The organism is Francisella sp. SYW-9, assembly GCF_008711465.1.
Taxonomy (GTDB): domain Bacteria; phylum Pseudomonadota; class Gammaproteobacteria; order Francisellales; family Francisellaceae; genus Francisella.
Window position 1 is genome coordinate 1 of record NZ_VXKQ01000008.1, and the last position, 57,671, is coordinate 57,671.

The window sequence follows — 57,671 nt, forward strand, 5'->3', positions numbered from 1 at the left end:
TATCTAGGACAGCCCCAAAATTTATATTTAATTGCTGTATTAAATAGCATATATAAATAGTTAATATAGCCAATATACAGTACGCGAAAGGATTAAACCAAAGTTTACTTTCCAATACATCGATCTGACGCTTTATTATTTTTAAAATATTTAACATCAAGAACACCTCTAACATATAAAATATTTATAAGGTTTTACAACCCTTTTCGTAATATCTATTGTAGTACAAAACTTAGAGATTATCTTTAATAATTATTTATAGGTGTTCCCTGGTGAAATTTTAGTTTCCAACTGTTATTAGAATATAACCAAATTGAACTTCTGTTAGATTTTAATTTATCTATACCAACTTCACTAATATAGGTAACTTGATAAACATTTTTAGTTATTTTGTGAATTTTAAAATTTTTAAGAGGTATTGTAGCATTTATCTTTTGGTAAGGATGAGATAATATTTCTTCTCGAGTATAAATTTTACCTGAACGTCCATATTCAAAAAAATCGTCAGCCAAAAGATTATTAATATATGACACATCAAATCTAGTCTCTTCTACCCAAAGAGACTCTTCAAGAGTCTTAAGATGATTAATTCCATGTCTATTTAATAACAGAAACACCACCCATATAGTTTATAAGCGCTTCAGGAACCATAATAGATCCATCTTCTTGCTGATAATTTTCTATAACCGCCAATAATGTTCTACCAACAGCTAAGCCAGAACCATTTAAAGTATGAACTAATTTTGGTTTTTTCATTGATGGATCTTTATATCTAGCTTTCATTCTACGTGCTTGGAAATCACCACACCAACTGCAAGAAGAAATTTCTCTATAAGTATTTTGAGATGGTAACCAAACTTCTAGATCATAGGTTTTTTTAGCACTAAATCCCATATCACCTGTACATAATTTCATCACTCTATAAGGAAGATTTAGCTTTTGTAATACTTTCTCAGCATGCGAAGTTAAAAGTTCTAAAGACTCTTCGCCTTTCTCTGGAGTTGTAATATGTACTAGCTCAACTTTTTCAAATTGATGTTGACGAATCATTCCTTTAGTATCTCTACCATAAGAACCGGCTTCACTTCTAAAACAAGGAGTATGAGCTGTATAATATCTAGGTAAAGATTCTGTATCTAATATCTCATCTCTAACTAGGTTTGTAACAGGAACTTCAGCTGTAGGTATCAAACTATACTCAAAATCACCCTCTAGCCTAAAGAGATCTTCTGAAAACTTAGGTAACTGGCCAGTACCATACAAACTATCGTTATTAACCATATATGGCACATAAACCTCTTCATAGCCGTGCTTTTCTGTATGTATATCAAGCATAAACTGAGCTAAAGCACGATGTAGCTTAGCTATCTTACTTTTCAAAACAACAAAACGACTACCCGTAATCTTTGCCCCTGCTTTAAAATCGATCATCTTAAGTATTTCACCAATATCAGCATGATCTTTTGCTTGAGCTTCAGGATGGAATTCTCGAGGAGTTCCCCATTTTCTTATTTCAACATTCTCATCCTCATCTTTACCGACAGGAACATCCATAGCTGGAATATTTGGCATACCTAATAAACTATCATTAATATCTTCAAGTAAAGCTTTTAGGTGTTTTTCAACAGTTTTAAGCTCTTCATTTATCTCATTAACTTTGGTAAAAATATCGCTCGCATCTTCACCTTTAGCCTTTCTTTTACCAATCTCTTTCGAGATAGTATTTCTGTCAGCTTGAAGTTCTTGAGTTTTTTCCTGTAATAGTTTTCTCTTTGCTTCTTTTGCTTCAAATTCTGAGATATCAAACTTATAACCTCTTGTTGCAAGTTTTTCAGCTACTTCTTGTAGATTATCTTTGATATATTTTGCATCAAGCATTTTTTCTAAAATCCTTATTTTTCAAATTTAAAAATAGTTTTGCCTGTCATTTCCTTAGGCTGAGGTATACCCATTACATTAAGTATAGTCGGAGCAATATCAGAAAGCTTACCATCTTTGATAACAACTTCAGCTTCTTTATGGCCAACATATACAAACGGTACAAGGTTTGTTGTATGAGCTGTATGAGGCTTTTGAGTCTCTGGGTTTAGCATCATATCTGCATTACCATGGTCCGCTGTGATAAACATATTGCCATTATGCTCAAGTATCACATCTTTTAATTTAGCTAAACATTGGTCAAGATACTCTATCGCGCGCATAGCAGCTTCATAGTTTCCTGTATGTCCAACCATATCAGAGTTCGCATAGTTACACATTATACAATCATATTTGCCACTTTTTATAGCTTCAACTAATTTTTCTGTAACCTCTGGCGCTGACATTTCTGGTTGTAAATCATAAGTAGCTACTTTCGGAGATGGAATCAAAATCCTATCTTCTCCTTCAAATTGATCTTCCTTACCACCATTGAAAAAGAATGTCACATGAGGGTACTTCTCCGTTTCTGCTATTCTTAATTGTGTTTTATGATTTTTCATTAATACTTCACCTAGAGTATTAACTGGCTGATCTGGAGGAAATGCTACAGCACACTCAAGTTTAGAATCATACTCTGTCAGTGTTGTGAAGCTTATATTTAAATGCTTTGGTCTTGGAAAACTATCAAAACTTTTATCCACAAAAGCATGACTAATCTCTCTAGCTCTATCAGCTCTAAAATTCATAAAAATAAGACTATCGTTATCTTGAACTTTAACTAACTTATCATCTTTTTTAATACAAGTAGGTATTACAAACTCATCAGATTGATCGCGAGCATATGATTGCTCTAATGCTTCAAGAGCATTATTATAGATAAATTCAGCTTCTGCATTTGCTATAGCATTATAGGCTCTTTCAACTCTATCCCAACGATTATCTCTATCCATAGCATAGTATCTTCCAGAAACACTTGCTATATAGCCTAGGTTTAGATCTTGTAATAGCTTATCAGCTTTTTTAATTGATTCTTCTGCTGATCTAGGAGGAGTATCTCTACCATCTAAAAATGCATGTAGATAAACTTTCTTAACACCCTTCTGCTTTGCAATTTTTATCATCTCAAAAATATGCTCTTCATGAGAATGAACCCCGCCAGGAGAAAGTAGACCCATCAAGTGTAGACTTGAGTTATTTTGTTTAACATTTTCAATAGCATCACAAATCGCTTTATTTTCACCAAAAGTCTTCTCTTCGATAGCTTTGTCAATTTTTGTAAGTTCTTGATAAACTACTCTACCAGAACCTATATTCACATGACCTACCTCGGAGTTACCCATCTGACCTCTAGGAAGACCTACTGAGAGACTAGATGCATCAATAAGAGTTCTTGGAAATTCATCCCAGATGTTATCCCAAGTTGGAGTATTTGCATTTTTAATAGCGTTGAAGTAGTCACTCTCACTATAGCCCCAGCCATCAAGAATTACTAATAAAGTAGTTTGTTTCATAATTATCCTCAAAAAGTTTTAACTTTTGAAATCATTTTTCAATACAGAGCTAATTATAACTTTATATTTAAAGTTTGTCTGCTTTGATACGAAATTTTTAAATATTTTCTAATTTCTAAGCTATTTTTTCAAGGATATAAATACACTAAAATTATGAATTTTAAAAGATAATATTGTAGTAACGTAATAATATATTAATTAGCTAGGACCTCTTCCATGCTATTTAATCTCCGTACTTCAACCTGCTGATTAGGAATTATAATAGCTATAATTAACCCTATAACAGCTACAGCTAGAAGAAGTAAACACAGTCCTACAGTTGGAGATAGCCATCCCATAATAATAGTAGCTATCATTGGCGCGAACCCAGATAAGGATGCTCCAAAACCAAAGCCTATCGAACAACCTGTTGCTCGAACTCTAGGTGGGAAAATTTCTGTATAATATGGTGTTGATACACCTTGTATTATAGATGTCAAAGCAGCCATAGCAATAACCATAGAAGTTATTAACGCCACATTCCTTAATTGCATAAACATAACCATTGGCACACATAAGACTAACAACATCACATACCCTGCAATATGTGTCTTCTTACGACCTATTATATCAGATAAATATCCTGCTAAAGGCATAACGATACACATAATTGCTATACTAACAGTATTTATAGCTAGTGCTGTAGAAAGACTAAGATTAAGCTCAGTTTCCATATACGTTACCATATATGTTATATCTAAGTAGTAAAGCACCATCGCTGTTGTTGATAAACAAATAATTAATGTTAAACGCCATGGATAATGCTTAAGCAAGTCTCGAACAGGCTCAACTTTAAAGTTATTATCAGTATTCTCTATTTTCTTATCTTCTTTTATAAAGAAATGTATCAATAATAAAAAGAATCCTAACGCAAACGGTATACGCCAAGCATAATATTGCCAAGATTCTGGTAAGAAATGTATGGCAATATAGCTAAGTCCAGATGCTAGAAGAAAACCTACAACTGATGCTGAATATGCAACAGCTAAATTAAATCCTGTAAATGCTTGTTCTTCAGCTGTCAAAGTCATCAGATTACCGAACTGCCCTCCAGCAGACAAACCTTGTAGCACACGCACTACAACTAATAGTATTGGTGCCCAAATTCCTATACTGTTATATCCTGGTAGAAAGGCCATCATTATAGTTGGTATTGCCATGAAAACAATCGCAATATTCATGGCGTAGTGACGACCTAACTTATCTCCAATCCTTCCAAAAATCACTGAGCCTATAGGTCTTGCAATAAATCCTGCAGCAAAAGCTCCAAAAGTTGCTATCAAGGCTACCCAGGCATTAGTCTTAGGAAAAAACTGAACTGCAATTATTGTTGCAAAATATCCATATAATGAAAAATCATACCATTCGATTATATTACCAAAAGAGTTTTTTAATGTACGAACAACTTGTTCAATCATAATAAAAGTTTGTACTCCTTATTCATTTTTATAAAAATTTATTATCGTTTTATAATAACTAACAAACGCTATAAATTCAAATTACTAATTTTATAACTTTCTAACTTGAGTTTCTTATTTATGTACCTTTAGTTTTCTTATATAATCTATTAGTAGTCCCCTATTACTATTTATGTCGGCTTTTATGAAAGAATCTATAAAAAAAAATAAATTACCAACTCTTGATAGTGTGAACACTTTAAATGTCTTAATAACCGCTTTTTCTGAAGAGCTAAGAAGAATGAAATTTGAAGGTGATATCCATTCTGACTACGCCTCAAGGATATCCACCTCTATGGATAACAGTGTGTATTTTATTGTTCCAGAGCTAGTAGTTTTTCCAAAAAATAAAAGCGATGTTAATAGAATCTTTGCTTTAGCTAGTAAAAAAGAATATCAAGAGGTAAAGTTCTCGCCACGAGGAGGAGGTACTGGTACCTCAGGACATTCATTATGTGCTGGAGTTATAGTGGATTCAAGCCGCTATATGAATAATATTTTAGAAATAAATATTGAAAAAGAATTTGTCAGAGTAGAGCCTGGTGTTGTATTAGATCAATTAAATGATGCTTTAGCAGACACTGAATACTTTTTTGCTCCCAATCTATCACCAAGTAATAGAGCAACATTAGGTGGAATGGTAAATACAGATGCTTGTGGTAAAGGCTCAAGAATATATGGTCGCACTAGCCAACATGTTTTAGAGCTAGGATGTACATTAGTCAACGGACAAAAACTAACAACGAAAAAAATAAAACTAAATGACCTAGAAGAAGGTAATCTAAGTGAAGTTGAAAAGAACATATATTCAACTGTAGTTGGACAAATAATAGATAAATATTCTTTAATTGAAGAAAAACTACCTAAATTAAGCAGATTTTTAACAGGTTATAACTTAGCTAAAACCTATGATAAAAAAGATAATAGTATCAATCTTAGCTATTTGGTTTCTGGATCAGAGGGTACTCTTGCTTTTGTTAAAGAGATGACTCTTAAACTTACTAAAAAACCAAAATACAAAGCGCTATTTAGTATTTCTTATGATAGCTTTGATAAAGCACTAAAAGCTGCTAGAGACTTATTACCATCAAATCCTTCTGCAATAGAAACCATTGATAACAATATTGTTGAAATAGCCAAGGATGATGAGATTTATCCGAAAATAAAATATATGCTTGAAAAAGATACTTCGATAAACCTTGTAGCTATAAATCTTGTAGAGTTTATTGCTGATTCACAGCATGAGTTAGACACTAAAACTGCAAAACTAGAGAGGACATTATTAGATAAGCGAGCAATCTTTCACCTAACAGAAAGTCCTTCTGAGATGGGTAGTCTATGGGAACTTCGTAAAAAAGGCGTAGGACTACTCGGTGCAATGAAAGGTGATCGTAAACCAGTACCATTTATAGAAGATACTGCAGTTGCTCCTGAAAGATTAGCAGACTACATTGCAGAACTAAGAAAACTACTAGACTCTCATGGTGTCAAGTATGGCATGTTTGGTCATGTTGATGTTGGCTGTCTTCATATCCGCCCTGCTTTGGATATGAGCTCTCCTGAAGATTATAAAAAGGTTGCACAAATTACAAAAAAAGTTAGTGAACTTGTCAGAAAATATGGCGGTATCTTATGTGCTGAACATGGACATGGCCACAGAAGTGAGTATCTAAAGGATTATTTTGGTGAAGAACTTTATGAATCTTTAGGTCACATTAAAAAAGCTTTTGATCCACATAATCAACTTAACCCAGGTAAGATAACTGTACCTAACGGTAGTAAAGATCAGTTAGTAAAAGTTGATGGTCCTTTTAGAGGGTATTTAGATGAACAAGTTCCAAAAGAGATGCGTCAACAATTCTCTGGTGCATATAATTGTAATGGTAACTCTCAATGTTTAAATTATAATTTAGACACGGTTATCTGCCCTTCAGCTAAGGCTAGTAGGAACTGGTTATATTCACCTAAAGGAAGGTCTGCTGTTTTACGTGAATGGCTAAATCAGCTAGCTGCAAAAGGCTACTCTACAATTGATAAAGAGGATAGCTTTGGTTACGAAAAATCTGAGGATACTCTTAATGATTTCTCACATCAAGTTTATGATTCTTTAGATAAATGCTTAGGCTGTAAAGCTTGTATTACAGGATGCCCTATAAAAGTTGATATACCTACTATGAAATCACAGTTTTTAGCAAATTATCATTCTCGATACAAAAGACCAGCCTTAGATTACTTCGTTAAACATAGTGAATCTATCTTAAAGATAAATTTATATATGCCAAAAATCTTCAATGATATATTTAATATACAATTTGTTAGAGCTGGCTTAGCAAACACTATTGGGTTTGCTGACACTCCTTTAATAAGTTCTTTAAATTTAAGAGTCGAACTAAAAAAAAGGAATGCTCCTGAATTTAATATCCAAGAGCTAGAAAGCTTATCAATAGAGCAAAGAAAAAAAACTGTCTGTATTGTACAAGATATATTCACATCATTATATGATACTCATATAGTACTAACTTTATATGATTTCTTAACAGCTTTAGGATTTAGAGTTTATTTTGCTCCTTTTAAAATAAATGGTAAGCCCTCACATGTGAAAGGTTTCTTAAAATACTTTAAGAAACAAGCTCTAAAAGCAACCAAACTCTACAATGAAATAGCTAAAACTAAAGTTGAGATGATTGGTATTGATCCAGCTATGACTCTAGTATACCGTGATGAATATCGTAAGATTTGTGGCGATCAAATAAGATTTAAAGTAAAAATGCTTCAAGAGTGGCTAGTTACAAAACTAGAAGATTTGCCACAAATGAACAATATGATAAAAAATGAGTTTAACCTATTTAATCATTGTACAGAAAAATCCCTATCTGCAACAGCAACTAGCGATTGGCAAAAGATTCTTAATTACTTTGGTATAAATACAAAAATAGCTAACGTTGGGTGTTGTGGCATGTCAGGTAGCTTTGGTCATGAATCTAAACATGTAGATGGCTCAAAACAGATCTATAATTTAAGCTGGAAAGATAAAATAAAGCAGTCTGGAATTAGAAACTCTATAGCAACTGGATTCTCTTGTAGATGCCAAGTTAAGCGTATTGAAGGACACACAATTAAGCATCCTATAGAAATTTTAGAATTAAATCGAAAAAAACAGCAAAAAGTGTTGACACAGCAAATAGGATAAGTATAATAATCAACATTCCTCGGGTTGTTAGCTCAGTCGGTAGAGCAGTTGGCTTTTAACCAATTGGTCACAGGTTCGAATCCTGTACAACCCACCACTTATTTCTTATAATTTTACTACTAAAAACCAAAAATTAAATTTATTTTTTATATTGCTTTTGATAAAGTAATAAATTTTATTTAGTATTTAAATTTTTACCTAATTTTCAAGAGACTTTTATCTATTTAAAAATAGATATTTTTTATTAATCTTCACAATTTTTATCAACCTAAATTAAATTTAGCAAACAGCTTAGATTAATTAAACTATAATTACTAGTTTCCAATTAATTTAAGATTTGCATATATTAGAAAATAGAACCATAATAAAAATATTAAATTACGTGTACTTATAAAATGACAAAAGAGCAAAAAAAAGTTTTTTATGGAATGGTAATAGGACTAACTTTATCTATTCTAATTATATTTATTGGTTCGATTTGTGATATCTTCCATCTTGAAAACACATCTAACAAACTTTCAATTGCTTTAAAAGCTCTTCTTATTCCTGCTTTATTTTTAATAATCTCTGTAGCGAGATTAGCAAAGCATCGTTTTTTTAGTAGTGAGGATATAAATGGTAGCGGTCTAACAAATAGTTCTCAAAAAGCTAAGGTTCTACAAGCTTTGATACAAAATACCTTAGAACAATTTTGTATTGTGCTTGTAGCATATACATCATGGGCAGTAACAATGCCAATAACTAGTTTATCTGCTATAGTCTTTGCAGCAATTACTTTTGGAATAGGAAGAATCTTGTTCTTTTTAAACTATCATAAAGGTGCTGGCGCTAGAGCTTTAGGTTTCACTCTAACATTCTACCCTTCTGTTATAATGATAGTAGTAGTTTCAATTTATATATTTATATAATTTTTTGCAAAAGAGCAAAAATAAAAAATATTCAAACAATAAATTTAATAGAAACCGAAAGTTTAGCCACAACTTGGATCTGTAGTCTCTGTACAGTGTCCACCTGGAGCCGTTAAAGTAGCGTTTATCTTATTCTTTACCACATTATCTGGCTGCAATTGTAAATTTGTTTCTTTTAGATCAGCAATATTAATTTCTTTTGCTATCATAATATATTCTCCTCATTATTTTTATTTATTAAATTTTAATTTTATAAGCTATATAGATAACTTAACTATAGCATTTGACAACGGTATCTATTACCCAATCAATTTTAAGTAATGATAATCAATATTACTATCAAACACAGCTTAATATTATTTAATATTTTGCTGTAAATCAATGGAGTGATTTATTTAATAGTTGATTTAAAAAGCTTCTTCTAAATTAAAACAGAAGGAACTATATTTGGCTTATAAAGCCTTAATAACTGATAGACTATACCAGCTTCTCCAAGCATTATTCCAGCACAATAACTTTGAGGATCACAATACTCATTTTGAATAACTTTAGATAGTAACCCATTAATATACTTTTTATAAGTATCTTCATTTATATAATCATTTTGATAAGCTTGTAAAAGAAGCTCTGATGATCCCATTAAACCATGACATAAATTTCGACAATTTTGATTATTCATTTGGTCAATAGTAGTATCTAGAGAAGTACTAAAGTCATCTAACAAATACTCTTGATTTAATATCTTTGCTAACTTTAAACGTGATAAACCAATACCAACACTTCCATGACACCATGATACACCACAGCTTTGCCCATGTTTAACACCTGAGCTTTCTCCACGTAGATCTTGCCAATTCTTCTCATTTTCATCAAAACAGCTCTTCTCATACTCTAATGCTTGATCAATCCATTGTTTGACTTTCTGAGTACATTTATGCTCATCATAACAAGCTAACGCAAGGGCTATACCAGTAGTACCATGAGAATAACTAATTATTGGTTGATCTCCATCAAACTTATATCCTTCATAAAGCATACTAGGATTAGGATAACACTCTAGTATTCTATTCACACATTGATCTAAAGAATCTTCAAAAATCAAACTTCCTTTAAGTAAGGAGGATACTGTTAGCAGCTGTGTAATATACCCTGCAGATCCTCCTATAATATCAAACGTATTATCTTCAGCAATTAATTCTTGCCCTATTTTTAGTAACTTTTCTATATGCTTTATTAAATCAGGATCTTTCCATAGTTTATATAACTGACCAAGTACAAAAACTCCTCCTCCTAAGCTTCCATATCCATCAATACTTAACTCACTTTGAATATAAGACTGGGATAAGCTACGTAAATAACTATCCAAGCACTGTTTAGCTACTTTTTTATAATGAGAATCTATAATTTCCCCAGCATACGCATATAATAACATAAATCCTAAAAGACCATCATAGAGACCAAGCTCAGTAAAGCTCGGTGTTGATGATTGATTATAAAGCTTAAGTGTTGGCCAAAAGATAAATCCATTATTATCAATCTTTAATGCTTCTATCTTAGATAAAAAATACTTTGAAAGGAAAACTAACTCAGATGAATAATCTTTAGGATCGTTATACGAACTAACCTTAATTACTTCATCTTCTAAATTAATACTACTAAAACTAGCTTCTATTATATGATATTGAATATGTAAATCCTCTTTAGATAGAATGTTAAGTAATTGCTTCACTCTGTCAAAACCAGAACTCTCTAAAGATATATTAACAACTCTATTTTGACCATCATATATAGTATCGCCTTCTGTAGTAGTGTAAAAATAAGGAATATCTTGATATTTTAACTCCTCTTTTTCATGTTTTATAATTTGCTCATAATTACAATGGTATTCATTACGATATAAGTTACTATCTATATATTTTTCATATTCTGTAGCAGAGTTTAATAGCATTGGATGATTTGTATTATTTAGTATTTGGGCATACTCTGAAGTCGATCGCGTAAGCACCCTAACCCTTAAGCCTTTAAAAAATTGTAATGGTGACTGATCACTTAAAAATAACTCTTTATTCTCCATAAAGAATCTATATATTTCTACAAATCCTTGTTTAAACTCATCTTGATAGTTAATAATACTGACTCTCTCTCCTTTTATATTTGGAATATTATCGGCAGCTTTCATAGTAAAGCGCTTCTTAGCTATTTTCATACTATCTGTACCCTTATTCTCCCAATAAGCTGATGCAATAGGCGCTTCCTGACCACCCTCACCATTTGTAGCGCTCATATCTATACCTTTATGTTCATCAGATGCAAATGAGCGACAAGGCAGAATTAAACTATCTGAAACGAAAGTTCGCGTCTGCATATATTCAGATTCTATTTGATAAAAACTAGGTGTAAAAAAGCATTCATAATCTATAATCACAGGATACTTGCCATGTGCAATAATGTTTTCCAAATGTAAGTCACATCCTGATAAAACATAGACAAGAGCAAGCATTGCCCCTAAGTTTTGATAATACTCTTTGATATCATCTTGTATATCGCACGACTTATAAGTAACAAATTCAGACCAAGAATAATCTTTATAATCAAGTATTTTATGAGTATAAAACTTTATTTTTGACTCTTGAGAAAGCCATCTAAAAAATGACTGAAATTCACAATCAATTTGTGATGGTCTTGGCTTATATACACACTTATATTCCTTAGTTGTATCACTGATTGATCTAAAGGTAAGAATTCGTGTACTACGACCTAATCTATGTGTATCTCCACTAGCACTTACTTTAATAAGTTTAACAGTATCATCATTAAATAGCTTATTCTGTAGACCATCTAAATTCTCATTTAGTCGATCTAACATTTCAATATTTGCACTTATAAAATTAGTTAAAACAAAAGATACTTTTTCTTTGAGTTTAGGGTATTTCTCAAAAATTGCCTCCTGATGCTCTTTCTTTTTCAACTCTTCACAGAAAAAATAAAAGCGATCTTTTGGTGTCTCTCCCTTTAAATAACCTTCTCGACTTGCTGAAGCTAACTCCAAAGCACAAACATTAGTAATAATATTCAACAATGATCTAAATAGGTTCTCTTTTAACAAAGATAATAGTAACTCTGCACTAACAACATTCTCACTATAGTACTGAGATTTATTAATTAATTCTGCTATAGTTTGTTCTATCTGTCTCTCTAATAAATTAAGAAATAAGAGCTCCTCATTAGTAGATATTATTTCTCTTAATTTAATTTCCATATTGTCCCTCATTAATTCTTACACAAAACACATGCAAAACCTACATTGTAAAATTTAGAGAAACAAGCTTTTTACTGCACTTAAGAAAGTTAGTAGTATTTAAAATTTATGATTCATTCGAGAAAAATAATCATCTAAGAATTGGCATACAGAATGTTAGAAACTTATCTTATAAAAGAGATAAATGCGTAGATTAAATAGATATAGTTTCTAAATTATTTTAACAGGATTAAATTAGTAGTTAATCAGCTATAGCAATAGCTTCTATTTCAACACGGACATCTTTTGGTAATCTAGCAACTTCAACACATGAACGAGCTGGGAAGTTATCATTAAAGAAAGAGCTATATATTTCATTAATTGTAGTAAATTCTGTCATATCTTTGATAAAGATAGTAGCTTTAATAACCTTATCTAGACTAGATCCTGCAGCTTCTAATACAGCTTTTAAATTTTGCATAACTTGAGTAGTTTGCTCTTTTATACACTCGCCTGATATGCTTCCATCTGGTCTCAAAGCGATCTGGCCTGAGGTATAAACAAAACCTCCAACTTTTATAGCCTGCTCATATGGACCTATTGCTTGAGGAGCATTGTTAGTATTTATTTTTATTTTTTCCATTTTTATATATCCCTCGCTACTTTATATGTTGGGTCAATCTCTTCAAAAACACAGTATGGGCCTGCATTTTTCAATATTTCACGACAATCTTCACTTAAATGTCGTAAAGTAACCTTTTTACCTATATCTAGATATTTCTTAGTTATTGTATCTATAGCTTCAGCACCTGATATATCCATAACTCTAGAATTAGCAAAATCTAAAACAATACTATCAGGATCATGCTGTAAATCAAACAAGCTTATAAAAGAAGTTGTTGAACCAAAAAATAATGGTCCAAAAAATTCATATACTTTTGTACCATCTTCTTCACGATGAGTTCTACTTCTTACTTGAGAGTTTTTCCATGCAAATACTAGTGCTGATACAATCACACCAGAGATTACAGCCACAGCTAAATCTGCATAAACTGTAATAACAGTTACAATAATCAATACTAATTTATCTGAATTTGGCATATATCTAAGTCTATTAGTACTTTCCCAAGCAAAAGTATTAACACAAACCATAAACATAATACCCACCAATACAGCTAATGGTATCAATGATATCCAGTGAGATAATACAACTACAAAACTAATCAACAAAATCGCTGCTGTTAGTGATGATAGGCGTCCTCTACCACCATTTGTGAAGTTGATTATAGATTGACCAATCATTACACAACCAGCCATACCACCAAAGAAGCCACAAGTTATATTACCAACACCTTGGGCTACGCACTCTTGGTTTCCACTACCTCTTTTACCATCCATTTCATCTAAAACAGATAGTGTTAGTAAAGACTCTATAAGACCTACTAAAGCAACTAATACGGAGTAAGGTAATACAATCCAGAAAGACGCCCATGTTAAATGAAAATCTGGAATAGCAAAAGTTGGGAAGCTTCCTGATATATCTTGGTACTGACCAATATTCTCAACAGGTAATTTAAATGCGATAGCTACTATTGTTACAACTACAATAGCCACAAGTCCTGATGGAATCTTATCTGTAATTTTAGGTACAAAATATACAATAGCCATTGTAATAACTACCAACGCATACATCCATATATTTGCATCATGGAAAAATCTAAGCTGAGCCATTGCAATCACAATTGCTAAACCATTTACAAAACCATACATTGCAGGTTGAGGAACTAACCGAATAAACTTACCAAGTTTAAATAAACCAATTAAAATCTGCCATACTCCAGCCATAATCGTACATAACAATATATATTGCAGAATGTACATGCTTGTTTGCTCTTTGGTCATACTATGCAAAATATCCGCCGGAATAATTGCATGTATATGTATCCCTAGAGCAATTAAAACAACTGCTACAGAGCCAGTAGCTCCAGAGATCATACCTGGCTTACCACCTACTAACGCTGTAATAAAACCAAGTATAAATGCTGTATATAAACCAACTGTTGGTGAAACTCCTGCTAACAAAGAAAAACCTATTGCCTCAGGTACTAGAGCAACAGCAACAACTATACCAGATAGAACATCACTTTTTATATTTCTACCTATAAAGGTATTTTTATAATCTAACAATTTACTTCCTATTATTATTTTTTTACCATAGCCAACCCGAAAAGTATGTCATTCTAGGACTTGATAGTAGAATCTAATTATGAAATCTATAATCATGGATCCTATAGTCAAAACATATTCAAGCTAACTATATTTAGTTAAAGTTTAGGGCTATAAAGATACCATAAAAGTAGTTAGTATTTAAGTAGAACAAAATTTCACTTAAATAAATTAAATTGTATTTTTATATTTTTTTAAACAAATAACAGCCACTACAACCATAAAAATTAATAGAGGATATATACTATTTAATATATCAAAGAAACCAGCTCCTTTTAGCAAAATTCCTCGAACTATATTTAGATAATGAGTCAGCGGCAATATATTACCTATAACTTGAGCCCATTCAGGCATTCCTTCAAAAGGAAACATAAATCCAGATAGTAATATCGATGGCAAGAAAAAGAAAAATGTCATTTGCATTGCTTGTAGTTGTGTATCAGCAACTGTTGAGAAAGTTATCCCCACCAAGAGATTTGCTATAATAAAAGGAAATGTCGCGACAAGCAATAATAAAATACTACCAACAATTGTTATACCAAATATTACTTTAGCAAAAAATATAATTAGTAACAGCTGAATATAACCCACAACTATATACGGAGTTATTTTACCAAGAATAATTTCTAAAGAAGTTACAGGTGTTGCAAGCAAAGACTCCATAGTACCATACTCTTTCTCTCTAGTTATAGTCAAAGATGTAACCATAACCATCGTCATTGTTAAAATAACTCCAGCTAAAGCTGGCACAATATTATTTTGCGTTTTACTCTCTGGGTTATATTTATTATGAATTACAAAGTTAAATGGCTGCTTTTGCTGAACTTGAGATTTATTTGAAAAATATTGGCTATATATAGCTTTAACTTTATTTATAGCATCTAACGCAGCACCTGTACCAGAGTTTGCTCCATCAGCGATTATTAAAATATCAGGTGACTGCCCACGATAAACATCTTTCGTAAAGTTTGGTGGAATATCTATTATAAATTGAACATTACCTTTTTGCATCAAAGTCATAGCTTGATTGCGTGAAAGGTTTTGATACTTAATATCAAAATATTTTGTATTATTAATTTTCTCTATAAGATAATTTGTCTGTAGAGTTCTATCGTTATTAACAAGAGCCGTGTTTAAGTGCTTTGGATTCATATTAATAGCAAAGCCAAAAAGTATTACTTGAATCAAAGGTATACCTATGACAAGTCCAATAGTCACCTTATCTCTAAGCATATGAATAACTTCTTTTAAGAAAATCGCATAATATCTATTAATATCAAAATACTTCATGCAAAATTATCCTGTTGGCTTTTCATTAAAAATATAAATGCATCCTCTAAAGATGTATCTATCTTTTGCCATTCAAACTCACTATATTCTTTTTGTATATCTGCTACATCTACATTATTTTTAACACTTAAATGTACACTACTACCAAACATAGAAACTTGCTCAATCTCATTATTATTCTGCAACTCTAAAACAACTTTATAAACATTTTTTCCCGAGATATTATATGTTTTGATGCCACAACTATCTATTATATCTTTCTGTGTCCCACTAGATAGTAACTTACCATACGCAATATAAGATAGCTTATTACATCTTTCTGCCTCATCCATATAGTGAGTAGAAACCAGTGTAGTTATACCTTTACTAGATAAAGTTGAAATATAATCCCAAAACTCTCTTCTTGCTTTAGGATCCACTCCAGCAGTTGGCTCATCTAATAATAAAAGTTTTGGGTCATGAATTGTTGCTACTCCAAGTGCTAGTCTTTGCTTCCAGCCACCTGAAAGCTCATAAGCCTTTTGATTTGCTCTTGCTTTACCCATTTGAAGGTTATCGATAGTTTTATCTACAGCCTCTTTGATGTTTTTTAGACTATGTAATCTAGCAAAGATTATAAGATTTTCTTTGACTGTTAGATCTGGATACAATGTAAACTTCTGTGTCATATAGCCGACTTGCTGCTTGATAACACTAGCATGTGTACCAATATCATAACCAAGACAAGTCCCCTCTCCTTTTGTTATTGGCAGCAAACCACAAACCATTCTTATCGATGTAGTTTTACCTGAACCATTAGGCCCTAAAAAACCATAAATATCACCCTCTCTTACTTGTAAGGAAATATTGTCTACAACAGTTTTTTCACCATATACTTTAGTCAGTTTTTTTACATCAATAATAAAGTTATCTTTTAAGCTTTGGTTCATTGTAATTCTACCTTTATAGGCTCTCCTATATGAATCAACGAATTTTTAGGTGAATATTTCACTCTAGCTTTAACTTCAAAGGATATTTCTGAATCAGAGTTTATACCATATAGTAGTGGAGGTGTATATTCAGCTTTATTAGATATATAACTTATTTCTGCTTGAATATTTTTACCATCAGTATTTTTAATATTGATTTTTTGGCCTAAATTCACTCTTGCTAGATCCTCTTTCGATACATAAAATACCACATATACATCTTGAGGATTAATAATCGTAATAACAGGGCTATAAGCTCTCACCTCCTCTCCAGTTCTATAAAAAATTTGATAGACATAACCATCTTGAATAGCCTTTACATCAGCAGATTTTATTTTCTGTTGTAAATAATTTGAGTTACTATTAACAGACATAGACATAAAATTTGCTGCTGCAACTAGATCTTCTCGAGCTGGCATCTTATTCATAGTTTGCATAACTTCAAGATTTCTTACTTGATTTATCGCCTCAACAAGCTTCCCCTTAGCTTGTTCAAATTGCTTCTTAGAAGTACTATCATCCTTTAATAAAGCTTTCTGACGTACATATTCATCTTTTGCTACTTCTAAGTTTGCTTTGGCTGTTCTTATATCGAGATTAGTTCTATCTAAGTATGGCTGTCTTTTACCTTTTGACAAATTATTTGCTATCGCCTCTGATGCTTTATATAAAAATTTATTTGATTTTAAAAGAGTCTGATTTTTTGATGAGTCTAATATAAATAATTGCTGGCCTTCTTTAATATATTGACCTTCTCTTACCTTTAGATCTAAAAGTCTGCCACTTTCGTCTGAAGATATATATCTAATATCAGTACTAATATATCCAGGTATAACTTCTACTTTAGATCTAAAGAAATAATATAATACTCCTAAAAGACATATTATTACTAATAAAGCTATAGCAAAACCTTTTCGCTTATCAATCATTTCAACTTATAATTAAGAGAATATCCATAAATTATAGATTAATTATATTTCAAAATAAATTTTAAGCTGTGCAACTGTTGATATTTACAGCAAATTAAGTAATTATTTTGAAATCAGAAAAAATAAATTTAAATTATGTTTAAAAAAATAATTGCTACAGCTGCTCTAGCTAGCTGTATAAACTTTGCTGTTGCAGATGTTGTTAATATTTATGCTCATAGAGGATTACGCCCATTAGCTCCTGAAAATACTCTACCAGCATATACTGATGCTATGCGTGTTGGTGTTGATGTTGTTGATATGGATGTCAATATGACTAAAGACAAAGTTCTTGTAGTTAGTCATAACCTAACGCTAAATCCTGATCTAACAAAAGATAAGAATGGTAATTGGATTAAAAAAGCAATTCCAATAAAAGATCTAACTTTAGCTCAATTAAAACAATACACTGTTGGATATATAAAACCAAATTCTCCAACTGCAAAAATGTATCCAAATCATGTTGCAATGCCTGGAGTACATATTCCTACGTTACAACAAGTAATAAACTATGTTAAGTCTAATGTTGGTAGCCGTGTTCGTTTACAAATCGAAATAAAGACTAATCCTAACCAACCTGATCAAAGCTGGACAGCTCAACAGATGGCAACAGCCTTAAATAAAATACTAGTTAAAAATCAAATATCTAGTAGTGTTGAAGTACAAGCTTTTGAATGGCAGGCATTGATAGATCTTCAAAAACTAAATCCAAAAGTTCAAACAGCTTACCTAACTGATAGTTACAGTGATCCTATGGACAGTGAAGCAGCTAAAAAAATGGCTGGACGTAAAAAACTAACGGCCCCTCTTGATCCTAAAGACTATAATTATAACTATCCAAAAATGGTTAAAAAGCTTGGTGGAACTTTCTGGGAACCTTATGAAAAAGACTTAACAAAAAAAGACCTTGATGAAGCTCATAAGCTAGGACTTAAAGTTGTAACATGGGGATGGACAGAAAGAGAAGGTACTGACTTTAACTATAAAGTGGCAAGTAAGCTTATCGATTGGAGAGTTGATGGTATTATAACTGATAGACCAGATATTTTAAGAGGTCTTGAAGCTGCTAAAGGTCTTGATTTACCACCAGCTTACCCAAATATGCCTTTCCCAAAAACAATCTAAAAAGTATTAGTTTATAATTTTTATCATCTAAGTAAATTTTTATTGAGGAATGAAAATTCTTAAACTAAACTAATTGCTACGTAATAGTAAAAAAATAAACCAAAGATATAGATAACTTTATGAATTTTTTAAAACCTGCAAAAAATTTGCCTTTACTAGCTAAAGAGCAAATACAAAAACTATACCCTCATTGGCGACTAAGAATGTTTCTAGTTGCCTATATCGGCTACTTCACATACTATTTTGGTAGAAGTAGTTTTGATGTATCTAAACAATATATCACAACACTATCACCTGATGAGCTAGGACTAATAGGTGCTGGCTTAGGTATTGCTTATGGTGTCAGTAAATTTCTTATGGGTAATATTTCTGATAGAAGTAATGCCAAAGTATTCTTAGCTATAGGCTTATTTATAACAGGATTTATTAATCTTTTATTACCTAGTCTTCTTTCTCTAGGTGTTCTTGTTATGTTTATAGCAATGTTTTTAAATGGTTGGGCTCAAGGTATGGGTTGGCCAGCTTGTGCACGTATTATGACTCACTGGTTCTGCTCTAACGAACGTGGAACTAAAATGGGGATCTGGAATACTGCTCATAACGTAGGCGCAGGATGTTTAGCGATCGTTGTAGTTCCGATTGGGTTATATTTATTTAGTGGTGACTGGCATGGACTTTTTTATGTTGCTGGTGCATTATGTATAGGCGTAGGTATTTTAATATTAATTTTTGGTGCTGATACTCCTCAATCACTAGGTTTACCAGCTATTGAAGTATATAAAGGTTACACTACCGCTGAAGCACATCATGAGAAAGAATTCTCAGCTAAAGAGATATTCTTTAAGTATGTATTAAATAATAAGTGGGTTTGGTTAATAGCTGTTGCAAATGCTTTTGTATATTGTGCAAGATATGGTCTTGGAAGCTGGGCTCCTTACTACCTAGTTCACGTTAAGCATTTATCAACTTCTGATGGTCTTATTGCTTATGCTATGTTTGAGCTACCAGCAATTCCAGGAACTATAGTCATTGGTTGGTTAACAGATAGATTCTTTGGTAGTCGTAGAGCTCCAATGAGTGTAATATGTATGATTTTATTTATTGGTGCTTTACTTGTATATTGGTATAGCAACACTCCTGTAGTACTTTGGGCATCATTATCTGCAATGGGGATATTAATATATGGTCCTGTTGCCTTGATTGGAATATTAGCTCTAGATCTTGTTCCTAAAAAAGCAGGCGGAACAGCTGCAGGATTTACTGGATTATTTGGTTATTTCCTAGGTACTGTTGGTGCTCAAGCTGTAATTGGTGCGATTGCTACATTCTTAGGTTGGAATGCTGTATTTGTCTTCTTATTGAGTGCTTGTGTTATTGCTATAGTTCTTTTGGCAATATGTTGGAATCTTGGCTATAATAAAGTTTCCGAGGACTAGATTATACGCCTAGATGACTTTTAATAATTTATTAAAAATTTTGATAACCTCTATAATTTTTATCTCATCAATATCATACTCATTAAACTCTATAGAGATTAATAAATCCTTTGATAAAGCAGTAAAAAACAATCAGCTTAATTCTGCTCTAATTGGAGTTAAAATTACAGATTTAAATAATGGTAAAACAATATACTCTAAAAATGCTGATAAAAACTTCATCCCGGCTAGCAATACTAAACTTGTAACTAGTACAGCTGCCTTACTATACCTTGGGAAAAATTTTAAATACAAGACCAAACTTTATTATGATAAATTTCAAAATCATACTATAAATAATCTATATATAGTTTTTTCTGGAGATCCTAGTTTTACTACTAAAGACTTACAAAATCTATTAAGCTCATTAAAGACTTCTAAAATAAACAAGATTAACCAAGTCTATTTTGTTAATAAGTTTTTCACCGGCCGTAATACTTCTATAAATGAAAGTCAGTCTAGTGCAATATTTGCCTATGGAGCACCAAGTTCAGTATATAACCTTAATGAAAACTCTGTAGCATTAGAGTTAACACCTGAAAAGCAAACCTTTAATATTAAACAAATATCTGGCGAGCCATTACAATTTAAGAACGAACTATTTATTGCTAATAAACAACAGCTTAAAACATGTCAGTTTAATGGTTATAACTATGCTGAGACATTAATTCTTTCAGGATGCTTACCTAAGAATACTTATACTTTTAGTTTTGCAGTTCAGAATCCAAAACTTACAATGAAAAAAGCCGTCTTAAGAGAGCTATCAAGAATAAACATCACTACAACGAATAATATAAAAGTTACTACAAAGCTTCCCAAGAATGCTACTTTATTAGCCCAACATAATTCAACTAAATTAGATGTATTGTTAAAGCATATGCTAGTTATCTCCGACAATCTATATGCTCAAACAATACTACGAACTATCGGCTATTATTATAATGGTGTTGGTAGCATCATATCTGGGAAAAATACTACTTTTGAAATATTAAAAAATAAACTCAAGCTAAACACTGACAGTATACAACTAGAGGATGGCGCTGGGATGTCAGATAATGATCTACTAAATCCTAACTTCCTAGTAAACTTATTATATAAAATGTCTTTAAATAAAGATTATAAACTTTTTAAAAGTATGCTAGCAATATATGGAGAAACAGGCACATTAAAAAATTTCAAAGGTAATGATCTTAAAGGTAAAGTTTTTGCAAAAACAGGTACTCAAACTACAGGTATAGCATTATCTGGATACCTTATTAAAAACAATAATCAATATGCTTTTTCAATACTTATCAACTCCTTAAAAGAGTCTCAGAAATCTCAAGCTCATAATTTTGAAAAAGAGTTATTAGAGAGTTTATATACAAACTAACGGTTAGTAAAAAATTTCTATAACCAACAAAACTATAGAAAGTAAATTTAGTATAATCAAAGTATAACTAATATCTTTAAAGCCTGATATAAGAATCTTATAAGCCGTCCATAGAATCAGCCCCAGTATCACACCATGAGTTATTGACCCTGTCAAAGGAATTATAAACATAGTTAATAACGCTGGTACTGCTTCTGGTATATTATCCCAGTCAATATCTATTACTAGCCTGACCATATGTACTCCAACAATAAATAACACTGGAGCTGTTGCTACTGCTGGGACAAGAGATAACAATGGTGATAAAAATAAAAATGGTAAAAATAATAAACCTGTTACAATAACTCCAAATCCTGTTTTAGTTCCTGCTTTAATTCCAGTTATCGACTCAATATAACCTATTGCTGAACTAGTACCAAATATTCCTGATAATATCCCTGCTATACCTTCAACAGTCAGTATTTGTTTAAAATTTCTAGGTTCTCCTTTTTCATCTAAAAGGTTTCCAGCCTCACAAATACCTATTGCACCAGCCAAGCTATCAAATAACACTGTAAATATAAAAGCAAATATCGCAGGCCATAATGCTATAGATAAAGAATTTACTAAATCAAGTTGACCAAATATTGAAAAATCAGGCATTGAAACAATACCACTAAATTTAGTAGTTAGACCGAAACTTGGAAAAAAGAAGTTCAATATCAAATAAATAAGAGTAATAGCAACAATACCTAAGATCAATGAAGAAGAGTAATTATAATAAGTCAATATCCCAATAAATAATAACCCCAGTAAAAATAAAACAAATGATATATTTATATTAGCCATTTTAATAATATTAACAGGATCAGGCGCTACTATATTTGCTGATTTTAATGCTAAAAAAGCTATCAATAGTCCTATACCTGCAACAACTGCATATCTCAACTGTTTAGGAATAGCCTTTATAATTTTTGTTCTAATATTTGTTATTGATAAAACTGTAAAAATGACCCCTGACCAAAAGACAACACCTAAAGCAACTTGCCAACTTACATGCATTTGTTGGACTACTGTATAAGTAAAAAATGCATTAATACCCATACCTGGGGCGATTGCTATAGGATTATTTGAAAATATCCCCATTAGTATACATCCAACAAAAGACACTACTATGGTAGCAGTCAATGCTCCAGCGAAAGGAATTCCTGCTTGTGATAATATAACTGGATTTACAATGATTATATACATCATTGATAAAAAAGTTGTTACGCCACCAATAGTCTCTCGTTTAAAGGAGAAGCCCTCTTCCCTAAACGCATCAGATATCTTTAATTTCATAATATTTAACCTAAATAAATTTTGCTTCTAAACTATTATTTATAAGTTTAATAATTTGAGCTTCAGATAAGTTTAAAGCTTGTGCTAACTGCCTATAGTTTTCATTAACATAACCACCAAAATATGCAGGATCATCTGAGTTAATAGTTACTTTAACACCCTTTTCTAGAAGTTTAGCTGCAGGATGTTTAGACAAATCTGTTATAACTTTTAAACATTTATTTGATAATGGACACATTGTCAAAGCAATATTATCTTTTATGACTCTTTGAATTAATGTCTCATCATTTAAAATTGCATTACCATGGTCTATCCTATCTATACCTAATACATCTATAGCTTCCCAAATATACTCAACAGGCCCTTCTTCACCAGCATGAGCAACTAAATATAGACCATCTTTCTTGGCTTGCTCAAAAACTCTTTTAAATTTAGATGGAGGATTTCCTAATTCACTACTATCTAAGCCTATACCTATAAAATGCTCACGAAAACCCATCATTTTTTCAAAAGAGCGTAGTGCATGATCTTCTGATAAATGTCGTAAAAAACACACTATAATGCTGGCCTTTATACCAAAGTCTTTTTCGGCTTGTTTAATAGCTTGAGCCACACCGCTAAATACAGTTGATAAACTTATTCCTCTCTCTAAATGAGCTTGAGGATCTATGAACATTTCCGTATGCGTTACATTATCTTGATTTGCTTTTACTAAATACGCATAAGTCAAATCATAGAAATCTTGCTCAGTTAATAACACAGACATACCTTGATAATATAAATCTAAAAAATCCTGGAGATTATTAAAATTATACGCTCTTTTAATTTCATTTATTGAATTATACTTAAGACTTACTTTATTTCTTTGTGCTAACTGAAACATCATCTTAGGCTCTAATGTACCCTCTATATGTAGATGAAGTTCGGCTTTTGACATTGCTAATACACTCTCATATTTCATAATATTTAACAAACCTAATGTTCAATATTTAATAAACCTATATTACCACATAAAAAAGTTCTTTGGAGCTTAATAAGTTTCATATAAGAAATATTTATTGTTTATATAACCAATTACTATTTGACTCAATTTATTAGATTAAATAAAATCGAGTTATAGGCTTAAATTTATTTTAAATATATTTAGACCTTTATGAAATAAGTATGAATGATATCTGATCCTCATTAAATTAGATAATTAACTACTTATAAGTCAAGACCAATAAAAGGAACAAATCATGGTAAAAAAAATTGTCACAGCTGTAGGAATGTCTGGCATGTTACTATCTGGTGATGGTGCTTTCGCAGAAAATAGAGGTCCTCTATCTCCTCAAAGTGTAAACCTATCTCCTCTACGTAACTTAAACACTATAGATAGCCCAATGGGCAAAGATTATAGTTATCGTGAAGCATTTAAGAAGCTTGATACCGAGCAGTTAAAAAAAGATATGCAGGAGCTTCTAACTCAATCACAAGACTGGTGGCCTGCTGACTTTGGCAATTATGGACCTTTCTTTATTAGATTGTCTTGGCATGATGCAGGTACATATAGAGTCTCTGATGGTCGTGGTGGAGCTAATCGCGGTCAGCAAAGATTTTCTCCTTTAAATAGTTGGCCAGATAATGTAAACCTTGATAAAGCTCGAGAGCTTCTATGGCCTATCAAACAAAAATATGGAGATGCTGTTTCTTGGTCTGACTTACTTGTCTTAGCTGGTACAGTTTCTTTAGAGTCTATGGGAATGAAACCTATTGGCTTTGCATTTGGTAGAGAAGATGATTGGCAAGCTGATGATACAAACTGGGGTATATCTCCTGAAGAGCTTTCAAGTAATGTCAAAGATGGTAAACTTGTTAAACCATTCTCCGCTACAGAAATGGGATTAATTTATGTAAACCCAGAAGGGCCTGATGGTAAGCCCGATGTAAAAAAAGCTGGTAAGGCTATTCGTCAAGCATTCAGTGGTATGGGCATGACAGATAAAGAGACTGTTGCTTTAATTGCTGGTGGCCATACATTTGGTAAAACTCATGGCGCAGTTCCTGCTAAAGATGTCAAAAAAGATATAGGCCCAGCTCCAGATAAAGCTCCTATAGAACAGCAAGGTTTTGGCTGGCATAACAGTTATGGTACTGGTAAAGGTGATGACACTATGGGTAGTGGTCTTGAAGGTTCTTGGACTTCTACACCAACATACTGGAACCATGATTTCTTAAATAATTTATATAACCTAGATTATGAAAAAACATTATCTCCAGCTGGGGCTCATCAATGGGTTGCAACAAATGCTAAAAAAGAAAATATGGTTCCTGATGCTCATAAGCCAGGCGTTAAACATAAGCCTATAATGTTTACTACTGACCTTGCATTAAAAGAAGATCCTAAGTTCAATAAATATGCTCAAGAATTTTATAACAATCCAGAAGAATTTAAAGAAGAATTTGCTAAAGCATGGTTTAAACTAACCCATAGAGATATGGGTCCTAAGTCTAGATATATAGGGCCTTGGATTCCTGAGCAAAACTTTATTTGGCAAGATCCAGTTCCTAAAGCTGACTATAAGCAGATATCTAATCAAGATGTAACGCAGCTTAAGCAAAATATCATAAGCTCTGGACTTACTAACCAACAACTTATAAGAACTGCTTGGGATTCTGCTTCTACGTATCGTAAAACCGATTATAAAGGTGGATCAAATGGTGCTAGAATTGCTTTGGCCCCAGAGAAAGATTGGCAAATGAATGAGCCAGCTAAACTTGAAGTTGTTATAACTAAGCTTAAAGAAATCCAAGCTAATTTTAACAATAGTAAAAAAGATGATACTAAAGTTTCTCTAGCTGATCTAATTGTACTTGGAGGTAATGTAGGTGTTGAACAAGCAGCAAAACAAGCTGGATATACTATAGAGATACCTTTTGTTCCAGGTAGAACAGATGCTACACAAGCCCAAACTGATATTGAGTCATTTAATCATCTAAAAACTAAAGCTGACGGTTTTATAAACTACACTGATGGTACTATAGCTGTTAATCAATTACCTCAAGCTTTAGTTGAAAAAGCAAGTATGCTTGATCTAAATGTTCCAGAGATGACAGTATTAGTTGGTGGTATGCGCGCACTAAATATAAACTATGATAACTCTCAAGAAGGAGTATTTACATCAACTCCGGGTCAGCTTAATAACAAATTCTTTGTGAACTTGTTAGATATGTCTACAGAGTGGAAAAAGTCTGATACAAATGCTGGAGAATATATTGGTATAGATAGAAAAACTGGTAAGCAAAAATGGACAGCTTCACCTGTAGATCTAATCTTTGGTTCAAACTCAGAGCTTAAAGCTGTAGCTCAAGTTTATGCTGAAAATGGTAATAAACAAAAATTTATCAATGATTTTGCTAAAGCTTGGCATAAAGTTATGATGCTTGGCAGATTTGATGTTCAAGAATCATAAATCTTAATAATCTTCTTATAAAAATCAGTATTTTTCTTTAATTACAACACGTTTTGTTTTTGGTTTTGCACGGCAAAGTAATACCTGATTTTTTTCTAATTTAGAAGGTAAACTAAATTCATAATATACACTACCCTCTACTAATGATGCTTTACAAGTTTCACATATCCCCATGCGGCAAGAACATGCAGGTTCTAAACCAGCAGATTCAGCCAACTCTAAAAGTGTAAAATTATCACTAGCTTTCCATTCTACTTCTTTATTTGAAGTTGTAAACACAACTTGTGAGCTTTCTAATTCGCTATGCTCCTGAGTATTAGCATTTATTTCAAATGACTCTTGAAATATACGTTCTGGGTTCCCACCACCATCAATCAAAGCTTTCTGTAGAGTCTCTTGAAAGATTTTAGGACCACACATATAAACATCAAACTCATGCAATGGCATATCCATTTTTTTACTTCCGTTAAGAATATAACAACCATCAATAATAGATTTAATATCTTTAATAGTTAAATAGCCTTTTATATCATAATCAACTCCTAAAGTATCTTCGCTATTTGGTTGAGAATAAGCATACAACTTTGAAATATTATATTTATTTACTAATTTATCCAGCTCATCTCTAAATGGATGATTAACTTTGTTTTGACAACAATGAATAAAATAAATAGGTGGGTTTTTTCCAGCTCTTGATAAATGTGCTTTTAACATAGCCAATATTGGAGTTATACCTATACCTCCAGCAATTAGTAATATTGGTTTAAAGCCACTACGATCAAGAACAAACCGTCCCATCGGCGGTTGAACTTCTAAAGGCATACCTTCTTGAATTTGATTATGCATAAAACCAGAGCCAACTCCTTTAACTTCTCTTTTAATACTTAATCTATACGACTCTACTTGATCGTGATAGTCTGACAAACTCCAAACACGGATTAAAGATGATCTATCATTATTTTCTATTGGTAATTTGACAGTAAGAAATTGGCCTGCTCTGTACAATGCGAGAGGTTCATTATCAATAGCTTTTAAAATAAATGATTTGATATTAGGTGTTTCTTCAATAATCTGATCAACAATTAATGTTCGCCAGTTTTCCCAGCTATATTTACCTAATCGTTTTTGATCAATAAGTGTATAAAGTCTATTTCCTAAAAGAAGGGATGAGGTTCCACTTAATCCTGGTAAAGCTAAAATTAGCTTTAGCTTTTCTTCATCAAACATTTGTTGCCCTAATGCAATGGATGCTATTTCTGTAATAGCAATACTATTTCTTTCTTTATGTATCACCTTTACCTTATCACCAGCCTGTATTTTACCAGGTTGTAGAACATTGAAATAAACGCCACTTCTTCCAGAAAGTCCAAACTTTTGTATAAATGAGTTGGGCTGATCTAAACGCCAGCATAACTTAAAACAAGGAATACGAGGGCCAGAGACAGATAGTTTGACCTGTTCGCCAATAGCTATAACATCACCAACATACAAATTTTTTTCATCTAGTTGACTAATAATTAAATTCTCAGCAAAAAAACCCGGGGTAAACTTTTTACTACTTACATTAAGTTGATCTGCCCAATACTGATAGTTTTCTTCAGCAAAAGCATAAATAGCGTCAGCATGTTCGGCAACCTCATTATTAGCTAAGCCATTTTTTTCAACAGCTATTGGACCATTTATAGGTTCTTTAATATAAGCAGTTCTTACTGATTCACCATTAATGTTTTGTATACGAGTTTTTCCAACACAAATATTTACTAATTCCATTTAAGTTTACACTCCTATTAATAGTACAAAATCTATTAACATTTTTATTTACTTTTTTTTCTTAAAACTTTTAATAAGAAAATTTTAATATCTTCTTCTGTTCTTAAAATCAAATTATTCATTCTATTTTATAGGTTTAAATTAATTACCTTTACACTTGTAATTATATAACTAATTATCATTTTAAATAAGCCATCATGAACTTAACCATTGTTAAAAAAAATTAACATCAAATTACTTAGTAGACTTCTGAAACATTTGTAAATAATTAACATTCATCTTTGTGACTTTTAAAAATTGAATACTTTCTTTTATATGATAATTTATAAGCTAAACCCTTGATGTTTAATATTTTTCAACTTTAGACAACATCGTGTTTAGCCTTTTGCAATTGCTTTTATATTTTTATGCATAGAATCTAAATTAAGAAAAGATCTTTTAGAGTTAACTTCTCTTTTGATTGATGAGCTAAATAAGTGAACTTGTAAATATTTTTTTTTGATCTAATATGTAAATATAAACGCTATATTTTATCAAACCTTATATGCCTATAAACCTTTATCATGAAAATGACTATCTAAGACAAAATAACGATATTGCTAAAAAAGAAAACTTCTCGCCTTTTCGTAGAGATTATGCGCGCGTTGTACACTCTTCATCATTTAGAAGACTTCAAGCAAAGACTCAAATATTTCCAAGTTTTGAAAATGACTTTTTTAGAAATCGACTTACTCACTCTTTAGAAGTAGCACAAATAGCTAAATCTATAGCTGTTAAACTAAATGCTGAGCATGATCTTAACCTTGATTATGATCTAATTGAGACAGCTGCTCTTTGTCATGACATTGGCCACCCTCCTTTTGGACATAATGGTGAGGTTGCCTTAAATAAAAAAATGCACAATTTTGGTGGCTTTGAAAGTAATGCTCAGACACTTCGCTTAATTTCTCATACTGCAAAAAAGGATGTTGATCAAAAACAGAGCTTTGGTCTTAACCTAACTTATAGAACTCTTGCAGCAACTATAAAGTATGATAATTTAATACCTAGTGACCTTGAGCATCTAACAAAAGGATATTATAACGAAGAATCAAGACTTGTCGAAGATATCAAACAAAAGCTACTAGAACCATACAATTTAAAGTCTATACAGGGTAGTTTTAAAACTATTGAATGCTACATTATGGATGTAGCTGACGATATTGCTTATTCAACTTATGATGTAGAAGACGCTCTTAAAGGAGGATTTATTGATCCGTTATCTATGGCTAGTATTGATGATAAGCTTCTTAAAAAGATTTTTAATGCTATGCCTAAGGATCTTGAGATAACTAGAGATGAGATTAAATTCATCTTAATGAATATCTTCTCAGACTATATTGACTTTGATGCAGACTGTAGAGATGTACATAAGATCTCAAAAAATATAGCTAATAATAGCCTTCTACGCACAAAACTAACATCAAAGCTGGTTAATAGCTGTATTCAAAATATTGAAATTGATATTAATCAAAAAGCTCCTATTATCTCTAAAGTTTATCTAAATGATGAAATTAGAAAGCAAGTTGAAGTCCTAAAAAAATATATTTTATTTAAAATTATAAAATCACCAAAACTCAATGTTCTAAGATATCGCGGTAGAGAAATTATTTCTGAGATTTTTGATATTTTGATGAATTCTGATGTAGATGAGAGTCTTCTACCTGATGATATTGGCGCGATATTTTATAACACTCATAATGCTCAAGGTAAAGCTAGAATTATCTGTGACTATATATCATCAATGACAGATAGATATATAATTGAACTTTATAATCAGTTTAAATCTGACCCTTCTTCAATGATATTTAAACCTTTTTCATAAAATAGCTAGCTCCAACGATTCCTACTAGGGAAACCGCCCCTGCTATAATTATTAGATATATAGGAACTAATAAACTGTTAGTGGAAGAAATTAGCGATATCGTAAGTGCCGGAGCTCCTGCTGAGAATATTAAATATCCTAAATTATAAGACACTCCATAACCTCTACATCTATATTCAAGCTTAAAGAAATTAGTTATAATAACGTTGTATGTCGATGCAAAGAATCCCATAACTATAGACAATATAATAAAGCTCGCAAAAATATCTTTGCCATCAATTATATTTTTATAAAAAATAGAACTTACAACCATTGATACAATAATTAAAAACGCTAACATTTTAGCTTTAGATACATAGTCACTAATAAAACCACCTACTAGACAACTTATTGCCATTATTATAGATCCTGTTAGAAGCAAGTCTGATAAATCAAACTTAGAAACTATATACATCTTCTGGAATGTCGGTAAGAATAAATATAACTGTGTAAATAGCATTGCAATAGCTGCAACCAGAGATATACCTACTATAGTCTTAATAATAAATACTCCCCTTGAAGAAGCTCTACCTTTCTCATTAGCTATAGCCTCTTTAACCTGTGGTAAATCAATAATATTTTTTCTCAAGAAGAATAAAGCAAGAGTAAAACATGCTCCTAGGAAATAACCGATTCTCCAACCATATTCATGTACAAAATTTTGACTAGTAAAATGATCCAATAAAAATAAAACCAATGATGTCATCATAATACCAAGGCTCAGACAGCAAAATACCATACTAGTTACAAAACCTTGTCGTTTAGGATAGTTTTCAACTATATAAACTACTGAAACAGGAATTTCTGCACCAATAGCCAGTGCTTGTATACAGCGTAAAAAAACAAACAATATAGTAGCAAATACTCCGATACTTTCAATCGTTGGTAAAAATGCTAATATTATTGTTGAGAAAAATAATAAAGCCATATTTAAGCGAAGTATAAATGCTCTTCCTTTTATATCTGCAATATAACCAAATCCCCAAGCACCTAATGGTCTAATGATATAACCAACTATATACACAAGAAAAACTAATAACATACCACTAATAGAACTACCCTTATCAAAAAAATTATTTTCGATAGTCATAGCAAAAACAAAATATATTGCGGTATCGTAGTACTCAAAAGCAGCACCTAAAGTTGAAAACAGAAGTCTTTTATATTCTTTCATTTAATTATTCTTTTTAAAAAAATTTTATATATATTAGTACAATATTAACAATAATCAAATATTAATGAGCATATGCAGGTGAAAGATCTATTATCTCAATAGAAAAAGCATATTTATTTATATCTAGCTTCAAACTATCAATAACCTTTTCTTTTAAGTCTTTAGATATTTTAGTTAAATGGTCCTGATTACGTCCAGCTAAAATCTTAATTTGCATATGAATAAGTTTTTTATCTTCAGCACCAGCAACTCTACAATATTCATAATTATAAACTCTAGCCCTAAACCCTTGTATTTTCGTAGGTAAGTTTTCTATTAAATATTCTTGTGTAATATCTAGTATTTGTTTTGTTTCTTGAATATTAATTTCCTTAGGTACTTCTAAAACTATATGAGGCATTTAATCTCCTTTTATAAAAAAGTCTTAATGTATTTAGCCTTTAGAATAATACTAACAATTCTCATAATCCATAGTTTTCAAGCAATTTAAATAAAGTTCAATAAAATAGAGTCATAACATTTTCACCAAATATACTATATTAGGCTATATCAGCTATTTTAATTAACTACATTTTGTGGTCTAGAATCTAAAAATAATTCAAGATTTTCTTTTATTACATCTAGTATTTTATTCATAGCCTCTATACTTGTCCAAGCTATATGTGGTGTTATATAACAATTTTCTAGCCTATTAAGTTCATGTTTAATACATGGTGGCTCTTGAGCCAGTACATCTAAACCTGCTGCTTTTATTTCATTTGCACTGAGCTTTTCATATAGTGCTTTCTCATCAACTAAATTGCCTCTACTAACATTTATTAATATAGAGTTTTTTTTCATCAATGATAGTTCTTTAGATCCTATTATATTTCTTGTTTCTTTAGTTAATGGACAATGTAAACTTACAATATCACTATTTTTAAGCAACTCATTTAAACTTACAAAACAAACTGATTTATCATCATAGCTAGATCGACCATAAACTAAAACTTTCATTCCAAAGGCCTTTGCAATAGAGCTAACTTTTCTACCAATATTACCAAATCCGATTATCCCAATTGTCATATTTGATAGCTGGTTCCAATGATTACTTATTAAGCACCATTGTTTACTAATTGCCCAAGAATCATTCTTAACAGAGCTAATATTTAATGATATTTTATTAACTATGTGTAATATTAAAGCAAATGTATGCTGTGCAACAGCATCTGTCCCATAAGCAGGTACATTAGTTACGGTAATGTTATATTTTCTTGCCGCAATAAGGTCAATAGAGTTAACACCTGTTGACATGACTCCTATATATCTTAATTTTGGAGCTTCTTTAAAGTGCTTTTCTAATAAAACTGATTTATTGACTATCGCAATATCAACATTTGATATCCTCTTTACAACTTCATCTGAATTAGTTTTATCATAAATTTCCACGTTTCCAAACTCTTTTAGAAAAGTAAAATCTTCCCTTTTATATGGAGCTGTCTCTAATACTACAATATTTAACATATACTATACTCTCCCACTCATTTTTTTATATTCATTATCAATACCTATTTTAATAGTCTTCAAAAGAATTATAATTCTTTTTGTCTTTTTAATACAAAAGCTTCTAATAAGCTCCTTTTTTTAAGTAAGTTCTTAACGGTGGAATTAAAAAAATGGTCCTTGCTATATAGAATAATATCAAAGCTATCCATAAACCATAATTTTTAAATGGGTCTAATAAAATTACTGCTACAACATAAACTAAAGCCGCTAAAATCATAGCATTTCTCATAGCTACAGTTTTTAATAATCCAACAAAAACCCCATCAGTCCAGAAGCTAAAGCTTGCAGCAATAGGAATTAATATAGAAAATAAAATATATTTATTAACTTGATATTTCACATCAACTAAAGATGTAAATATAGTAATTATATGATCTTTAAAAAAAGCGTAAATAAATATTAAAATAAATGTCACTATTAAACTCTGTAATAATGTCTTACTAATAACCTCTTTAAAGATACCTTGATCATTATCCACATAAGCTTTGGCAACCAATGATTCTGTAGTGTTAGCTAAAGCATCAAGAAACATTGCTATAAATAAACTCACTTCGATCAATATTGTATTTGCTGCTAAAACATCTTTACCATATTGGGCTGAAAATATATAAAAAGAATTCATTGACAATAATAAACACAATGAACGTATAAAAATATTAGTATTAAGCTTTAAAAAAGGTATGTATTCACTAATCGTAAAATAATCAAATTCTTTAAGAACATTTTTTATGTTTACTCCTTTGCTTACAAAGAATCCATAAGTTTTTGTAAGTAAAAATATAGTTGTAACACAATATGCCGATACCAAAGAGATTGCAACTCCCACAACATTATATTGCATAAACATAGTCCAATAAACACTAGAGCTAGTTGCTAATACCATTAGAATCAAAGAGCTATATAAAACTACCTTTGTCTTACCTATACCTATAAAAAAACCTAAGAAAATAAAGTTTAATAATGCAAACCAAAACACATATATCGCAATATTATAAAACTTAATAAATAAGCTTTTTACCTCACTATCAGTATGGATTATGCTTAGAACTACACTTAAGATAAAAGGTTTTAGTATGAAAACAATTACTGCAATAATACTTGCAACAATTATCGCTCTTATAACAATACAAAGCATTTTCTCAATATCATTAATATTTTGAGCTATCAAACCAGTTAGGCTCATTCTAAAAAAAGCAAATAATAAACATATAACATTTAGTATCGAAACACCTAAACCTATGGCCGCTAAATAACTACTATTATTAAGATGTCCAATAATAGCAGTATTAATTATTCCCACCATCGGTAAAACTAAATTAGAAAATATCAAAGGTAAAGATAATAAAAATATTTTTTTATGCATTGAATAATTATCAAAAATCAATATGCTCAAAATTATAGCATTTAAAATGCCTAATAATTAATCGTGTATTTTTACAAACTTTTAATTTAGTTACTAGCTAAACCTTATATGTACTAATATCTATTTTGCAATAAGCCTGATTTTTCATTTATCAAATTCTCACAAGTCCTATTAAATTTTCATATGTTTGGATTTATAACTTTAAGATATTATTAAGACCATTAAAGACAAAATAAATCTTTCACAATAAATAACAAAAGTTTCATTTAGCGAAACCATAATAAACTATAATTTTAAGTTTTTTTGTTTGCTAATTACTTTTTTACGTTCATATAATTAAGATGTAAAACAAAATACTTTTCATTCTTAGTAAATTTATAAGGAGATAATTTATGAGAAATAAATTAAAACTAACACCCGCTATGATCTGTACTTTAATAGGTATAGGATCTTTCTCAATGGCTAATGCCACTGAAGCTTGGTCTACAAATGATCTATCGTCATATGTTGCAGGATCTACTGTAACTGATAATGGTAAAACATATAAATGTAAAGGCTGGCCTGCTTCAGGATGGTGCCAAATAGCTGCTTATAAACCTAGTGGAACATACGGTAGTGATGCTTGGGATATAGTTGGCAGTGATCCAAATCCACAACCTGAGCCTACCCCAACACCTACTCCAGATCCTGAACCAACACCAGCTCCAACACCAGATAGTTCTGTTAAAGAGTGGAGTGCTAATACTGTTTACAACCCTAGTGATAGTAGCAAGCCATCTCAAGCAATATATGATGGTAACTTATATACTGCTAAGTGGTGGACACGTGGCGAAAACCCGAGTAAATCAGGTCAATGGGGAGTTTGGAAAAATGAGGGTCCTGTTGCAGAACAAGGCAAAGGTACTGTATCTATTGTTCTTCCTGCTAAACCTGACTTTATTGCTGAAGGTAAATTAGCAGATGTTCAGATTCTTAAGAATGGTGTAAAAGTTGCTGAAACTAAAGATGCTAAATGGGGATCTACTACTAATCTAGAGGTAGCTGTAGGTGATAGTGCTGATCTTACAGTAAGTGTACCTGCTATAGATGGCGCTACAGGATCTGCAAGCCCAGCATCTTTTACCCTTGCAAAAGATGCTTCACAAAGTGTCTCTGTAGAGTATGCAGCACCAAAACCTGCTGAAGAGGGCTCTATCAAAATCAATGCTAATTCTAGTGATGTTACTACTAATGTTTCAACAACATATACACTTACTAACTCAGAAGGTAATGTTATTAGTAGTGGTAATATTGAGATAAATAAAGCTCTTACTTTAGATCATATCCCGTCATCTGAAAGTGGAGTTACTTATACATTAACTGTTGGTAGCTTCACTACAAATGGATATAACTATACTCCTGTCAAAACTTACTCTGTCGGTGTTCACAATTTTAATACATCAAATATTAATGTTAGCTTTGATAAAAAAGCAATACCTACAGAAAATGTATCTATTTCCATAACTGGATTACCTGAAGGTAAAGATACAACTCTAACTTTATCTAATAACAAAGGTGACACTAAAGAGATTGTACTAAATAGCAATACTCCTGTCTCTGTTGAAATACCTAAAGATGGATCTGTCTGGAGCGCTACTATTGCTGCTATGGCTGGATACACACTTTCTGTATCACCATCTTCTTTCTCAGCAAATCAAGACACTCAACAACTAACTGTTAAAATTACAGAAAATACTTCTTCTAGCTCAGAATGGCCAAATAGAGTTGTTGTTGGCTATGTTAGAGGATATAATGCTCCATGGCAAACTCAGCCGAATACAACTAATCATATGATATCTGAGGCTCTTAACCATGGTTACAATGTATTAGTATATTCATTTATTGGTCAAAATGATGATGGAACTGTATTCTTTGATAGTAACTTTGACGTTGATGGTATGAAACTACAATGGGATAAGTCACTATTAGCAGATCTACCAAATCAAATGGAAACTATTCATAAAAATAATGGTATTGCTCTAGTTGCTATAGGTGGAGGTGTTAACTTCTTTATGCCTGATATGAGTGGTGATAAAGCTGTATCAGCTGGTAAAGCTATGGGTAAGTTTATCGCTGAGCATAATTTTGATGGCTTGGATATTGATGTTGAGCATCCAGTAGGATCAGCTAAGGATGATGATAATTTCTTACGCTATATTGAAGCTACAAGAGCTGAATATAAGAAAATAACTGGCAAAGATATGTTCCTAACCGCTGCACCTCAAATACATGGTTGGTATGGCTCTGGTCAATGGGCAAGTGGCTATGCTAGATTTGCTGAACCATTCTATACTCAAGACTTTATGAATAAAGTGCATTTTGACGCAGTATTTATACAGACTTATAACCAATATGGTGGTGCAATCTTTGATGGTAAAAAAGGTCAAGATGTAGGCTTCTTAAGCATGACATTTAAACTACTAGGCCAAGAAGCTCAAAAATCTATGCCTGGATTAACAGACCAAAATCTAACAATACCTTCAAATACAAAGATTGTCTTAGGTGTACCTAACTATAGAGGTCCCTCAGTTACAGATGCTCAATATAAACAAGGACTATGCCTAGCTGATGCTTCTTGCTCAGGCTCTGGTCTATATAACCCTGTTGATATCACTACAGATATTACAAATGGTGGTCTTGGCAATTACGAGCAATATGGCGGTTTAATGACATGGATTATGAACTCTGATTCTTACCAAGGTTGGACATGGGTCGATGGTATCAAAAATGTAGCTTATAATTAAATCTCAAACTTTCTAATACTTATTCCATATCTCTTTTAAAGAGCTTGAGTTCTATAATAAATTCATAGAATTGCACTTTTTTTAAAGTAAAAGCTTATCCTGTGATTGATAATCTTACTTAGTTCCAAATATTTTATCTCCAGCATCTCCAAGACCAGGGATAATATATTTCTTCTCATTTAAATGACTATCTATCGATGCTGTATATAGCTCCACATCATGATGAGCTTGCTCTAATGCTTGTATTCCTTCAGGAGCAGCTACTAAAACAATAATTTTAATATTTTTTGAACCTGCCTTTTTTAATAAAGTAACAGTTTCTATCATCGAACCACCTGTTGCTAACATAGGATCGACAATAAGAGCCAATCTCTCATCAAGCTTATCACAAAGCTTAGAGAAATATGGTATTGGTTGTGCTGTTTCTTCATCTCTATACATACCTACCATGCTTACTTTAGCTGCTGGAATATGCTCAAAAACACCATCCATCATACCAAGACCTGCTCGTAAAATAGGAACTACCGTTAGCTTTTTACCTTTTATTTGCTCTACTTCGATATTATTACCTTGCCAACCTTCTATCTGTATTTTTTCTAATTCAAAACTAGATGTTACTTCATAGGTTAAAAGACTTGTTATCTCTTTAGTCAATCTCCTAAACTCTTGTGTACTTATCCCAGCAGCTCTCATAAGACCTAGTTTATGCTGAACCATTGGATGCTTAACTTCTACTATTTTCATGTATTTTCCTTTTACTAGTTAAAATAATTTACTTGCCCAAGTATAACTTTATTCTTTGCGCCTGTTGCCGCAGGTATATTATTATAGTTTTTATTAAGAGTTTCATTCCCTAATACAGCAAATGCAACAGCTTCTTTTGCATCACTATTTTCACCAACATCCTCAAATGTTAATATATCCACTTCCAATAGTCCTGCTATAGCTTTTATTAGAAATTTATTATAAGCCCCTCCCCCTGTAAAGATTATTTGATCCAGATCATGCTTAGACAGAACAAAATCTTTATATGCTCGAGCAATACTTTCAGCTGTAAATAAAGTTAATGTATGCACTATATCCTCAGATGCATTTTCTTTATATTTATTGATTATAAAATCAGTATATTCAATACCAAATAGTTCTCTACCTGTAGATTTTGGAGGTTCCTGCTTTAGATATTGATTTTCTAAAAGCTCCTGTAACATATCATAAATAAGCTTACCCCTTTTAGCTATATTACCATTTTCGTCATAGTTTTTTGCAAATAAAACCTCTACCGCTCTATTTATCATCATATTCCCTGGCCCAGTATCAAAGGCATAGACATCTTCAATATTTGCATTTTTGGGAATAATTGTCGTATTGGCAATACCTCCTACATTATGTAAAGCTCGTGATTTATCATTATCTCTATATAAGATATAGTCCACATATGGAACTAGCGGTGCACCGTCACCCCCTGCAGCTATATCTGCTGCACGAAAGTTTGATACCACTGTTGTTTGGCACTCATAAGCAATTGTCGCAGCATCTCCCAACTGTAATGAAGATTTAATAAAGTCGCCTTCACATACTGCTTGATGATAAATTGTCTGACCATGGTTAGCTATAAATGCTATATCTTTTAAGTTTAGCCCTACTGTTTTAACTAACTTTTTTACCGCATTAGCATATTCTTTACCAAGCTTAAAATTAAGACTACATAAAAGCTGAGCATTACTTTTTGATAAATCTAACGATTGCTTAATATCATTTAACAAATCATCCGAATATGGATATGTTTCAAAATTAACTAACTTGATATCTGTCTCTAGCCCACAACCTTTGACCTTACACAATGCCACATCAATGCCATCTAATGATGTCCCTGACATAATTCCTATACAATATTTATAATCACTCATACAAAATCTTCCAAACTTAAAACGTTTACTAAATAAATTACATCCTAAAAAAGCTTCAAACTCAATCCTTAAACTTGTTTAGACATATAAGTTTGTTTATTCTTAAATAACAAATAACTTTTTTTCATATAATCATGAGGTATTTTCAACTAAAGCTTTCTCTATTTCTTATATTCTTTATTAGTGCTATTTTACTAAATAGTGTTGGTATAGTTATACTACAATCTGTTACTCATTATCATGTTACAGATGTTCAAGCAAGTATTCTTGAAGCATGTAAAGATTTAACTATTGCTATAGTATCTTTTATTATATGCTCCTTTATCCCAAGATATGGTTATAAAAAGGCTATGCTTACAGGACTATCTATAATAACTATAGGCTGTATTACAATGGCAACCTTAAATAGTTTTTTAATTACAAAGATATTATTTATTCTAATCGGAGTATCCTTTGCACTAATCAAAGTCTCAGTATATTCAACTGTTGGTTTAATTACTAATGACTCAAAAGCACATGCCAGCCTTATGAGCTTATTAGAGGGTGTCTTTCAGATAGGTGTAGTATTATGCTTTTTTATATTTAGTATATTTATACATTTTGGTAACTGGCTTGGTACATACTGGCTAATTGTTGGCTTATGTGTAATTGCATTTTCATTACTTTTATTTACAAGACTTGATGAATCAGCTGTTCATATATCTCAAGGCTCTAGTTTTCTAACAGATACTCTAAGCATGCTAAAACTTATAAAGCTACCGATAGTTATGCTATTTATCATAAGCGTCTTTTTCTATGTCTTTATTGAGCAAGGTGTTCAATCATGGCTACCAACTTTTAATACTAGAGTTCTTCATCTATCTACTTCTACAAGTGTGTTTATGGCAAGTGTATTTGCCTTAAGTATCGCTGCTGGTCGAATTACTTTTGGTTTTATTATGAAAAAAATCGACTGGAAAAAAGTTATTCTTTTAGGCCTAATTTGCTGTGCAATACTAATAGTATTTACATTACAGCTATCAAAACTTATAAACCCTAAAGAAACAGATACTCTTATTGCTATAGTTATATCGTTACTTTTCCCTATGATTGGCTTTTTTATGGCGCCAATATACCCAACTTTATGCTCTAGTATTCTTAGCAGCCAACCAGAAAAACTTCAAAGTGCCATGGCCGGTTTAATAATTATATTTTCTGCTTTAGGTGGTACTATTGGCTCAAGAATAATTAGTGAAATATTTGCTCATTTTGGTGGCGTTACCGCATTTTACTGTGTATTGATCCCTATAGCTCTTTTAGTACTACTAATCCCTCCTTATGCAAAACTTCATAGGAATAAATAATATGTCAAATAAATCACTAATCCAACTCTCTGGCGAACTTTTTGAAGCAGTTCAACTAAAGCCGTGCTTTAATGATTCTAAATATTTTGTCGATATGACACCCAAGAGATCTCCTGATAAAATATTAAAAGAATATAGGAACTTAAAAAACTCAAAAGATTTTGACCTTAAAATATTTATTGAGGATAACTTTTACCCTCCTATAGCAGAGAAAACTTTTAGTAATGATCAAAAAACATCACTATCACAATATATCAAACAAATGTGGCGCTTCTTGCATCAGTCTTCTGATCAGCAGAATTCATTAAGCTCTCTTATCCCACTACCAAAACATTATATAATCCCAGGAGGTAGATTTAGAGAGGTTTATTATTGGGATTGTTATTTTACTTGTGAAGGCCTTCGTGAAGATGGTGAAATTCAAATGATCAAGGATATAGCTGATAATTTTGCATATCTTATAGATACTGTAGGATTTGTACCAAATGCCAATCGAAAATATTATTTAACTCGTTCTCAACCACCATTATTCTATTTAATTGTAAATATTCTTTATCAAGAACTTGGTATCTCTACGATTAAAAAATACTTAACAACCTTAGAAAAAGAATATTCATTTTGGATGAACACTCAACGAAATATAAATGGTTTAAATAGATATTGGGATGATTCTGCAACACCTAGACCAGAGTCATATAGAGAAGATATTGAGCATGCACAAAACATCAATGATAAGCCAAAATTCTACCGTAACATTCGTGCTGCTTGTGAATCTGGATGGGATTTTTCTAGTCGCTGGTTTGCTCAAGAGGATGATTTTAATACTATTCAAACAACAAATATTTTACCTGTGGATTTAAATAGTTATTTATATGGACTTGAACACCTTCTTGGTAAATGGTTTACAGAAACATCAGATGAAGCTAAAGCTAATAAGTATTTGAAATTAGCAAATAAAAGAAAAGAGCTTATTCAAAATAGATTTTGGAATAATGATAAAGGATTCTTTTATGATTTAAATCATACTACTAACAAACTTACAACCATATCAAGCTTAGCCGGAGTAACCCCATTATTTTTAAATATAGCGACAAAAGAACAAGCTCAAAAAGTAGCTGATATGATAGAAAACCAATTTCTTACAGAACATGGGCTTATTACAACTGTTACACATACATCGCAGCAATGGGACTCTCCAAATGGCTGGGCTCCTCTACACTTTGAAGCTGTTATCGGCTTAAAAAATTATGGCTTTAATAAGCTTGCCGAAACGATAGCTAAAAGGTTTGTAAACACCGTCAATCAGAAGTTTAATGAAACTGGAAAGATTCGTGAAAAATATGATGTAATAGACCCAGAAACAAATGCTGGTGGTGGAGAATATATTGTCCAAGATGGTTTTGGTTGGACAAATGGAGTAACTGCAAGCTTTATTAAAATGTATGATATAAAGATATAAATAAAACTATATTTTCAGATATGAGATACTAAAGCAACTTCAGCATCTCACTTTATAACTTTATATAATTGGAAAAATATTTAAAGAAAATTTTTAAAAGATATCTTATTTGATAATTGGATCTAGTTCGCCAGCTTCATATTTTTGAAACATTGTTTCAAGTGATATTGGCTTGATTTTACTAGCCATACCAGCACTACCAAATGCTTCAAATCTAGCTTGGCAAATCTCAGACATTGCTACTTTTGCTACAGCATTATATTTACGTGGATCGAACTCTGCAGGGTTCTCAGCCATAAATCTTCTAACAGCGCCTGTAGCTGCCATACGCAAGTCTGTATCGATGTTTACTTTACGTACACCAAACTTAATAGCTTCAACGATTTCTTCTACAGGTACACCATAAGTTTCACCCATAGCACCACCATAGTTGTTAATCACTTCTAACCAATCTTGAGGAACAGAAGATGAACCATGCATCACTAAATGAGTATCAGGAATTCTTGCATGAATCTCTTTTACTCTCTTAATAGATAAAACATCACCTGTAGGTGGCTTAGTAAATTTATAAGCACCATGTGAAGTACCAATTGCAATAGCTAAAGCATCTACCTTAGTCTTTTTAACAAAATCAGCAGCTTCTTCTGGATCTGTAAGCATTTGATCCATAGATAAAGTACCTTCTGCACCAACACCATCTTCTTCACCTGCTTGTCCTGTTTCTAATGAACCAAGACAGCCTAGCTCACCTTCAACAGATACACCACAAGCATGAGCCATATCTGAAACTGTTTTTGTAACGTTAACATTATACTCATAATCAGAAGGAGTTTTACCATCTGACTTTAACGAACCATCCATCATTACAGATGAAAAACCTAACTGAATAGATCTTTGACAAACTGATGGAGATGTACCATGATCCTGATGCATACATACAGGAATATGTGGATACTCTTCTATTGCTGCTAAAACCAAATGTCTAATAAATGGTGCACCAGCATATTTCCTAGCACCTGCAGATCCTTGCAAAATAACAGGTGAATTTACTCTGTCTGCAGCTTCCATTACAGCTCTAACCTGTTCAAGGTTATTCACATTAAAAGCTGGCAGTCCATAACCATGCTCTGCAGCATGATCTAACAATTGTCTTAGTGAAACTAAAGCCATGTTTTATCTCCTTATCTTACTTGACCTGCAACTATTACTTTAATCTTGTTTGTACTTCCGTGTACACCCATACTATCGCCACTAGTTAAAACAAAAACATCACCATTTTTAGCTAACTTTCTGCTTTCTAACTCCATAGATGCTGATCTATTCACATATAGTTTAGACATTCTTGTTGAGTCAAAGTATATTGGTACAACCCCTCTAAATAAAGTCATAGCTCCAAGCGTAGGTGCATTACGTGATAATGCATAAATAGGTAAATCACTATTTATACGTGACATCCAGCGTGAAGTATTACCTCCTTCTGTTAGCACTATCAAACCTTTCGCACTAATTTCATTAGCAATTTTTACAGCAGCTACTGACACAGCTTGATCGACACGATCACAGCTAGCAATCTTAGGTTTTTTAACCATATGGCTATATTTACTATGCTCTGCTGAATCACATATACGTGACATTGCTTCAATAGTCTCTACTGGATACTTACCTACAGCAGTTTCAGCAGAAAGCATCACAGCATCAGTGCCATCAAATACCGCATTTGCAACATCTGAAGCTTCTGCACGCGTTGGTGAAGAATTTTCAATCATTGATTCCATCATCTGAGTGGCTGTAATAGAACCTTTCTCATTCTGACGTGCTGTAGTGATTATAAGCTTCTGAGCAGCTGGTACATTTTCATCACCAATCTCTACAGCTAAGTCACCACGAGCCACCATAACAAGATCAGATGCATCAACAATACCTCTTAGATTTTCTTCTATGACAGCTTCTGCTCTTTCAATCTTAGCAACCATAGCAGGCTTCCAACCAGCCTCATTTACCAATTGACGAGCATATTCCATATCCTTGCCATCTCTAACAAATGATACTGCCAAGAAATCTACTTGAAGCATTGCAGCTATTTTAATATCTTCCTTATCTTTATCAGTAAGAGCTGGCGCTGTAAGTCCTCCACCTTTCTTATTGATACCTTTATTATTAGAGACCTTACCACCGACTACTACTTTAGTAACAGCTTTATTCCCTTTTACAGAGTCAACTTCTAAGACAATCTTACCATCATCGACTAATAGAATATCGCCTTTTTTTACATCTTGTATTAATTCTTTGTAGTCAATACTTACTGCATTTTCGTCACCATCTTCAAGTCCCAAATCTGCATCAAGAGTAAACTTCTGTCCTTTTTTGATTTCTACAGAACCTTTCTTAAATTTTGACAATCTAATTTTAGGACCTTGTAAATCACCTAGAATACCAACATAAGTATCTTGCTCTTTTGCAATTTGACGAATCAAGTCTACTCTTTTACGATGATCTTCAGCAGAACCATGCGAGAAATTACATCTAACTGCATTTACTCCTGCCTTAATCATTGCTGTTAAAGCTTCTCTAGACTCACTAGCTGGTCCAAGAGTAGCTAAGATTTTTGTTCTTCTCATATAATAATCAACCTTTCCTAGTTATTTGCTTTGTCTTTTAGAATCTCTACTGCAGGTAACTGCTTACCTTCTAAAAACTCTAAAAATGCTCCACCAGCTGTTGATATATAAGAAACCTTATCTTTTATATCAAACTTTTCGATAGCTGCAATTGTATCGCCACCACCTGCAACTGAAAAAGCATCTGATTCTGCTATAGCTAAAGATAAAGCTTTTGTGCCTTCTGCAAAGCTATCAAACTCAAAAACTCCCACAGGGCCATTCCACAATATCGTATTTGCAGAAACTAAAAACTTAGCAATATTTTTCTCAGACTCAGGACCAATGTCTAAAATCATTTCATCATCAGCGACATCTGATACATTTTTAATAACGGCTTTTGCATTTTCACTAAAATCTTTAGCTACTCGTACGTCTACAGGTACTGGAATGCTTATTCCTTTTGCCTTAGCTTTTGCTAGAATATCTTTTGCTTCAACTACAAGGTCTTCTTCATACAGAGAGTTTCCTACACTGTAGCCTTCAGCCTTTATAAAAGTATTTGCGATACCTCCGCCAACAATAAGTATTTCAACCTTATCTAAAAGATTATGCAATACAGACAACTTAGTTGAAACTTTAGATCCACCAACTATTGCAGCCATTGGCTTTTTAGGTGCTTTCAATGCTTTTTCTAAAGCATGAATCTCATTAGCTAAAAGTAATCCTGCACATGCTACAGGTACATACTTAGCTACACCATATGTTGATGCTTGAGCTCTATGAGCTGTAGCAAAAGCATCCATAACAAAGACATCTCCAAGACTTGCTATCTTTTGAGATAACTCATCATCAGATTTTTTCTCACCTTTGTTAAAGCGAACGTTATCACACATAACGATTTCACCAGAATTAACATCTACACCATTTAACCAATCTTTAGCAAATTTAACTGGCTTATTAATAATTCCAGATAGTGCTTCTGCTACGGGCTCTAGTGAAAACTGAGGATCATATTCACCTTCAGTAGGACGACCAAGGTGAGACATTAAAATAACAGCTCCTCCTTGATCTAAAATATATTGAATTGTTGGAATAGCAGCCTCAATTCTAACTTTACTTGTAACCTTGCCATCTTTGACAGGTACATTAAAGTCTACTCGAACAAGAACTCTTTTACCTTTTAAATCAACATCTTTTAAAGTTAGAAAACTCATAACTTACTCCAGATTTATAAAGCTCCAAAATATTCTACTACTCTAACCATTTGGTTTGTATAAGACATTTCATTGTCATACCAAGATACAACTTTAACTAATGACTTATCTCCAAGTGAAGTTACTTTAGTTTGAGTAGCATCAAATAATGATCCTTCTGAAATGCCAATAATATCACTAGATACTAACTCTTCTTCTGTATAACCAAAAGAATCATTAGCAGCTGCTTTCATTGCAGAATTAACTTCTTCAGCTGTAACACTCTTAGATACTACAGCAACAAGCTCAGTTAAAGATCCAGTAGGTACAGGAACACGTTGAGCAGCCCCATCTAATTTACCAGCTAACTCAGGTATTACAAGACCGATAGCTTTAGCAGCACCTGTCGAGTTAGGAACGATATTTGCAGCAGCAGCTCTTGCACGGCGGAAATCATTTTTTGCATGAGGAGCATCTAAAGTATTTTGATCACCAGTATAAGCATGAATAGTAGTCATAAAACCACTTTCAACCGTTGCTAAATCATGTAAACCTTTAGCCATAGGAGCTAAACAGTTAGTTGTACAAGATGCTGCAGATATAATTTTCTCATCTGAATTTAATATATCATGATTAACACCAAATACTACTGTTGGTAGATCATTACCAGCAGGAGCTGAAATAACTACTTTTTTAGCACCAGCATCTATATGAGCTTGTGACTTTGCTTTTGATACATAAAAACCAGTACATTCTAGTACAACATCTACATTTAACTCACCCCATGGTAAGTTAGCAGCATCTTTTTCTGCATATATTTTAATTTCTTTACCATCTACAACTATAGAATCTTCTTTTGCTGATGTTACAGCTGCCTTTGAGAATCTACCTTGAGCAGAATCATACTTTAATAAATGTGCTAACATTTTTGGATTTGTTAAGTCATTAATCGCAACAATTTCAATTCCATCTTTATCAAACATTTGACGAAAAGCTAAACGACCAATTCTACCGAAACCATTAATTGCAACTCTCATTATTAATCTCCTTAAGATATTATCTTGCGAAAGTTATTTACACATATCTAGCAACAATGTTGCTAATATTCTCTACAGTAAAGCCAAAATGTTTAAATAAATCTGCAGCAGGTGCTGATTCACCAAAACTGTAGATTCCCTTTACTTCACCGCCAGCCTTAGGCATATATTTATACCACATATCAGGCTGTGCCATTTCTACAAAAACAGCTGGAATTTCATTTTTGATTACTGATTTTTTATACTCTTGAGACTGAGCATCAAAAATTTCTACACAAGGTATAGAAGCTACATTTATCTTTATACCTCTATTTTCAAACTCTTTGGCTGTATTTATAGCTAGTTCAACTTCTGAACCTGTAGCAACAATAGTTGCTTTTGCATCAGAATGCTCTTTAACTAAATACCCACCTTTTGAAACATTTGCTACTTGCTCTTGGTTTTCAACGACAGGCTGTAACCCTTGACGAGTTAAAACCATCACACTTGGTGTATCTTCTGATTTTACAGTTTCTTGCCAAGCAACCATTGTTTCAATTACATCTGCAGGTCTCCAAACATTTAAATTCGGTATTAATCTTAAACTTGGTACATGCTCAATTGGCTGATGCGTTGGACCATCTTCACCTAATCCAATAGAGTCATGAGACATAACATGAACTACAGGTTGTTTCATCAATGCAGACATTCTAATAGCATTTCTAGAATAATCACTAAATACTAAGAATGTGCCACCATAAGGTTTTAATCCACCATACAAACTTAAACCATTCATAATAGCAGCCATACCAAACTCTCTAACCCCATATGATAGATAGTTAGCTCCATCATCGGTGTTGTTTAACCAAATAGAACCACTCCAATTAGTGTTGTTAGATCCTGTTAAATCTGCTGAACCACCAAACATCTCCGGCATTTTACTGCATAATACTTCTAATGCCATTTGAGAAGCTTTACGTGTAGCTACTTTTACAGGATTTGCTAACTGAGACTCAATATACTCACTTACAGCAATATTTAGCTCGGAAGGTAGCTCTTTATTTAATACTCTATTTAATTCTTCAAATTTAGGACTATCTTTATAAGAATCCCATATTTTCTGCCAATTCTGCTCTAAAACTTGGCCTTTTTCTGTAGCATCCCAATATTTATATACATTTTGGGGCACTTCAAATGCTTCATAACCCCAGCCTAACTCTTTTGCAGCTGAAGCTCTCTCTTGATCACTTAAAGGTGAGCCGTGAACAGAAGCCGTACCTGCTTTTTCAGGTGATCCAAAACCAATAACTGTCTTACAACATATTAAAGTTGGCTTATCCTGTTCAGCTTTTGCATCAATAATTGCTTGTTCTATAGCAGCAAAATCATGACCATCAACACCTTTAATAACATTCCACCCATAAGCTTCAAACCTTTCAACTGTGTTATCTGTAAACCATCCTTTAGTATCTCCGTCAATAGAAATACTATTATCATCCCAGAAAGCTACTAACTTATTTAACCCTAAAGTTCCAGCTAGAGAACAAGCTTCATGAGAAATACCTTCCATTAAACAGCCATCGCCTAAAAACACATAAGTGTGATGATCTATTATTTCCGTATCAGATGTATTATATCTTTGCGATAAAAGTTTTTCACCTAAAGCCATACCAACAGCATTTGCCACACCTTGGCCTAATGGTCCCGTAGTGGTTTCAACACCAGCAGTATATCCATACTCTGGATGTCCTGGAGTTTTTGAATGAAGTTGTCTGAAATTTTTAATATCATCAATTGACACATCATAACCTGACAAATGTAATAATGAATATAAAAGCATTGAACCATGCCCATTTGATAGCACAAATCTATCTCTATTTATCCAACCTGGATTCTTAGGATTATGTTTAAGGAACTTCGTCCATAAAACTGTAGCTATATCAGCCATACCCATAGGCATACCAGGATGACCTGACTTAGCTTTTAATGTTGCATCAATAGATAAAAATCTTATAGCATTTGAGACTTCTTGAGGAATCGATAAAGACATTAGTATTTGACCTTTTATTTGTAACTGTTAACACACAAAAACATTAATTATTACGATAATACAGCAGAGACTTCCATAAAACAAGAAATCACGCTAGAATGTTATAATTAAAGATTACAATTCATTATAATGAAAGATAGTTATTATTATATAAACTACTCTGTATATGCTAAGCAAAAAAGGGAGTTGCAAAACTTTAAAATCACGCTAGAACATCCTGAAGAAATTTCTACATTAATTCATAACATACCTCAGAATTTTATATGTAATTTTTCATTTTTTGAGGAGAAAAATCATGCATGTATAAAGTATAATATATATGCAACTATTAAACTAATTTGTCAAAATACTCTAGAACCTTTTGATTATGATTTTAAAGTATCAAATAGTATAATAATTGTAGAAGATGATAGACTAACTACAGATAGTTTGAATGAGCCTTTTATATGTGAAAAATCAGTAATTGATTTACGCGACATCCTTAAAGAAGAAATCCTCCTAGACTTACCTCTAGTACCAAAAAAAGACTCTAACACTTGTAAAAATGTAAAAAAACATTCATACTATAGCGAACAAGAAAATGTTACAAAAGAAAAAAAGAATCCTTTTGAGATTCTTAAAAATCTTAAAACAACATAATTTGCAGTAAATTTAAAAAAATAAGAGGTTAACTAAAATGGCTGTACAACAGGTAAAAAAAAGCAGATCAAGAAGAGATATGAGAAGATCTCACGACTCTCTAACATCTTCTACTTTGTCTACTGACAAATCAACAGGTGAATTACACTTAAGACATCATGTATCACCTAATGGCTTTTACAAAGGCAAGAAAGTTGTAAACACAAAATCTGAAGACTAATTAGTTTCATAAATAACTTCGGTAACCTGTTTATTAAAGGATATTTAATTTAATAAGCACAACTAACTATCTATATAGGAAATTTTATTTATCATGAGTTATAAAATATCTATAGATGCTATGGGTGGTGATAACGGTTTAAATACCACAATCCCTGCAGCTCTTGAAGCAGTAAAAAAAGACTCTAATCTACAGATTGTACTTGTTGGTGATCACCATAAAGTTAAAAGAGCTTTAGACAGATACTCAAAGGTAAAAAAAATAAAACTCCCTGTATTACAGAGGGTAGCTATTCATCACGCTAGTGAAACCGTAGCTATGGATGAGTCCCCATCAATCGCTGTAAGAAAGAAAAAAGACTCTTCAATGAGAGTAGCTATAAACCTTGTTAAAGACGGTACTGTTGATGCTTGCGTTAGTGCTGGTAACACTGGCGCCCTAATGGCGACATCTAAGTTTGTATTAAAAACTGTAAACGGTGTTGATCGCCCAGCTATTGTATATGCACTTCCTGCATACAATAGAGAAACTAGACAACTAAGCAAAACTTACATGCTTGATCTTGGAGCTAACGTTGTTTGTTCTTCTGAACAGCTTTTCCAGTTTGCAATAATGGGATCAATATTAGCAGCTAGTTCAAAAGGAGTTGCTGAGCCTAGAGTCTCATTACTTAATATTGGTGAAGAAGAAATGAAAGGCTTAGACAACATTAAAAATGCTGCTAAGTTACTGCAAGGTTGTGACTTTATTAATTACCAAGGTTATATCGAAGGTAAGTACATTTTCGACGACTCTACGGATGTTATCGTTTGTGATGGTTTTGTAGGAAACGTATCATTAAAAACTATGGAAGGTAGTTTGAGACTTATCGAGTCATTAATCAAAAAATCAATGAGAGAAACCTCTTGGTTAATGAAGGTTCCTTTAATGATGGCCTTACCATTTTTCAAAAAAATGAAAACGGGGATGAACCTTGATAGTTTCAATGGTGCTTCACTTTTAGGCTTAACAGGGATTGTTGTGAAGAGCCATGGTAGCGCTAGCGCTAATGCGTTTGAAACAGCGATTTATGAGGCAATCAAAGAAATCAAATATAATATTCCTAAAACAATCCAAGAATCTCTAGAAAAAGTTCTTTAATTTTTTTATTCATGATACAATAATTTTTGAGTCCTAAGCTATTTATCTGATAATTAGCTTCAGGAATTTTTTGTTATTAATCTAACTAAAGTAGGTATAACTATATAATGTTTTCACAAATACTAGGTACAGGAAGCTATTTACCTGAAAAAATCTTAACTAATGAAGATATAAGTAAATTTGTAGATACTTCAGATGAATGGATAAAACAGAGAGTTGGTATAGAAAGACGTCATTGTGCAAATGAAAAAGAAACAACAAGCTATATGGCTACACAAGCAGCAAAAAAAGCTCTTGAGGCAGCCAACTTAGAAGCTAATGATATTGATACTATTATAGTTGCTACGAGCACTGGTGATTATATCATGCCATCAACAGCATCTATGGTTCAACAGAACCTAGGAATAACAAACCTAAAAGCTCGCTGCTTTGATGTTTCTGCTGCATGTAGTGGCTTTGTCTATGCTCTTGATATTGCGAAGCAATATATAGAAAGCTCAAGTTCAAAGAACATTTTAGTAATTGGTGCTGAGAGGATGACACGAGTTCTTGATTGGAGTGACCGATCTACATGTGTCCTTTTCGGTGATGGCGCAGGAGCAGTTGTTGTTTCAGCAAGCAAAGAACAAAAAATACTATCATCATTATTATTTACAGATGGTTCTTGTCTTGAAATGTTAAATGTACCGAATAACCTCCCAAACACAATAGGTAGTAAGATTGGTATCGACCCCTATATAGTTATGGAAGGAAACAAAGTTTTTAAATTCGCTGTTTCAAGACTATCATCCTTAGCCGATGAACTAATAGCAGAAGCAGGCATAGAAGCTAACGATATTGACTGGCTAGTTCCTCACCAAGCGAATTATAGAATACTAAACTCAACAGCAAAAAAAATAAACATGCCTATGTCTAAAGTTGTTACAACATTACAAGATCACGGCAATACTTCTGCAGCATCTATACCTTTAGCTTTAGACTATGCTGTAAGAAACAATCAAATTAAACCCGGAGAAACAATAATTTCTGAAGCATTCGGCGCAGGATTTGTCTGGGGTGGATTTATCGCAAAAATATAATCTAGCATATAACAACTTTTGTTCAATAAGGAGATTTTATTATGTCAAAAATAGCTATAGTTTTTCCAGGTCAAGGTTCACAGAAGTTAGGAATGCTTCAAGACTATTATGAAAGATTTGAAACTTTCAAAAACACTATTGACGAGGCAAAACAACATCTTGGCTATGATCTATGGAATATCATCCAGAATGATCAAGATACTTTAAATAAGACTGAATTTACACAACCAGCGCTACTAGCTACTAGCTATGCTATTTTCAAAGTTTTAAAAGAACAAAAACCTGATCTTAATATAGAATACTTTGCTGGACACAGCCTAGGTGAATATACTGCCCTTCTAGCTGCTGGATGCATCTCATACAAAGATGCTTTACAGCTTGTATCTACAAGAGGTAAATTAATGCAAAGCGCAGTTACTGATAAAGACTGTGCTATGAGTGCCGTACTAGGATTATCAAATGAAGATGTAATCCAAGCATGCAAAGAAGCTTCTGATGCTGGAGTAGTTGAAGCTGCCAACTTCAACTCAACTGGCCAAGTTGTAATCTCTGGTGAAAAAATAGCTATAGAAAAAGCTAATGTTATAGCTAAAGAAAAAGGTGCTAAACGTGCTCAAATATTAGCAGTTAGCGTACCTTCACACTGCTCATTAATGAAAAATGCAGCTGATAAGTTTGAAGCTGAATTAAATAAAGTAGAATTTAGAAAACCTACTACAGCTGTTGTACAAAACTTTGATGCGAAATCACACAGTAATCCTTCAGAAATAAAGTCAGCAGTAATTAAGCAATTATATAAGCCTGTATTATGGACACAATCAGTAGAAGAGCTAGCTAGTCTTGGTGTCTCTGAAGTTATTGAGTGTGGACCAAATAAAGTATTATGCGGACTTATAAAGAGAATAGATAAATCTCTAACTATCAAAGATACAAACACAGTAGACAGTTTAGAAAACATTTAAATAGGAGATATAAATGTCTTTAAATGAAAAAGTTGTATTAGTAACAGGTGCTAGTCGTGGAATTGGTTTTGAAGTTGCAAATACATTAGCAAGTAAAGGTGCTACAGTTATAGGAACAGCTACTACTCAAGCATCAACTGAAAAATTTGAAAAGTCAATGTCTGATAAAGGCTATAATGCCAAAGGCATGGTTCTAAATATTTCTGATACTGACAGCATTAAAGATTTTTTTGCTCAAGTTAAAGCAGAAAAGCTAGCAATAGATGTACTAGTAAATAATGCTGGTATTACTCGTGATAATTTGATGATGAGAATGTCTGAAGAAGAGTGGAATGCCGTTATTAATACCAACCTTAGCTCTATTTTCCGTATGACAAAAGAATGTATCCGTGGAATGATGAAAAAAAGGTGGGGAAGAATTATTTCTATTGGTTCAGTAGTTGCCTCAGCAGGTAACCCTGGACAATCTAACTACTGTGCAGCTAAAGCTGGTGTAATTGGTTTTTCAAAATCATTAGCGTATGAAGTTGCTACTAGGAACATAACTGTCAATGTTGTAGCCCCAGGTTTCATCGCAACAGATATGACTGACAAACTGACAGATGAGCAAAAATCATTTATTGCAACTAAGATACCATCAGGCCAAATGGGTGAGCCAAAAGATATAGCTGCTACTGTTGCATTTCTAGCTTCAGAAGATGCAAGATATATCACTGGCCAAACACTTCATGTCAATGGTGGCATGTATATGGCTTAATTTTTGGAAAATTATTGCAAAAATGAATAAAAAATAATATTATTAGAAATGAATACAAATTTTCAATTTTTAAAACAAAAATAAGAAGGAAAAAATAACATGAGCGCAAACGAAGTATATGCTAAAGTAAACTCTATCATTGTTGAGCAACTAGGTGTTAAAGAAGAAGATCTTAAACCAGAAGCTTCTTTCATTGATGACTTAGGTGCAGACTCTCTAGATACTGTTGAATTAGTTATGGCTCTAGAAGAAGAATTCGACACTGAAATTCCAGATGAAGATGCTGAGAAAATCAGAACTGTTAAAGATGTTTACGACTATATCGACTCTAAAGTAAACTAATCTAAAATTATCCCAAAGTCTGTACGGGTTTTAGATAATCCGTGCTTTTTCTAAAAGTATATAAACAGGTTAATTTAAATTATGAAATCTAATCGTAGAGTAGTTGTTACTGGTCTTGGTATGGTAACGCCTTTAGGAAATGATGTCCCTACGACTTGGGCTAATATTCTAGCTGGGAAAAGTGGTGTAGAAACTATTACTAGTTTTGATACTCCAGCTCCAGATATTAGCGAGTTTAAAGTTAGATTTGCAGCAAGAATCAAAGGTTTTGATGTAAATGCGCTTGTAGGGAAAAAAGATGCTAAAAGAGTAGATCCTTTCTGCTACTATGGTATCGCAGCAGCTAATGAAGCTTTGAAAGATGCTGGTATAGATAAAGTATCTGAAGAAGACTCTTATAAATTTGGAGTTTGTGTTAGTTCTGGAATCGGCGGTATAGAAACTTTAGAGGCTACTAAGGCAACTATAGATAAAAAAGGACCATCAAAGATTTCTCCTTTTTGTATACCTTCATCTATTATAAACATGCTTTCAGGGATTATATCTATAAATCATGGTTTAAGAGGTCCTAACGTACCAATCGTTACAGCATGTACTACTGGTACTCATAACATTGGGATGGCAGCTAGATTAATTGCTAGTGGCGATGCTGACGCTATGCTGGCAGGTGGTTCTGAGAAAGCTAGTAATGCTATCGGTATGGGTGGTTTTGCTGCTGCTAGAGCATTATCTACTAGAAATGATGATCCACAAGGTGCATCTCGTCCATGGGACAAAGATAGAGATGGATTTGTCTTAGGTGATGGTTCTGGTGTGGTTGTTCTAGAAGAATATGAAAAAGCTAAGGCACGTGGTGCTAAAATCTACGCTGAAGTTGTAGGTTTTGGTATGTCTGCTGATGGTTACCATATGACTATGCCATATGCAGCTGGTCAAGAAAGATGTGTGCAAAATGCTCTAGCAGATGCTGATCTTGATAAAAACCCAGATGCTATTGACTATGTTAATGCTCATGGTACTTCAACTCCTTTAGGCGATGTTCAAGAAAGCCAAGTTGTTGAGAAAATGATTGGTCAATATAGAAAAGATCTTGTAATGAGCTCTACTAAATCTATGACTGGACATTTACTTGGTGCAGCAGGTGCAATAGAGTCTATCTTTAGTGTTCTTGCGATAAGAGACCAAGTAGCTCCACCTACAATCAATCTACAAAACTTAGATGATGGCTGTAATTTAGATTATGCTGCCAATGCAGCTAAGAAAATGAAAATAGATTATGTACTTAATAACTCTTTTGGATTTGGTGGTACAAATGGTTCTGTAATTTTCAAAAAAATCTAATATCTATCTTAATTATTATAATAACTTTTAAAGCCACATTAGTGGCTTTTTTTATACCTAGGAGAAAAAAATGCATATTCATATTATTGATCTACAATATTTAGTGGAAGAAAGTGAAGTAGCAAAAATTAGACCATCTCATAGAGACTTCTTAGATATTGGCTACAGTAAAGGTATATTTCTAGCATCAGGGCCAAAAATACCTAAAACTGGAGGAATTATATTGGCTTTAGGGAATATAGATGAGATTAAAGAATTTATTAAAAATGATCCGTTTTATATAAATAATATTGCTAAATATAGTTTTAGCAGTTTTGATGCTGTTAAACATGCAATTAAGGTTTAAAAAAACCATACATCATTTCTCTTTTCTTGCCAAACCCTGTATCTTTTTTTACTTCAAAACCATACTTCTGCAATTTTTTTCGTACTAAAGAGCTTGCTGTAAAAGTTGCAAATGAAGAATTTGATTTAGAACGTAAAGCCATATTTTTGAACAAAATATCATTCCACATCGCAATATTCCTAGCAGGTGTAAATCCATCTAGAAACCATGAATCTACTTTAGAAAATCTATATTGCCCAATATTATTAACATCATCTATAATTAGCTTTAATGTTACATTCTCAAAACTAATTATATTTAAACCTTTTTGAGGCTTATATTGCTCTAGAAATTTTTCATAGTTATTTAATTGTTCAAAGCTATTTAATACTTTTGATGTATTTTCTAAATCCATAGGATATTTTTCAAATGAGACAAACTCTAACTGAGCATCTTTAGGGGCGACTTTTTGCCAAAGATTAAGTGTTAAAGTAAAATTAAGCCCAGCACCAAAACCAGTCTCACAAATACAAAATTTTTGCTTAGTACTTAGGGATTTAAACTTATGCTCTAAAAAATTATGTTCTAAGAAGTTATAAGTACTCTCCTCTACCCCAGAATCACTAGAAAAATAAAAATCATCAAAAATATCTGACTTTGGAGTGTTTTTCTCCCAGATTACTTTTGCAAAATCCATAAAATATAGTCCTATCTAAAATATAAAAGAATTTCCTTAGCAGAATACTAAGCAAGCCTCTTGCTAAAAACAAGCGCATGTGCAAAAATAATGTTTTGATATCACTTGTCTAAAGCCACAATGGAAAATACAGTAGAAAATACAACGTCTCTAAAAAATAAACTATTAATAACATTAATTTGCTATCTTTGTTACTTTTATACAGCTAATGTTGTTCTTGTAACAGGATCTGTAATGAGGCCTCTATCTAAATATTTTCATGATAGTAATATTGGTTTTGCATTTACTTTTATTAATGTAGCAATGTGGTTTGCTATACTAGTGATCGGTTTTCTAATGACTAAGTTTTCAATAAAACTATTACTTATAGCAGCTGTTGCAATTGGTGTTATATCATCATTGATTACAAGCCTACTGCCTTCAATGTTTACATTAAAAATACTTTTAACTAGTGTAGGTATAACTGGAGGTCTATTCATGGCTATCGGTAGTTATATGATCGTACGAATCTATAATGACCATAAAATAAGAGCTATGAATGTAATTTTTACAGACTTCTTTTTTAGTTTTGGTGGCGCTTTAACACCAATCTTTGCAGCATATTTAATAACACAAAACTTCCAGTGGTATACGATATATCTGATTTTACAGATCACTGCGATTATTATATTAATACTTTCAGCTTTTGCTGACTTCACAATATTAAATAGACATAAAATAGCTCAAACCACTAAATCAAAACTAAGCTTTTCAACATGGAACTTTAGTTTATATTGTATAGCTTTTGCAGCATTTTTATTTTTACTAGCGCAATTAACTATGACTAGTTATGCGCAAACTTATTTCCAAGAAATCTTAGGCTGGGGAACTATTGATGCAAACAAACCATTATCATATTTCTGGATGGCACAATGTATTGGCTTATTCATAAGCCCTCTAATAACAAGAGTTGTTCCTTTAAAATATATCTTACCAACATTTATGCTTGTTGGATTAGTTGCTTTGTCTTGTATCCTTTACATACCAAATATGGATATCGTATTAAAGTCTGCGATAGTTTTTGGGTTATTTAACTGTTATATTTATGCTGGATTATTAGCTTATGGAACTTTTCAAATTGAGAATGCTCCTCCTACACTAATAACAACTATCCTACTCTTTGGTACGACTGGTACTGCCCTTTCAACAACTACAGGAGCATTTATCAATAAATATTTTGGTCTAACAAGTGTAATGCACGCTGTGATAGCTTTTTATGTACTATCTTTTATACTTGTTATATTGGCTGTTATTTTTTCTAAAGAACAAAAAAAAGCTATTTAAAAAATATCCATTATTAATTTTCCTAATAAGACATATCAATTGTTTTAGTTATCAACTTATATAAAAACACTGTATAGTTTATCCAAGATTATCAACAACTATAGAGTAACTATTATGAAAAACTACTTTACACAAAGTATGATCCTTGGTGTATTTTTAGTAGCTATACTTGCTGGTATAGCATACTTTATTGCTAAAATTCCAATGATAGAGAATCTCGGGATTAGTCCTTTAATTATAGGTATTGTTCTAGGTATGGCTTTAACACATACTCCAGCAGC

General features: G+C 32.3%; 47 protein-coding genes and 1 tRNA gene (1 of these 48 running past the window's edge). 22 read left to right on the top strand and 26 right to left on the bottom strand.

Going from position 1 to position 57,671, the window contains the following annotated elements; all coding sequences use genetic code 11:
• Positions 1-245: 245 nt before the first annotated feature.
• The 4 genes from F3D62_RS03690 to F3D62_RS03705 all read right to left on the bottom strand — a co-directional run bounded on the left by F3D62_RS03690 (position 246) and on the right by F3D62_RS03705 (position 4,888).
• Entirely contained in the window at positions 246-617 is a 372-nt protein-coding gene (locus F3D62_RS03690) for a DUF4440 domain-containing protein (protein ID WP_191092527.1), read from the bottom strand.
• A complete protein-coding gene (gene serS, locus F3D62_RS03695) occupies positions 598-1,878 on the bottom strand; it encodes a serine--tRNA ligase (protein ID WP_150466903.1) in 1,281 nt (426 codons plus the stop codon). Before serS ends, F3D62_RS03690 begins: the two co-directional genes overlap by 20 nt.
• Before the next feature lie 14 nt (positions 1,879-1,892).
• Entirely contained in the window at positions 1,893-3,431 is a 1,539-nt protein-coding gene (gene gpmI / locus F3D62_RS03700) for a 2,3-bisphosphoglycerate-independent phosphoglycerate mutase (protein WP_150466904.1), read from the bottom strand.
• Positions 3,432-3,625: 194 nt separating this feature from the next.
• On the bottom strand, positions 3,626-4,888 hold the full coding sequence (locus F3D62_RS03705) for an MFS transporter (protein ID WP_150466905.1): 1,263 nt from the start codon (positions 4,886-4,888) through the stop codon (positions 3,626-3,628).
• Between the two features lie 196 nt (positions 4,889-5,084).
• Between F3D62_RS03705 and F3D62_RS03710 the strand changes: the two genes are divergently transcribed.
• The 3 genes from F3D62_RS03710 to F3D62_RS03720 all read left to right on the top strand — a co-directional run bounded on the left by F3D62_RS03710 (position 5,085) and on the right by F3D62_RS03720 (position 9,025).
• On the top strand, positions 5,085-8,117 hold the full coding sequence (locus F3D62_RS03710) for an FAD-binding and (Fe-S)-binding domain-containing protein (RefSeq protein WP_150467093.1): 3,033 nt from the start codon (positions 5,085-5,087) through the stop codon (positions 8,115-8,117).
• Positions 8,118-8,138: 21 nt separating this feature from the next.
• Positions 8,139-8,214 (top strand) — tRNA-Lys (locus F3D62_RS03715).
• Positions 8,215-8,512: 298 nt separating this feature from the next.
• Positions 8,513-9,025: an MAPEG family protein gene (locus tag F3D62_RS03720; RefSeq protein ID WP_150466906.1), complete on the top strand. Its 513-nt coding sequence runs from the start codon at positions 8,513-8,515 to the stop codon at positions 9,023-9,025.
• A 62-nt stretch (positions 9,026-9,087) separates the two neighbouring features.
• Here F3D62_RS03720 and F3D62_RS12715 read toward each other — a convergent pair whose 3' ends face one another.
• From F3D62_RS12715 to F3D62_RS03750, 7 genes are all read right to left on the bottom strand, one after another.
• Complete coding sequence (locus F3D62_RS12715) at positions 9,088-9,234, bottom strand: hypothetical protein (RefSeq protein ID WP_191092528.1); 147 nt, start codon at positions 9,232-9,234, stop codon at positions 9,088-9,090.
• 212 nt (positions 9,235-9,446) lie between these two features.
• On the bottom strand, positions 9,447-12,284 hold the full coding sequence (locus tag F3D62_RS03725) for a type 2 lanthipeptide synthetase LanM family protein (RefSeq protein WP_191092529.1): 2,838 nt from the start codon (positions 12,282-12,284) through the stop codon (positions 9,447-9,449).
• A gap of 241 nt (positions 12,285-12,525) precedes the next feature.
• On the bottom strand, positions 12,526-12,906 hold the full coding sequence (locus F3D62_RS03730) for a RidA family protein (RefSeq protein ID WP_150466908.1): 381 nt from the start codon (positions 12,904-12,906) through the stop codon (positions 12,526-12,528).
• A gap of 2 nt (positions 12,907-12,908) precedes the next feature.
• Positions 12,909-14,450: a SulP family inorganic anion transporter gene (locus F3D62_RS03735; RefSeq protein ID WP_150466909.1), complete on the bottom strand. Its 1,542-nt coding sequence runs from the start codon at positions 14,448-14,450 to the stop codon at positions 12,909-12,911.
• Positions 14,451-14,660: 210 nt separating this feature from the next.
• Positions 14,661-15,779: an ABC transporter permease gene (locus tag F3D62_RS03740; RefSeq protein WP_150466910.1), complete on the bottom strand. Its 1,119-nt coding sequence runs from the start codon at positions 15,777-15,779 to the stop codon at positions 14,661-14,663.
• Positions 15,776-16,708: an ABC transporter ATP-binding protein gene (locus F3D62_RS03745; RefSeq protein WP_150466911.1), complete on the bottom strand. Its 933-nt coding sequence runs from the start codon at positions 16,706-16,708 to the stop codon at positions 15,776-15,778. Before F3D62_RS03745 ends, F3D62_RS03740 begins: the two co-directional genes overlap by 4 nt.
• Entirely contained in the window at positions 16,705-17,676 is a 972-nt protein-coding gene (locus F3D62_RS03750) for an HlyD family secretion protein (protein WP_150466912.1), read from the bottom strand. The genes F3D62_RS03745 and F3D62_RS03750 overlap by 4 nt, the downstream gene beginning before the upstream one ends.
• Positions 17,677-17,811: 135 nt before the next feature.
• Here F3D62_RS03750 and F3D62_RS03755 point away from each other — a divergent pair, with 135 nt between their 5' ends.
• From F3D62_RS03755 to dacB, 3 genes are all read left to right on the top strand, one after another.
• Positions 17,812-18,840 carry a glycerophosphodiester phosphodiesterase gene (locus F3D62_RS03755; protein WP_150466913.1) on the top strand — a complete coding sequence of 343 codons (1,029 nt, stop codon included), beginning with the start codon at positions 17,812-17,814 and terminating at the stop codon, positions 18,838-18,840.
• Between the two features lie 119 nt (positions 18,841-18,959).
• The gene (locus F3D62_RS03760) at positions 18,960-20,276 is read left to right on the top strand and encodes an MFS transporter (protein WP_150466914.1); all 1,317 of its coding nucleotides are present in this window, start codon (positions 18,960-18,962) and stop codon (positions 20,274-20,276) included.
• Positions 20,277-20,289: 13 nt separating this feature from the next.
• The gene (gene dacB / locus F3D62_RS03765; protein ID WP_150466915.1) at positions 20,290-21,687 is read left to right on the top strand and encodes a D-alanyl-D-alanine carboxypeptidase/D-alanyl-D-alanine-endopeptidase; all 1,398 of its coding nucleotides are present in this window, start codon (positions 20,290-20,292) and stop codon (positions 21,685-21,687) included.
• 3 nt (positions 21,688-21,690) lie between these two features.
• Here dacB and F3D62_RS03770 read toward each other — a convergent pair whose 3' ends face one another.
• On the bottom strand, positions 21,691-23,007 hold the full coding sequence (locus tag F3D62_RS03770; RefSeq protein ID WP_150466916.1) for an NCS2 family permease: 1,317 nt from the start codon (positions 23,005-23,007) through the stop codon (positions 21,691-21,693).
• 10 nt (positions 23,008-23,017) lie between these two features.
• Positions 23,018-23,968 (bottom strand): adenosine deaminase, encoded by a 951-nt coding sequence (locus tag F3D62_RS03775; RefSeq protein WP_150466917.1) that lies wholly within the window; start codon positions 23,966-23,968, stop codon positions 23,018-23,020.
• A 277-nt stretch (positions 23,969-24,245) separates the two neighbouring features.
• Here F3D62_RS03775 and katG point away from each other — a divergent pair, with 277 nt between their 5' ends.
• Positions 24,246-26,459 (top strand): catalase/peroxidase HPI, encoded by a 2,214-nt coding sequence (katG, locus tag F3D62_RS03780; protein ID WP_150466918.1) that lies wholly within the window; start codon positions 24,246-24,248, stop codon positions 26,457-26,459.
• 24 nt (positions 26,460-26,483) lie between these two features.
• Here katG and F3D62_RS03785 read toward each other — a convergent pair whose 3' ends face one another.
• Positions 26,484-28,229 (bottom strand): MOSC domain-containing protein, encoded by a 1,746-nt coding sequence (locus F3D62_RS03785; protein ID WP_150466919.1) that lies wholly within the window; start codon positions 28,227-28,229, stop codon positions 26,484-26,486.
• 544 nt (positions 28,230-28,773) lie between these two features.
• Here F3D62_RS03785 and dgt point away from each other — a divergent pair.
• Positions 28,774-30,093, top strand: coding sequence for a dGTP triphosphohydrolase (gene dgt, locus F3D62_RS03790; protein ID WP_150466920.1), 1,320 nt, complete (start codon positions 28,774-28,776; stop codon positions 30,091-30,093).
• Here the strand turns inward: dgt and F3D62_RS03795 are convergent.
• The 4 genes from F3D62_RS03795 to F3D62_RS03810 form a co-directional block, all read right to left on the bottom strand.
• A complete protein-coding gene (locus F3D62_RS03795; RefSeq protein WP_150466921.1) occupies positions 30,077-31,306 on the bottom strand; it encodes an MFS transporter in 1,230 nt (409 codons plus the stop codon). The two genes, dgt and F3D62_RS03795, sit on opposite strands and share 17 nt — an antisense overlap.
• A 61-nt stretch (positions 31,307-31,367) precedes the next feature.
• A complete protein-coding gene (locus F3D62_RS03800) occupies positions 31,368-31,706 on the bottom strand; it encodes a hypothetical protein (protein ID WP_150466922.1) in 339 nt (112 codons plus the stop codon).
• A 158-nt stretch (positions 31,707-31,864) separates the two neighbouring features.
• Positions 31,865-32,809: an NAD(P)-dependent oxidoreductase gene (locus tag F3D62_RS03805; RefSeq protein WP_150466923.1), complete on the bottom strand. Its 945-nt coding sequence runs from the start codon at positions 32,807-32,809 to the stop codon at positions 31,865-31,867.
• A 103-nt stretch (positions 32,810-32,912) separates the two neighbouring features.
• On the bottom strand, positions 32,913-34,214 hold the full coding sequence (locus F3D62_RS03810) for an MATE family efflux transporter (RefSeq protein WP_150466924.1): 1,302 nt from the start codon (positions 34,212-34,214) through the stop codon (positions 32,913-32,915).
• A gap of 392 nt (positions 34,215-34,606) precedes the next feature.
• Between F3D62_RS03810 and F3D62_RS03815 the strand changes: the two genes are divergently transcribed.
• Positions 34,607-36,997 carry a glycosyl hydrolase family 18 protein gene (locus tag F3D62_RS03815; protein WP_150466925.1) on the top strand — a complete coding sequence of 797 codons (2,391 nt, stop codon included), beginning with the start codon at positions 34,607-34,609 and terminating at the stop codon, positions 36,995-36,997.
• A gap of 114 nt (positions 36,998-37,111) precedes the next feature.
• Here F3D62_RS03815 and upp read toward each other — a convergent pair whose 3' ends face one another.
• Positions 37,112-37,741, bottom strand: a complete 630-nt coding sequence (upp, locus tag F3D62_RS03820; protein WP_150466926.1) for a uracil phosphoribosyltransferase — start codon at positions 37,739-37,741, stop codon at positions 37,112-37,114.
• 14 nt (positions 37,742-37,755) lie between these two features.
• Positions 37,756-38,904, bottom strand: coding sequence for an anhydro-N-acetylmuramic acid kinase AnmK (gene anmK / locus F3D62_RS03825; RefSeq protein WP_150466927.1), 1,149 nt, complete (start codon positions 38,902-38,904; stop codon positions 37,756-37,758).
• Between the two features lie 134 nt (positions 38,905-39,038).
• On the opposite strand from anmK, the gene F3D62_RS03830 reads away from it, so the two are divergent.
• Entirely contained in the window at positions 39,039-40,247 is a 1,209-nt protein-coding gene (locus F3D62_RS03830; protein ID WP_150466928.1) for an MFS transporter, read from the top strand.
• Position 40,248: 1 nt separating this feature from the next.
• On the top strand, positions 40,249-41,706 hold the full coding sequence (locus F3D62_RS03835) for a trehalase family glycosidase (RefSeq protein WP_150466929.1): 1,458 nt from the start codon (positions 40,249-40,251) through the stop codon (positions 41,704-41,706).
• Positions 41,707-41,811: 105 nt separating this feature from the next.
• Here F3D62_RS03835 and fba read toward each other — a convergent pair whose 3' ends face one another.
• The 5 genes from fba to tkt are packed head-to-tail and all read right to left on the bottom strand — an operon-like array spanning position 41,812 to position 48,565.
• Positions 41,812-42,876 carry a class II fructose-bisphosphate aldolase gene (fba, locus tag F3D62_RS03840; protein ID WP_150466930.1) on the bottom strand — a complete coding sequence of 355 codons (1,065 nt, stop codon included), beginning with the start codon at positions 42,874-42,876 and terminating at the stop codon, positions 41,812-41,814.
• An 11-nt stretch (positions 42,877-42,887) separates the two neighbouring features.
• On the bottom strand, positions 42,888-44,324 hold the full coding sequence (pyk, locus tag F3D62_RS03845) for a pyruvate kinase (protein WP_150466931.1): 1,437 nt from the start codon (positions 44,322-44,324) through the stop codon (positions 42,888-42,890).
• Positions 44,325-44,341: 17 nt separating this feature from the next.
• Positions 44,342-45,520: a phosphoglycerate kinase gene (locus tag F3D62_RS03850; RefSeq protein WP_150466932.1), complete on the bottom strand. Its 1,179-nt coding sequence runs from the start codon at positions 45,518-45,520 to the stop codon at positions 44,342-44,344.
• A gap of 14 nt (positions 45,521-45,534) precedes the next feature.
• Positions 45,535-46,536, bottom strand: coding sequence for a type I glyceraldehyde-3-phosphate dehydrogenase (gene gap / locus F3D62_RS03855; RefSeq protein WP_150466933.1), 1,002 nt, complete (start codon positions 46,534-46,536; stop codon positions 45,535-45,537).
• 37 nt (positions 46,537-46,573) lie between these two features.
• Complete coding sequence (gene tkt, locus F3D62_RS03860; RefSeq protein WP_150466934.1) at positions 46,574-48,565, bottom strand: transketolase; 1,992 nt, start codon at positions 48,563-48,565, stop codon at positions 46,574-46,576.
• Between the two features lie 129 nt (positions 48,566-48,694).
• Here tkt and F3D62_RS03865 point away from each other — a divergent pair, with 129 nt between their 5' ends.
• The 9 genes from F3D62_RS03865 (at position 48,695) to F3D62_RS03905 (ending at position 55,391) form a co-directional block, all read left to right on the top strand.
• On the top strand, positions 48,695-49,204 hold the full coding sequence (locus F3D62_RS03865) for a YceD family protein (RefSeq protein ID WP_150466935.1): 510 nt from the start codon (positions 48,695-48,697) through the stop codon (positions 49,202-49,204).
• A gap of 37 nt (positions 49,205-49,241) precedes the next feature.
• Positions 49,242-49,424 carry a 50S ribosomal protein L32 gene (gene rpmF, locus F3D62_RS03870; RefSeq protein ID WP_150466936.1) on the top strand — a complete coding sequence of 61 codons (183 nt, stop codon included), beginning with the start codon at positions 49,242-49,244 and terminating at the stop codon, positions 49,422-49,424.
• A gap of 93 nt (positions 49,425-49,517) precedes the next feature.
• Positions 49,518-50,564, top strand: coding sequence for a phosphate acyltransferase PlsX (plsX, locus tag F3D62_RS03875; RefSeq protein WP_150466937.1), 1,047 nt, complete (start codon positions 49,518-49,520; stop codon positions 50,562-50,564).
• Between the two features lie 107 nt (positions 50,565-50,671).
• Positions 50,672-51,643: a beta-ketoacyl-ACP synthase III gene (locus F3D62_RS03880; RefSeq protein ID WP_150466938.1), complete on the top strand. Its 972-nt coding sequence runs from the start codon at positions 50,672-50,674 to the stop codon at positions 51,641-51,643.
• A 41-nt stretch (positions 51,644-51,684) separates the two neighbouring features.
• On the top strand, positions 51,685-52,605 hold the full coding sequence (gene fabD, locus F3D62_RS03885; protein WP_150466939.1) for an ACP S-malonyltransferase: 921 nt from the start codon (positions 51,685-51,687) through the stop codon (positions 52,603-52,605).
• 13 nt (positions 52,606-52,618) lie between these two features.
• Entirely contained in the window at positions 52,619-53,362 is a 744-nt protein-coding gene (fabG, locus tag F3D62_RS03890; RefSeq protein ID WP_150466940.1) for a 3-oxoacyl-ACP reductase FabG, read from the top strand.
• Between the two features lie 99 nt (positions 53,363-53,461).
• Positions 53,462-53,704 (top strand): acyl carrier protein, encoded by a 243-nt coding sequence (gene acpP / locus F3D62_RS03895; RefSeq protein WP_004287370.1) that lies wholly within the window; start codon positions 53,462-53,464, stop codon positions 53,702-53,704.
• Positions 53,705-53,785: 81 nt separating this feature from the next.
• Positions 53,786-55,045 carry a beta-ketoacyl-ACP synthase II gene (gene fabF, locus F3D62_RS03900; protein WP_150466941.1) on the top strand — a complete coding sequence of 420 codons (1,260 nt, stop codon included), beginning with the start codon at positions 53,786-53,788 and terminating at the stop codon, positions 55,043-55,045.
• 70 nt (positions 55,046-55,115) lie between these two features.
• Entirely contained in the window at positions 55,116-55,391 is a 276-nt protein-coding gene (locus tag F3D62_RS03905) for a YciI family protein (RefSeq protein ID WP_150466942.1), read from the top strand.
• Here F3D62_RS03905 and mnmD read toward each other — a convergent pair.
• Positions 55,381-56,067, bottom strand: a complete 687-nt coding sequence (mnmD, locus tag F3D62_RS03910; RefSeq protein WP_150466943.1) for a tRNA (5-methylaminomethyl-2-thiouridine)(34)-methyltransferase MnmD — start codon at positions 56,065-56,067, stop codon at positions 55,381-55,383. The two genes, F3D62_RS03905 and mnmD, sit on opposite strands and share 11 nt — an antisense overlap.
• Positions 56,068-56,187: 120 nt before the next feature.
• Between mnmD and tsgA the strand changes: the two genes are divergently transcribed.
• Together tsgA and F3D62_RS03920 are read left to right on the top strand one after the other, a co-directional pair.
• Positions 56,188-57,390 (top strand): MFS transporter TsgA, encoded by a 1,203-nt coding sequence (gene tsgA, locus F3D62_RS03915; RefSeq protein WP_150466944.1) that lies wholly within the window; start codon positions 56,188-56,190, stop codon positions 57,388-57,390.
• Positions 57,391-57,504: 114 nt separating this feature from the next.
• On the top strand, positions 57,505-57,671 hold the 5' portion of the coding sequence (locus F3D62_RS03920; RefSeq protein ID WP_150466945.1) for a YeiH family protein. 886 nt of this gene lie beyond the right edge of the window; the window shows 167 of its 1,053 coding nt (coding positions 1-167); it begins with the start codon at positions 57,505-57,507; the stop codon falls past the right edge of the window.

Bases quoted from the DNA above. Each gene is read 5' to 3' on its own strand.
- serS (WP_150466903.1), bottom strand. From the start codon at position 1,878: ATGCTTGATGCAAAATATATCAAAGATAATCTACAAGAAGTAGCTGAA.
- gpmI (WP_150466904.1), bottom strand. From the start codon at position 3,431: ATGAAACAAACTACTTTATTAGTAATTCTTGATGGCTGGGGCTATAGT.
- F3D62_RS03705 (WP_150466905.1), bottom strand. From the start codon at position 4,888: ATGATTGAACAAGTTGTTCGTACATTAAAAAACTCTTTTGGTAATATA.
- F3D62_RS03720 (WP_150466906.1), top strand. From the start codon at position 8,513: ATGACAAAAGAGCAAAAAAAAGTTTTTTATGGAATGGTAATAGGACTA.
- F3D62_RS12715 (WP_191092528.1), bottom strand. From the start codon at position 9,234: ATGATAGCAAAAGAAATTAATATTGCTGATCTAAAAGAAACAAATTTA.
- F3D62_RS03725 (WP_191092529.1), bottom strand. From the start codon at position 12,284: ATGGAAATTAAATTAAGAGAAATAATATCTACTAATGAGGAGCTCTTA.
- F3D62_RS03730 (WP_150466908.1), bottom strand. From the start codon at position 12,906: ATGGAAAAAATAAAAATAAATACTAACAATGCTCCTCAAGCAATAGGT.
- F3D62_RS03740 (WP_150466910.1), bottom strand. From the start codon at position 15,779: ATGAAGTATTTTGATATTAATAGATATTATGCGATTTTCTTAAAAGAA.
- F3D62_RS03745 (WP_150466911.1), bottom strand. From the start codon at position 16,708: ATGAACCAAAGCTTAAAAGATAACTTTATTATTGATGTAAAAAAACTG.
- F3D62_RS03750 (WP_150466912.1), bottom strand. From the start codon at position 17,676: ATGATTGATAAGCGAAAAGGTTTTGCTATAGCTTTATTAGTAATAATA.
- F3D62_RS03755 (WP_150466913.1), top strand. From the start codon at position 17,812: ATGTTTAAAAAAATAATTGCTACAGCTGCTCTAGCTAGCTGTATAAAC.
- F3D62_RS03760 (WP_150466914.1), top strand. From the start codon at position 18,960: ATGAATTTTTTAAAACCTGCAAAAAATTTGCCTTTACTAGCTAAAGAG.
- dacB (WP_150466915.1), top strand. From the start codon at position 20,290: ATGACTTTTAATAATTTATTAAAAATTTTGATAACCTCTATAATTTTT.
- F3D62_RS03770 (WP_150466916.1), bottom strand. From the start codon at position 23,007: ATGAAATTAAAGATATCTGATGCGTTTAGGGAAGAGGGCTTCTCCTTT.
- F3D62_RS03775 (WP_150466917.1), bottom strand. From the start codon at position 23,968: ATGAAATATGAGAGTGTATTAGCAATGTCAAAAGCCGAACTTCATCTA.
- katG (WP_150466918.1), top strand. From the start codon at position 24,246: ATGGTAAAAAAAATTGTCACAGCTGTAGGAATGTCTGGCATGTTACTA.
- F3D62_RS03785 (WP_150466919.1), bottom strand. From the start codon at position 28,229: ATGGAATTAGTAAATATTTGTGTTGGAAAAACTCGTATACAAAACATT.
- dgt (WP_150466920.1), top strand. From the start codon at position 28,774: ATGCCTATAAACCTTTATCATGAAAATGACTATCTAAGACAAAATAAC.
- F3D62_RS03795 (WP_150466921.1), bottom strand. From the start codon at position 31,306: ATGAAAGAATATAAAAGACTTCTGTTTTCAACTTTAGGTGCTGCTTTT.
- F3D62_RS03800 (WP_150466922.1), bottom strand. From the start codon at position 31,706: ATGCCTCATATAGTTTTAGAAGTACCTAAGGAAATTAATATTCAAGAA.
- F3D62_RS03805 (WP_150466923.1), bottom strand. From the start codon at position 32,809: ATGTTAAATATTGTAGTATTAGAGACAGCTCCATATAAAAGGGAAGAT.
- F3D62_RS03810 (WP_150466924.1), bottom strand. From the start codon at position 34,214: ATGCATAAAAAAATATTTTTATTATCTTTACCTTTGATATTTTCTAAT.
- F3D62_RS03815 (WP_150466925.1), top strand. From the start codon at position 34,607: ATGAGAAATAAATTAAAACTAACACCCGCTATGATCTGTACTTTAATA.
- upp (WP_150466926.1), bottom strand. From the start codon at position 37,741: ATGAAAATAGTAGAAGTTAAGCATCCAATGGTTCAGCATAAACTAGGT.
- anmK (WP_150466927.1), bottom strand. From the start codon at position 38,904: ATGAGTGATTATAAATATTGTATAGGAATTATGTCAGGGACATCATTA.
- F3D62_RS03830 (WP_150466928.1), top strand. From the start codon at position 39,039: ATGAGGTATTTTCAACTAAAGCTTTCTCTATTTCTTATATTCTTTATT.
- F3D62_RS03835 (WP_150466929.1), top strand. From the start codon at position 40,249: ATGTCAAATAAATCACTAATCCAACTCTCTGGCGAACTTTTTGAAGCA.
- fba (WP_150466930.1), bottom strand. From the start codon at position 42,876: ATGGCTTTAGTTTCACTAAGACAATTGTTAGATCATGCTGCAGAGCAT.
- pyk (WP_150466931.1), bottom strand. From the start codon at position 44,324: ATGAGAAGAACAAAAATCTTAGCTACTCTTGGACCAGCTAGTGAGTCT.
- F3D62_RS03850 (WP_150466932.1), bottom strand. From the start codon at position 45,520: ATGAGTTTTCTAACTTTAAAAGATGTTGATTTAAAAGGTAAAAGAGTT.
- gap (WP_150466933.1), bottom strand. From the start codon at position 46,536: ATGAGAGTTGCAATTAATGGTTTCGGTAGAATTGGTCGTTTAGCTTTT.
- tkt (WP_150466934.1), bottom strand. From the start codon at position 48,565: ATGTCTTTATCGATTCCTCAAGAAGTCTCAAATGCTATAAGATTTTTA.
- F3D62_RS03865 (WP_150466935.1), top strand. From the start codon at position 48,695: ATGAAAGATAGTTATTATTATATAAACTACTCTGTATATGCTAAGCAA.
- rpmF (WP_150466936.1), top strand. From the start codon at position 49,242: ATGGCTGTACAACAGGTAAAAAAAAGCAGATCAAGAAGAGATATGAGA.
- plsX (WP_150466937.1), top strand. From the start codon at position 49,518: ATGAGTTATAAAATATCTATAGATGCTATGGGTGGTGATAACGGTTTA.
- F3D62_RS03880 (WP_150466938.1), top strand. From the start codon at position 50,672: ATGTTTTCACAAATACTAGGTACAGGAAGCTATTTACCTGAAAAAATC.
- fabD (WP_150466939.1), top strand. From the start codon at position 51,685: ATGTCAAAAATAGCTATAGTTTTTCCAGGTCAAGGTTCACAGAAGTTA.
- fabG (WP_150466940.1), top strand. From the start codon at position 52,619: ATGTCTTTAAATGAAAAAGTTGTATTAGTAACAGGTGCTAGTCGTGGA.
- acpP (WP_004287370.1), top strand. From the start codon at position 53,462: ATGAGCGCAAACGAAGTATATGCTAAAGTAAACTCTATCATTGTTGAG.
- fabF (WP_150466941.1), top strand. From the start codon at position 53,786: ATGAAATCTAATCGTAGAGTAGTTGTTACTGGTCTTGGTATGGTAACG.
- F3D62_RS03905 (WP_150466942.1), top strand. From the start codon at position 55,116: ATGCATATTCATATTATTGATCTACAATATTTAGTGGAAGAAAGTGAA.
- mnmD (WP_150466943.1), bottom strand. From the start codon at position 56,067: ATGGATTTTGCAAAAGTAATCTGGGAGAAAAACACTCCAAAGTCAGAT.
- tsgA (WP_150466944.1), top strand. From the start codon at position 56,188: ATGGAAAATACAGTAGAAAATACAACGTCTCTAAAAAATAAACTATTA.